At 65.2% G+C, this 57,671-nt stretch carries 45 protein-coding genes, 3 tRNA genes and 1 pseudogene (2 of these 49 cut by a window edge); 8 read left to right on the forward strand and 41 right to left on the reverse strand.

Translation table 11 applies throughout. From position 1 onward, the window contains the following. Positions 1–679 carry the 5' portion of a PHP domain-containing protein gene (locus KUV74_RS07700; protein WP_315900729.1) on the reverse strand. The gene continues 302 nt to the left of window position 1, outside the view, so the window shows 679 of its 981 coding nt (coding positions 1–679); it begins with the start codon at positions 677–679; its stop codon lies beyond the left edge, outside the window. A 274-nt stretch (positions 680–953) separates the two neighbouring features. On the opposite strand from KUV74_RS07700, the gene KUV74_RS07705 reads away from it, so the two are divergent. Then, positions 954–1,253, forward strand: coding sequence for a YciI family protein (locus KUV74_RS07705; RefSeq protein WP_045991104.1), 300 nt, complete (start codon positions 954–956; stop codon positions 1,251–1,253). A gap of 260 nt (positions 1,254–1,513) precedes the next feature. Next, positions 1,514–3,559, forward strand: a complete 2,046-nt coding sequence (gene mnmC / locus KUV74_RS07710; protein ID WP_222516039.1) for a bifunctional tRNA (5-methylaminomethyl-2-thiouridine)(34)-methyltransferase MnmD/FAD-dependent 5-carboxymethylaminomethyl-2-thiouridine(34) oxidoreductase MnmC — start codon at positions 1,514–1,516, stop codon at positions 3,557–3,559. 151 nt (positions 3,560–3,710) lie between these two features. Here mnmC and KUV74_RS07715 read toward each other — a convergent pair whose 3' ends face one another. From KUV74_RS07715 to ccmA, 13 genes are all read right to left on the reverse strand, one after another. Next, positions 3,711–3,983, reverse strand: a complete 273-nt coding sequence (locus KUV74_RS07715; protein WP_108449937.1) for a YheU family protein — start codon at positions 3,981–3,983, stop codon at positions 3,711–3,713. After that, positions 3,980–6,022, reverse strand: coding sequence for an NAD-dependent DNA ligase LigA (gene ligA / locus KUV74_RS07720; protein WP_222516040.1), 2,043 nt, complete (start codon positions 6,020–6,022; stop codon positions 3,980–3,982). Before ligA ends, KUV74_RS07715 begins: the two co-directional genes overlap by 4 nt. A gap of 192 nt (positions 6,023–6,214) precedes the next feature. Further along, positions 6,215–8,254 carry a cell division protein ZipA gene (gene zipA / locus KUV74_RS07725; protein ID WP_261395186.1) on the reverse strand — a complete coding sequence of 680 codons (2,040 nt, stop codon included), beginning with the start codon at positions 8,252–8,254 and terminating at the stop codon, positions 6,215–6,217. A 225-nt stretch (positions 8,255–8,479) separates the two neighbouring features. Next, positions 8,480–11,977 (reverse strand): chromosome segregation protein SMC, encoded by a 3,498-nt coding sequence (gene smc, locus KUV74_RS07730; protein WP_222516041.1) that lies wholly within the window; start codon positions 11,975–11,977, stop codon positions 8,480–8,482. 3 nt (positions 11,978–11,980) lie between these two features. Then, on the reverse strand, positions 11,981–13,201 hold the full coding sequence (gene ccmI, locus KUV74_RS07735; RefSeq protein ID WP_222516042.1) for a c-type cytochrome biogenesis protein CcmI: 1,221 nt from the start codon (positions 13,199–13,201) through the stop codon (positions 11,981–11,983). Beyond that, positions 13,198–13,800, reverse strand: a complete 603-nt coding sequence (locus tag KUV74_RS07740; RefSeq protein WP_308812416.1) for a cytochrome c-type biogenesis protein CcmH — start codon at positions 13,798–13,800, stop codon at positions 13,198–13,200. The genes ccmI and KUV74_RS07740 overlap by 4 nt, the downstream gene beginning before the upstream one ends. Beyond that, entirely contained in the window at positions 13,791–14,339 is a 549-nt protein-coding gene (locus KUV74_RS07745) for a DsbE family thiol:disulfide interchange protein (protein ID WP_222516043.1), read from the reverse strand. The genes KUV74_RS07740 and KUV74_RS07745 overlap by 10 nt, the downstream gene beginning before the upstream one ends. A 61-nt stretch (positions 14,340–14,400) precedes the next feature. Continuing rightward, positions 14,401–16,401: a heme lyase CcmF/NrfE family subunit gene (locus KUV74_RS07750; RefSeq protein WP_124803422.1), complete on the reverse strand. Its 2,001-nt coding sequence runs from the start codon at positions 16,399–16,401 to the stop codon at positions 14,401–14,403. 221 nt (positions 16,402–16,622) lie between these two features. Continuing rightward, the gene (gene ccmE / locus KUV74_RS07755; RefSeq protein WP_213228538.1) at positions 16,623–17,093 is read right to left on the reverse strand and encodes a cytochrome c maturation protein CcmE; all 471 of its coding nucleotides are present in this window, start codon (positions 17,091–17,093) and stop codon (positions 16,623–16,625) included. Continuing rightward, positions 17,083–17,295 carry a heme exporter protein CcmD gene (gene ccmD, locus KUV74_RS07760; protein ID WP_231498600.1) on the reverse strand — a complete coding sequence of 71 codons (213 nt, stop codon included), beginning with the start codon at positions 17,293–17,295 and terminating at the stop codon, positions 17,083–17,085. Before ccmD ends, ccmE begins: the two co-directional genes overlap by 11 nt. Beyond that, positions 17,292–18,032 carry a heme ABC transporter permease gene (locus KUV74_RS07765; RefSeq protein WP_045991114.1) on the reverse strand — a complete coding sequence of 247 codons (741 nt, stop codon included), beginning with the start codon at positions 18,030–18,032 and terminating at the stop codon, positions 17,292–17,294. Before KUV74_RS07765 ends, ccmD begins: the two co-directional genes overlap by 4 nt. Before the next feature lie 51 nt (positions 18,033–18,083). After that, positions 18,084–18,818, reverse strand: coding sequence for a heme exporter protein CcmB (ccmB, locus tag KUV74_RS07770; protein ID WP_108449932.1), 735 nt, complete (start codon positions 18,816–18,818; stop codon positions 18,084–18,086). Next, positions 18,815–19,456 carry a cytochrome c biogenesis heme-transporting ATPase CcmA gene (gene ccmA, locus KUV74_RS07775; protein ID WP_045991116.1) on the reverse strand — a complete coding sequence of 214 codons (642 nt, stop codon included), beginning with the start codon at positions 19,454–19,456 and terminating at the stop codon, positions 18,815–18,817. The genes ccmB and ccmA overlap by 4 nt, the downstream gene beginning before the upstream one ends. A 276-nt stretch (positions 19,457–19,732) precedes the next feature. Here ccmA and lexA point away from each other — a divergent pair, with 276 nt between their 5' ends. Together lexA and KUV74_RS07785 are read left to right on the forward strand one after the other, a co-directional pair. Then, positions 19,733–20,209, forward strand: coding sequence for a transcriptional repressor LexA (gene lexA, locus KUV74_RS07780; RefSeq protein WP_045991117.1), 477 nt, complete (start codon positions 19,733–19,735; stop codon positions 20,207–20,209). Beyond that, on the forward strand, positions 20,209–20,835 hold the full coding sequence (locus KUV74_RS07785) for an IMPACT family protein (RefSeq protein ID WP_222516044.1): 627 nt from the start codon (positions 20,209–20,211) through the stop codon (positions 20,833–20,835). Before lexA ends, KUV74_RS07785 begins: the two co-directional genes overlap by 1 nt. Before the next feature lie 77 nt (positions 20,836–20,912). Here KUV74_RS07785 and KUV74_RS07790 read toward each other — a convergent pair whose 3' ends face one another. The 4 genes from KUV74_RS07790 to KUV74_RS07805 form a co-directional block, all read right to left on the reverse strand. Further along, on the reverse strand, positions 20,913–22,691 hold the full coding sequence (locus tag KUV74_RS07790) for a lysophospholipid acyltransferase family protein (protein ID WP_222516045.1): 1,779 nt from the start codon (positions 22,689–22,691) through the stop codon (positions 20,913–20,915). Between the two features lie 210 nt (positions 22,692–22,901). After that, on the reverse strand, positions 22,902–24,224 hold the full coding sequence (locus KUV74_RS07795; RefSeq protein WP_108449929.1) for a sodium ion-translocating decarboxylase subunit beta: 1,323 nt from the start codon (positions 24,222–24,224) through the stop codon (positions 22,902–22,904). A gap of 9 nt (positions 24,225–24,233) precedes the next feature. Further along, positions 24,234–26,045, reverse strand: coding sequence for a sodium-extruding oxaloacetate decarboxylase subunit alpha (gene oadA / locus KUV74_RS07800; protein WP_222516046.1), 1,812 nt, complete (start codon positions 26,043–26,045; stop codon positions 24,234–24,236). Positions 26,046–26,117: 72 nt separating this feature from the next. Then, positions 26,118–26,366: an OadG family protein gene (locus tag KUV74_RS07805; RefSeq protein ID WP_045991122.1), complete on the reverse strand. Its 249-nt coding sequence runs from the start codon at positions 26,364–26,366 to the stop codon at positions 26,118–26,120. 187 nt (positions 26,367–26,553) lie between these two features. Between KUV74_RS07805 and KUV74_RS07810 the strand changes: the two genes are divergently transcribed. Beyond that, entirely contained in the window at positions 26,554–27,585 is a 1,032-nt protein-coding gene (locus tag KUV74_RS07810) for a tRNA dihydrouridine synthase (protein WP_108132321.1), read from the forward strand. Between the two features lie 52 nt (positions 27,586–27,637). Here KUV74_RS07810 and KUV74_RS07815 read toward each other — a convergent pair whose 3' ends face one another. The 11 genes from KUV74_RS07815 to KUV74_RS07865 form a co-directional block, all read right to left on the reverse strand. Then, positions 27,638–28,504: an urea carboxylase-associated family protein gene (locus KUV74_RS07815; protein WP_108132320.1), complete on the reverse strand. Its 867-nt coding sequence runs from the start codon at positions 28,502–28,504 to the stop codon at positions 27,638–27,640. A 339-nt stretch (positions 28,505–28,843) separates the two neighbouring features. After that, positions 28,844–28,920 (reverse strand) — tRNA-Arg (locus KUV74_RS07820). A 66-nt stretch (positions 28,921–28,986) separates the two neighbouring features. Continuing rightward, positions 28,987–29,063 (reverse strand) — tRNA-Arg (locus tag KUV74_RS07825). 83 nt (positions 29,064–29,146) lie between these two features. After that, positions 29,147–29,239 (reverse strand) — tRNA-Ser (locus KUV74_RS07830). Between the two features lie 85 nt (positions 29,240–29,324). Then, the gene (gene csrA, locus KUV74_RS07835) at positions 29,325–29,519 is read right to left on the reverse strand and encodes a carbon storage regulator CsrA (protein ID WP_045991125.1); all 195 of its coding nucleotides are present in this window, start codon (positions 29,517–29,519) and stop codon (positions 29,325–29,327) included. A 189-nt stretch (positions 29,520–29,708) separates the two neighbouring features. Then, positions 29,709–30,959 (reverse strand): aspartate kinase, encoded by a 1,251-nt coding sequence (locus tag KUV74_RS07840; RefSeq protein ID WP_045991126.1) that lies wholly within the window; start codon positions 30,957–30,959, stop codon positions 29,709–29,711. 113 nt (positions 30,960–31,072) lie between these two features. Continuing rightward, complete coding sequence (alaS, locus tag KUV74_RS07845; protein WP_124803434.1) at positions 31,073–33,679, reverse strand: alanine--tRNA ligase; 2,607 nt, start codon at positions 33,677–33,679, stop codon at positions 31,073–31,075. A 183-nt stretch (positions 33,680–33,862) separates the two neighbouring features. Beyond that, complete coding sequence (locus tag KUV74_RS07850; protein ID WP_222516047.1) at positions 33,863–34,336, reverse strand: regulatory protein RecX; 474 nt, start codon at positions 34,334–34,336, stop codon at positions 33,863–33,865. Positions 34,337–34,481: 145 nt separating this feature from the next. Continuing rightward, positions 34,482–35,552 carry a recombinase RecA gene (gene recA, locus KUV74_RS07855; protein ID WP_045991129.1) on the reverse strand — a complete coding sequence of 357 codons (1,071 nt, stop codon included), beginning with the start codon at positions 35,550–35,552 and terminating at the stop codon, positions 34,482–34,484. Between the two features lie 294 nt (positions 35,553–35,846). Next, positions 35,847–36,347: a CinA family protein gene (locus KUV74_RS07860; RefSeq protein WP_045991130.1), complete on the reverse strand. Its 501-nt coding sequence runs from the start codon at positions 36,345–36,347 to the stop codon at positions 35,847–35,849. Positions 36,348–36,537: 190 nt separating this feature from the next. Next, a complete protein-coding gene (locus KUV74_RS07865) occupies positions 36,538–36,696 on the reverse strand; it encodes a YqaE/Pmp3 family membrane protein (protein ID WP_045991131.1) in 159 nt (52 codons plus the stop codon). Between the two features lie 342 nt (positions 36,697–37,038). On the opposite strand from KUV74_RS07865, the gene mutS reads away from it, so the two are divergent. Next, positions 37,039–39,639 (forward strand): DNA mismatch repair protein MutS, encoded by a 2,601-nt coding sequence (gene mutS, locus KUV74_RS07870; RefSeq protein WP_409996583.1) that lies wholly within the window; start codon positions 37,039–37,041, stop codon positions 39,637–39,639. Between the two features lie 251 nt (positions 39,640–39,890). Beyond that, positions 39,891–40,214: a ferredoxin FdxA gene (fdxA, locus tag KUV74_RS07875; RefSeq protein WP_045991132.1), complete on the forward strand. Its 324-nt coding sequence runs from the start codon at positions 39,891–39,893 to the stop codon at positions 40,212–40,214. Positions 40,215–40,974: 760 nt separating this feature from the next. Here the strand turns inward: fdxA and eno are convergent. From eno to pilM, 12 genes and pseudogenes are all read right to left on the reverse strand, one after another. Then, on the reverse strand, positions 40,975–42,270 hold the full coding sequence (gene eno / locus KUV74_RS07880; protein ID WP_222516048.1) for a phosphopyruvate hydratase: 1,296 nt from the start codon (positions 42,268–42,270) through the stop codon (positions 40,975–40,977). A gap of 103 nt (positions 42,271–42,373) precedes the next feature. After that, entirely contained in the window at positions 42,374–43,225 is an 852-nt protein-coding gene (gene kdsA, locus KUV74_RS07885; RefSeq protein ID WP_108449773.1) for a 3-deoxy-8-phosphooctulonate synthase, read from the reverse strand. A gap of 5 nt (positions 43,226–43,230) precedes the next feature. Then, a complete protein-coding gene (locus KUV74_RS07890; protein WP_045991135.1) occupies positions 43,231–44,886 on the reverse strand; it encodes a CTP synthase in 1,656 nt (551 codons plus the stop codon). Between the two features lie 174 nt (positions 44,887–45,060). Next, positions 45,061–46,479, reverse strand: a complete 1,419-nt coding sequence (locus KUV74_RS07895) for an FAD-dependent oxidoreductase (protein ID WP_045991136.1) — start codon at positions 46,477–46,479, stop codon at positions 45,061–45,063. Positions 46,480–46,513: 34 nt separating this feature from the next. After that, positions 46,514–50,959, reverse strand: a complete 4,446-nt coding sequence (gltB, locus tag KUV74_RS07900; protein ID WP_222516049.1) for a glutamate synthase large subunit — start codon at positions 50,957–50,959, stop codon at positions 46,514–46,516. A gap of 588 nt (positions 50,960–51,547) precedes the next feature. Further along, entirely contained in the window at positions 51,548–52,666 is a 1,119-nt protein-coding gene (gene aroB / locus KUV74_RS07905; RefSeq protein ID WP_045991138.1) for a 3-dehydroquinate synthase, read from the reverse strand. After that, a complete protein-coding gene (gene aroK, locus KUV74_RS07910) occupies positions 52,663–53,211 on the reverse strand; it encodes a shikimate kinase AroK (protein WP_045991139.1) in 549 nt (182 codons plus the stop codon). The genes aroB and aroK overlap by 4 nt, the downstream gene beginning before the upstream one ends. After that, positions 53,211–54,500, reverse strand: a pseudogene (locus KUV74_RS07915) (type IV pilus secretin PilQ); the annotation flags it as partial. The gene aroK and the pseudogene KUV74_RS07915, both read right to left, overlap by 1 nt. A gap of 122 nt (positions 54,501–54,622) precedes the next feature. After that, positions 54,623–55,114, reverse strand: coding sequence for a pilus assembly protein PilP (locus tag KUV74_RS07920; RefSeq protein WP_222516050.1), 492 nt, complete (start codon positions 55,112–55,114; stop codon positions 54,623–54,625). Then, positions 55,111–55,800 (reverse strand): type 4a pilus biogenesis protein PilO, encoded by a 690-nt coding sequence (locus KUV74_RS07925; protein ID WP_222516051.1) that lies wholly within the window; start codon positions 55,798–55,800, stop codon positions 55,111–55,113. The genes KUV74_RS07920 and KUV74_RS07925 overlap by 4 nt, the downstream gene beginning before the upstream one ends. Beyond that, a complete protein-coding gene (locus KUV74_RS07930; protein ID WP_108132309.1) occupies positions 55,797–56,369 on the reverse strand; it encodes a PilN domain-containing protein in 573 nt (190 codons plus the stop codon). The genes KUV74_RS07925 and KUV74_RS07930 overlap by 4 nt, the downstream gene beginning before the upstream one ends. Further along, complete coding sequence (pilM, locus tag KUV74_RS07935; protein ID WP_108132308.1) at positions 56,366–57,418, reverse strand: type IV pilus assembly protein PilM; 1,053 nt, start codon at positions 57,416–57,418, stop codon at positions 56,366–56,368. Before pilM ends, KUV74_RS07930 begins: the two co-directional genes overlap by 4 nt. Before the next feature lie 239 nt (positions 57,419–57,657). Between pilM and KUV74_RS07940 the strand changes: the two genes are divergently transcribed. Beyond that, positions 57,658–57,671, forward strand: the start of a protein-coding gene (locus KUV74_RS07940; RefSeq protein ID WP_124803448.1) for a penicillin-binding protein 1A. The gene runs 2,515 nt beyond the window's last position; the window shows 14 of its 2,529 coding nt (coding positions 1–14); it begins with the start codon at positions 57,658–57,660; the stop codon falls past the right edge of the window.

The following is a 57,671-nucleotide window of genomic DNA, read 5'->3' on the forward strand; positions in this document are numbered from 1 at the left end:
GCGCCAGGTCCCGGGTGACATCCGGGTTCTGGAAGCCGCTGACCAGCTCCGCCGCCTGGCCCCCCGCCCGACAGAACTCATCGAGCAGCAGGCCGCGCTTGCGCCGGGTCAGCTTGTAGCGAAGGGGATGAGCCAGCACCGCCACGCCGCCGCTGTCGAGGATCCACTCCACCACCTCGGACAGGTAGGGCCAATGCGACTTCACGTCGCCGATCTTGCCGTTGCCAAGATACTTGCTAAAGGCCCCGGACAGATCCGCCACCAGCCCTTCTGCCACCATCACGTGGGCGAAGTCGGGGCGATTGAGCGGCCGGTCGCTGCCGGCCCAGGCACGCGCCTTGGCCAGCCCGTCGCTCAGGCCGATGCGCTCGAGTCGCCGGGCAATGGTCTCGGCACGCTTCTCGCGGGCGATGGCCTGCTCGGCAAGGCCGGCTTCCAGCATGTCCCCCGGCCCCGACGGCAACAGCCCGACCACATGGATATTGAGTCCCCGCCACTGACAGGACAGTTCGCTGGCGGGCAGCACCGACAGCCCAAGCTCGCGGGCGCGACGGTCGGCCTCGGCGACCCCCTCGAGGCTGTCATGGTCGGTCAGGGCGATATGCGAAAGCCCCTTGGCGTGGCACAGCGTCACCAGTTCCGACGGCGCAAGAGCGCCGTCGGAAGCGGTCGAGTGCATATGCAAATCGATGGCGAGGGCCGTGCCCTCGAAGGACTCAGGAAGGGCTGGCATGGGACAGGAAACTGGCTCCTCGACATGACGCCGGGCGGCGACTTTGACAGAATATGGCCTCCATGGTGCGCGTGGCGCCTGCCGCGGTCAATGCTGGTCGCGTCGCGCATGCGCCTCCCCGAGCCGGGTGATCGTCATCCAGGATGCCGTAGAGCGGCATCCGACCGCCCGGCGAGTCTGCCCGGGCCAACGTCAACCGGGCCCTATCGAGGAACTATCGATGCTCTACGCGATCATCAGCGAAGATGTGGACAACAGCCTGGAACGTCGACTGGCCGCCCGGCCCGACCACCTGGCTCGACTCGAGGCCCTGCGCGATGAGGGACGCCTGGTGCTGGCCGGACCGCACCCGGCGGTGGACAGCGAAAATCCCGGAGACGCCGGCTTCAGCGGAAGCCTGGTGGTCGCCGAGTTCGACGACCTGGCCAGCGCCCAGGCCTGGGCCGATGCCGACCCCTACATGATCGCCGGCGTCTACGCGTCGGTCACCGTCAAGCCGTTCAAGAAGGTCCTGCCCTGAGGCGAGCCGAGTGCCTGCCCCGCGCACCTGGCGGGATCGCGGGCACCCAGCTTCTGGCACCTGTTCGTGGACAAGCGATGTCCTGGCTGCCGTTCACGAACAGCCTGTTTGCACAGGTCTTGTTCACAGCCTGCTTGTTCACAGAGTCTGTGGAAAAGTCTGTTGAAACGCCGCGGACGCATTGCTGTAACCCTGTTGCCACGCCCTCGACAACAGAGTGATCAATTCTTGACCAGCCCCGCCAGCCGGAAATCTTCGACGTGACATCATCTCCAGATGGCCTCCCCGCCCTGACCGCCGCCACTACCGCCGAACTGGACTGGCGCGAGGACGACAGCGGAATCAGCCCTCACTCCCGTGCCTTCGACGATGTGTACTTCTCGCGCCACGACGGTCGCGCCGAGACCGAGCACGTGTTTATCGCCGCCAACCGGCTGCCCCAGCGCTTTGCCGCCTGGCACGAGCAGCGCCCCTTCGTGATCGGTGAAACGGGCTTCGGCACCGGGCTCAACGTGCTGTGCGCCTGGCACAGCTTCGAGGCGCTGGCGCCCCCCGGGGCGCGGCTGCACATCGTCTCCACCGAGCGCTATCCCATGAGCGCCGAGGATCTGATTCGGGCCCTGGCAGGCCAGCCGGATCTGGCCGACAAGGCGGCGGCGTTGATTCGTCAATGGCCGGTGGCGGTCACCGGGGTGCATCGACTGGTGCTGTCGCCCCGGGTCATTCTCGATCTGCACCTGGGTGACAGCAGCGAACGCCTTGCGCTGCTCGACGGCCTGGTGGACGCCTGGTTCCTCGACGGCTTCGCCCCCTCGAAGAATCCCGAAATGTGGCAGCCTGCACTGTTCGCCGCGATGGCGGCGCACTCCCGTCCTGGCGCCACCTTCGCCACCTTCACCTGCGCAGGCATCGTCAAGCGCGGGCTCAAGGCCGCCGGCTTCACCTGGCGCAAGGTACCGGGCCATGGACGCAAGCGCGAGATGCTCGCCGGCGAGATCGACTCGCCTCCCGACGATACCGGCAGACGTCACACCCCCTGGTTTCGTCCCCCTGAGGCGCGGCCCTGTCGGCGCGTGGCCATTGTCGGCGCGGGCATCGCCGGCTGCAGCGCCGCCGAGGCGCTGGCCCGACGTGGTGTCGAGGTCACCCTGATCGACGCTTCGCGACCCGGCAGCGGGGGCTCCGGCAATGTCCAGGGCGCGCTATACGTGAAGCTCGCCGCCGACACCAACCACCAGAGCCGGGTCTATCTGGGCGGGCTGCTCTACAGCCAGCGCTGGCTCGCCCGGCTCGACCCCGAGCAGCGCCTGTGGTCGCCCTGTGGCGTGCTGCAACTCGGTGCCAACGAGCGCGAGGCCCGTCGTCAGCGACGCTTTCTCGATCACCACGGCCTTCCCCACACTGTGGTGCGTGGCATCGACGCCGACGAGGCCTCCAGCCTCGCCGGGCTCTCGCTGCCCCACGGCGGCCTTTACTATCCGCTGGCAGGCTGGGCCAGGCCGCGCGAGCTGTGCGAGCAGCTTGCCCGCACGCCAGGGGTGAGCTTCGTCCAGGCCAGCATCGACAGCATCGAGCCTCTGGAGGACGGCGGCTGGCGTCTTGTCGGCAGCCACGCCCTGAAGGGCGATCACTCCAGCGTCGCCATCGAGGTGGATCAGGTCATCGTCGCCGCCGCCTATCGCTCGGCTGACTTCAGCCAGGTCACTGGCCTGCCGCTGCAGGCGGTACGCGGCCAGGTCAGCCGCGCGCCCCTGGCGCTCGAGGCCCCGGCGCCGAAGCGAGTGGTCTGCGCCGGTGGCTACGTGGCACCGCCGCTGGATGGCGTGCTGACCTTCGGCGCGACCTTTGCCCCGGGGCGTAGCGACAACGACACCCTCGACGAAGACCACCAGGCCAACCTGGAGGAACTCGACAGGACCCTGCCGGGCTACCTCGACCAGCTGCGCCAGGCCGGCCATCCTCTGGCGATAGAGAACCTCGATGGCCGTGGCGGTGTGCGCTGCGCAAGCCCCGACAAGACGCCCTACGCTGGCCCGCTGCCCGATCAGCCGGCATGGCTTCGCGACTACGCGGTGCTGGCCAAGGACGCCACCCGGGTGCCGGACATCGCGGGCAGCCACCATCCCGGCCTGTGGATCAGCGCCGCCCACGGCTCACGGGGGCTGGCCAGCGCGCCGCTGTGCGCCGAACTGCTGGCCTCGCGGATCTGCGATGAACCGCTGCCGCTGGAAGCCCCCCTGGCCGACCACCTGCACCCGGGGCGGCGGCTGATCCGCGATATCGTCCAGGGCAAGCGCCAGGGCTGACTCCAGGATGAGCGCCAGGGCTTGCTCCAGGGCTTGCTCCAGGGCTGGACGCAAGCAGCAACGCCCAGACGCCGACGGCCCGCCTTGAAGGCGGGCCGTCGTCTTTTACACCCGCCGCAGCAAGCGTCTGGTGGCCGGGGGCATCGGCAGATCAGATGTCTCCTTCTTCCTCGTCATCTGCGATGTCTCTGCCAAAGGATCGCCACTGGGCCAGGGTCAGCACCTCGGTGCTCTCGGTCTCCAGATCGTGGGCGATGATCAGCTCCGAGCGCTCGAGCTGGCCCTTGAGCTCCTTGACCCAGCCATTCATGCCCTCTCCGGTGTCGGTGGTGTCGTAGCCCTGACGGGTGACGAAGCTTTCCAGCAGGGCGTCCAGCGTCTCCCCGGGCAACATGCGATAGGGTACTTCGACGAAACGGCTCATGCTTGCTCCTCCGAACTCTCGGATTCCCACTCGTTAAGGCGCGCGAGGAAGGTCGCCTCGTCGATCACCTCGACCCCCGCCTGCTCGGCCTTGGCCAGTTTGCTACCGGCACCGGGGCCGGCCACCAGGCAATGGGTCTTCTTCGACACGCTGCCGGCCACCTTGGCGCCCAGCGCCTGCAGGCGCGCCTTGCCCTCGTCCCTTGTCATGGTCTCCAGAGTACCGGTGAGCACCCAGGTCTGGCCTTCCAATGGCGTGGGGCGCTCGCCGACGTCGACCTCGTCCCAGTGCACCCCGGCGGCGATCAACGCCTCCAGCGTTTCGAGGTTGTGCGCCTGGTGGAAGAAGGTGGCGATATGGGCGGCCACCACCGGACCCACGTCGTCCACCGCCTCCAGCGTCTCACGGTCGGCCTGCTTGAGGGCATCGAGGTTGCCGAAGTGGCTCGCCAGGTTGGCCGCGGTGGCCTCGCCGACCTCGCGGATACCCAGGGCGTAGATAAAGCGTGCCAGGGTGGTGGCCTTGGCCCTTTCCAGCGCCTCGACCAGATTGCTGGCCGACTTCTCGGCCATGCGCGGCAATTCTGCCAGCCGCTCGGCGGACAGGCTGAACAGGTCCGCCGGGGTCTTGACCCAGTCACGCTCGACCAGGGCATCGATCAGCTTGACGCCGAGGCCGTCGATGTCCATCGCCCGGCGCGAGGCGAAGTGCTTGAGCGCCTCCTTGCGCTGGGCGGCGCATACCAGCCCGCCGGAGCAGCGTGCCACCACCTCGCCCTCGATCCGCTCTATCTCGGACTCGCACACCGGGCAGCGCTCGGGGAAGACGATATCCTGACCTTCGCCTGCCGCCTCGACCACCCTGACCACCTGGGGGATCACGTCGCCGGCGCGGCGAATGGCGACCCGGTCGCCGATGCGCACGCCAAGCCTCGCGATCTCGTCGGCGTTGTGCAGGGTGGCGTTGGACACCGTCACCCCGGCCACGCTGACCGGGTCGAGCCGTGCCACCGGGGTGATCGCCCCGGTGCGCCCCACCTGAAATTCCACGTCGGTGAGGGTCGTGGTCTGCTCCTGAGCCGGGAACTTGAAGGCGATGGCCCAGCGCGGCGCCCGCGAAACGAAGCCCAGCTCGCGCTGCAGGCGTAGCTCGTCGACCTTGATCACCACCCCGTCGATATCGACGTCCAGGCGCTCACGACGCTCCCCCAGGCGGCGGCAGTAGTCGATCACGCCGTCCGCCCCCTTGACCACTTCGAGCTCGCGACTGACCGGCAGGCCGACCTCGGCCACCCGCTGCATCAGTTCGCTATGGGTGCTCGCGCCTCCATCGGGCTCAAGGCGCGCTACCTGGTAGCCACGGAATTCGAGTGGCCGCGTGGCGGTCACCCTGGGGTCGAGCTGGCGCAGGCTGCCGGCGGCGGCATTACGAGGATTGGCGAAGACCTTGCTACCCTGCTCACGGGCACGCTCGTTCATCGCCTCGAACTCCTGGTGACGCATGATGACCTCGCCGCGCACCTCCATCAGCGTCGGCGGCGTCTCGCCCCGAAGGCGCAGCGGAATGGACTTCAGCGTCTTCAGGTTGGACAGGATGCCCTCGCCGGTACGGCCGTCGCCACGTGTGGCACCGCTGACCAGCACACCGTCTTGGTAGACCAGCGAGACCGCGGCGCCGTCGAACTTGGGCTCACAACTGAACGACAGCGCCTCGGCGTCCAGTTCCATACGCTCGGCCACCCGCTTGACGAAGGCTCGTATCTCATCGTCATCGAAGGCGTTGTCCAGCGACAGCATGGGCAGCGCGTGGGTCACCTCGGGGAAGCCGTCGGCGGGCTTGGCACCGACCCGCTGGGTCGGCGAGTCGGGGCTCGCAAGCTCGGGATGGGCCTGTTCGAGCTCCGTCAGCCGACGCAGCAGCCGGTCGTACTCGGCGTCGGGCAGGCGTGGGTCGTCGAGCACGTGATAGCGGTAGTTGGCGTCATCGAGTTCGGTGCGAAGCCGCGCGACCTCGTCACGGGTCGAAGCATCGGTGGTCATGTAAACCCTTGTCCTGGCGAAGTGCGAAGTGCTGATGATCGGCCATTCTACCCCATGCCCGCCGGGAGAAAACCGCCAGACATCACCGCCTCCGACAGGCAAGCCCGGTCCGCCCCATCAAGACACAGAAGGAAAACGCAGACGGCCCCGTGTCTCCACGGGGCCGTCGCGTACCAGGCAGCGCCTGCGCGGTCAGTTCACCTGATAACGATGCAGGCGGTGGCGGCGCTCGAACTCCTGCACCCGCTGGCGGGCAAACTCCACGGTCTGGGCGGTCATCACGCTGTGATTCTCGTCCTTCAGCTCACCCCCCATATGGCGCACGATCACCATCGCGGTCTCGACCATGGCCTCGAAGGCCGCCGAGCTGTCCTTGGCGCTGGGCAGCGGCATCAGCAGGGTGATGCCAGGTGTGGTGAAGTCGTCCATGGCTTCGATCGGGAAGGTCCCGGGCTTGAGCACGTTGACCATGGAGAACTGCAGGGCGCTGCCCTCATCCTCGGTCTCGAAGCGATGGAAGATGCCCATGTCTCGGCTGTAGCGCAAACCGCAGGCCATCATCAGCTCCAGCAGGGTCGTGCCAGGGAAGCCGTCCTCGTCACGGGACATCACGCTGATGACGATGATTTCCTCGGCATTGCTCAGGCTGTCACGGGCATGCTCGGCGTTGACGTCGTGGCGCAGGGCCTTCTCGAGCACCGGATGGGTGCGCACCCTGGAGTCTTCGACATTGGCGTCCGCTGCTTCGTTAAATGCGGCTTCGTCATACGCGGCTTCGTCGTACGTGGCATCGTCGAACGAGGCTTCGTCTTCCATCGACGAGGCGCCACGCTGATCGGCAGCGGCCTGCCTGGCAAGCAAGGCTTCCTGACGGCGGCGCTCGGCCTCCTGAGCGGCCTGCTCCTGACGCAGCCCTTCTTCCTGCTGCCGCTGACGCTGCTGTTCGGCCTGATGCTGTGCCTGTTCGGCCTGCCGGCGAGCTTCTTCCTCGGCCTTGAGCTTGGCTTGTTCGGCCTTCTGCTCGGCCTTGAGCCGTGCCTTCTCGGCTCTTTCCTTCTCACGCTTCTCGCGTTCGATACGCTTCTGTTCCCGGCGTTCTCCCAGCGACTTCTGCAGCGAAGCGCCAAAACGATGCACGGAGGACCCCATGCGACGAGAGCGATCCTTCAACGAATCTCCCATCCCCTCGAAGTCCACCAGACGATACTGATCTTCGTCGAATTCTTCGTGGTCCTGTGGGTCCGCCGCCAGAGACGGCATGGCAGCGTCGCCGGGCTCGCTGGCGACGTCATCGTCACGACGCGCGCTCAAGCTGGGCTCGCGGCGCCCATCACCCGCGTCGGCGACATCGTCACGCACCGCGTGTTCGTCCTGGGCAGTCTTGCCGGTGGAGGCGTCAGCGTCCACCGGAGCGTCCATCGTCGTCTCGCTGGTGGCCCTTGGCTCCTCGCGGCTGTCGGCCGCCATGGGCTCGTCGGTCAGGGAGGACTGCTCGGCCACTTCTTCAGCGTTTTCAGCGTTCGGGGCCTGCGCGGGCGCTTGATCGACCCGCACCGACGGCTCTGCCTGTGCTGGAGTCGGTTCTGCCTGTGCTGGAGTCGGTTCTGCCTGTGCTGGAGTCGGTTCTGCCTCGGCGGGCGCTTGTTCTGCACCCTCTTCTACACCCTCTGCCTGGGTGGGCTGCTCGGCCCGGGCTTCAGGTGCCGGCTGACTGGCTCGCGGGGCAACGGTGTCCGCCGGCCGGTCATTGGTCGACGATCCATCGGCGCGCTGGCTGTCCCCAGCCTCCTGAGCGCGACTGGCCTGACTGGAGCGGAATTCGGACAACACCCGGGATGGCCCGGGGTGCTCCTGGCGCTGCAGCTTGGGCTTGGGCTGAACATTGGAGAAGTCCGCAGGCCTGACGACCCTGGCCCCTCCATTGGGCAGCTCCCAGTTGATTTCTTCCTGGCGCGCACGCTCCTCGGGGTCGTCCTCTACCGAGGCCACCTCCCGACGCTCTGGCGCGCTGGGTCCGGGGCTCGCCGCCATGGCGGGTTCCTGATCATGGCGACTGCCATGACCACTGCCATAGCCGCTTTCGTAGCTACCGTAGCCACTATCGAGGACGTCTCCCTGCACCTCATCAAGGCGGGGAGTGCGACGTTGGCGCTGGAGGCGACGCGCCCCATCGATAACGATGAGGGTCACCAGTGCCAGCCCCAGAATGATCAGCCACTCTCTTAGTTCCATGGGTCGTCATGCCTTTGCTAAGGCGCCATGCCTGATGGTTGTCCGTCAACAGCATAGCGTGATTGCGAAAAAAAGGGCCACTTTTTTTATTTGTCAAGCGCCGGATTTTCTCCGGTCTTCTCGACAGTGCCCTTCGCATTCGCCCTTCCAACTCCCTTTGCTTACCTTGCCATGCAGTATCATGGTCTTACTTGGTAACCCTATTATAACCACCTTTCAAGTGCATCATGCTTCTGCCAGCGCGGCCGCCTCGTCCACGCCCACCGAGACCAGTCGCGAGACGCCAGGTTCCTGCATCGTCACACCCATCAGTCGTTCACCGGCCTCCATGGCGATCTTGTTATGGGTGATATAGATGAACTGAACGCTCTCGGACATTTCCTTCACCAGCTTGGCATAGCGCCCGACATTGGCATCGTCCAGGGGCGCATCCACCTCGTCGAGCATACAGAACGGCGCCGGGTTCAACTGAAAGATGGCGAATACCATGGACAACGCCGTCAGTGCTTTTTCTCCCCCGGACAGCAAATGAATGGTGCTGTTCTTCTTGCCCGGAGGTCGCGCCATGATGGCCACCCCGGTTTCCAGCAAATCATCGCCTGTCAGGGTCAACCATGCGGTTCCACCACCGAAGACTCGCGGGAAAAGCGACTGCAGGCCGGCGTTGACCCGCTCAAAGGTATCGCGGAATCGCATCCGCGTCTCCTGATCAATACGTCGGATCGCCTTGTCCAGGGTTTCGAGGGCCTCGTTCAGCTCGGCCTGCTGCGCTTCGAGATAGTCACGCCGCTCGGCCTGCTGCTCGTACTCCTCGATGGCGGCCAGGTTGATCGCCCCCAGCCGGCGAATCTTCTCGCCCAACTCCTCCAGCCGGGTCTGCCAGGCGGACTCGGTGGCATTGGGGTCCAGCCCTTGTGTCAGAGCCTCGGCATCGTGGCCAAGTTCCCTGAGCTGCTCATCCTGGGTCTCGGCCTTCAGCGCCAATGCCTGAACCTGCATACGCGCCTCCTGCAGACGCTCGCGCACGCCATCGAGATTTCGCTCGTGGCTCTGCCGCGCCTGCTCGTCGTCGCGTAGACGCTCGACCAGCGCCGCCGCCCGTGCCCGCGACTCATTGAGCTGGCGCTCCTCCTGCTCGCGCCGGTGCAACAGCTCATCGAGGCGCTCGCGACGTTCCTCATCCGGCTCATGCAGTCCCTCACGCGCTTCCTCGAGTTCGGCCACCCGCTCCTCCAGGCGTGAGCGGGTATCCCCCGCGCGCCCCTGCTGCTCGGCAAGGCCAGCACGCTCGGTGGTCAACCGCTGGTGCTCCAGGGTGAGCTGCTGGGAGCGCTCGCTCAGCGGACGCTGGCGGGTACGCAGCGAGGCCAGCCGCTCGCGCGCCTGGGTGCGCTCGCGCTCGAGACGCTCGCGTACCTCGGCGCCCTCTTCCAGCCGAGCCATGGCGCTCTGCCACTGCTCGCGCATTTCCTCGATGGCCAGCCGCGCTTCCTCGTCGGCTTCGGCCAGGCCCTCGAGCTCCTCGTGGATCTCCGCGCCGCGACTGGACAGATGCTCAAGCCGGCTGGCCAGACCATTGTCCTGGACCGCCAGTTGCTGACGCGCCTGATCCAGCTCACGCTCCGACAACCGCAGTTGCTCGAGCCCCTGCTCGGCCTGATCGACCAACGCCTGGGCACCTTCACGGGCCTGCTCGACGGACGCCAGCCGCTGTTCCTGCTCTGCCAGGGCGGCACTTGCCTCGTCCAGCCGGGCACGGCTCACCAGCAACGCATCCGGCCCATCTCCCTCGCCCCGCTGGCGCGCCCAACCAGGGCCTAGCCACAGGCCGTCGGCGGTCACCAGGCTGGCCCCTGCCTCGAGCCGATCCTGTGCCTGCCAGGCCTCGTCACGGGAGACCGCACAGCGAATGCAGGCGAGCCACTGCGCGGCCGCACCGGCGCCCTTGACCCTCGCCGCCAGGCTGTCGCCGGCAGCGTCGAGGCTGGCCTCTGAATCGAGCAGTGCCAGTTCGGCGGCAAGCGGCGAGGCCATCACCTCACGACAGTGACTCGACGACGCCATGCGGGCCCTGAGCCAGGGACCCAGCACCCAGGACACCGTCTCCTCCCAGCCGGGCTCGACATTCAGGCATTCGCCCAGGCGTGGCGCCTCGGCAAGGCCATGCTCGGCCAGGTGCCGGTCCAGGCTTTCGTCGTGGTCGGCCAGGGCCGCCTCGATCAGCGCCTCCAGCGAGGCGATCTCGCCACCCAGGGCGCTGTGACGGGCGAGCGCCTGCTCGCGCGCGCGGTCATGTTCGACAACCTCGCGACGGTTGGCGTCGCGCTGCTCGATCAGCCGTTCACGACGCTCCTCGAGCTCCTCGGCGCGGGCCTCGTGCTCGGCCAGCTGACTCTTCACTTCTTCGCGCTGGGCGCTGAGGCCGGCCAGGTCCGGCAATTCATCGAGCTGTTGACGGCGCTTGGCACGGTCGGCGGCGATGCGCTCGAGCCGAGCTTCCAGCTCACGCAGGCGGTCCTGGGTGCGTTCGGCCTCGTGGCTGTCGCTGCGCCAGCGTTCGTTGAAGGCTTCCCATTCGGCGTCGGCCTCCTCCACCGCGGGCTCGGCCTCCTCCAGCGCCGCTTCCAGCTCGGCCAGTTGCTCTGCCAGTTCTTCCTGCTCGGGGCCCAGGGTCTCCAGGCGATCCTCGAGGGCCAGCAGGCGCTGACTGTCGTCCTCGCCGAGACGATCGAGCTCCTCGAGCTCGCGGCGGGCACTCTCGAGATCCCGCGCCAGCTGCTGATCGCGGGAGCGGGTGTGTTCGAGCTCCTGCTCGAGGCGGGCGATGGCGGTGGTGGTCTCGTAAAAGCGTGCCTGGCGCTGGTCGAGCTCCGAGGCCAGGCCATCGTGCTCGGCGCGGGCCTCTTCCAGCCGGGTCTCGCACTGGCGCATGCCGAGCACCTCGCGCTCCACCGCGGTCTCGAGCTCGCGCACCCGGGTGTCCTGCTCGGTCTGGGCGGCACGCAAGGCGCGTCCGCGCAGCAGTGCGAGTTCGCCCTTGACCCGGTGCTCTTCTTCTTTCAACGACTGGTAGCGTCTGGCCGCCTCGGCCTGACGCTTGAGCCGCTCGAGCTGCTTGTCCAGCTCCTCACGGATATCGTCGAGCCGGTCCAGGTTCTCCTGGGTGCGACGCATGCGGTTCTCGGTCTCGCGACGGCGCTCCTTGTACTTGGAGATACCGGCGGCCTCTTCCAGGGTGGCGCGCAGCTCTTCGGGACGCGCCTCGATCAGCCGCGAGATCATGCCCTGGCCGATGATGGCGTAGGAGCGCGGCCCCAGGCCGGTGCCCAGGAACAGGTCGGCGATGTCGCGTCGGCGACACTTCTGGCCATTGAAGAAGTAGCTGGACTGGGCGTCCCGGGTGACCTGACGCTTGACCGAGATCTCGGCGTACTGGGCGTAGACCCCGCCCATGGTGCCGTCGCGGTTGTCGAAGGTCAGCTCGATGGAGGCCATGCCCACCGGCTTGCGCCCGGTGGAGCCGTTGAAGATGACGTCGGTCATCGACTCGCCACGCAGGGTCTTGGCCGAGGATTCGCCCATGACCCAGCGTACGGCGTCGATGATGTTCGACTTGCCGCAGCCGTTGGGACCGACGATGGCGGTCATGTTGCCGTCAAAGGGCACCGTGACCGGATCGACGAAGGACTTGAACCCGGCCAGCCGGATCGACGTCAGACGCATGGACTATTCAATCACTCGATCGATGATAAGCGCGACAGGATCCATGTCCGGGCCGCCTACTGCAACCCCTTGTCGTTCACCCATGAGATCGCCGGCCTGGGGCTGGGCCTGGCCGCTGGACGATACCCGCGCCAGCAGACGCACCTCATCGACCTGCGCGAGGCTTGCCATGGGCGACATGGCATCGCTGGCGTCAAGGGTCAGGCTGGCCGGCAGGTCGGCCAGGGTCAGGCGCTCGATGGCCAGCGGCGGCAGCTTGCCTTCGCTGTCCCGTGCCACCACGAACACCGTGGTCTCCGGCGCCAGACGCCCGACCAGTTCGTCGGCCAGCGACAGGCTGACCAGCACATTGCGCTCGCTCGCCGCAGGGGCCAGGCGTTGCTCGGCCTGGGCGACGCCCTGGCGCATGGCCTCGGACAACGGCGAGTCGTCTGCCGTCGACAGACCACGCCGCCAGAAGCCCAGGGCGCCCTGATAGTCCTCGTTCTGAAAGGCCTCGACCCCCAGAAACCACATGGCCGAGGGCAGATTCGGCGCCTCACGACTGGCCTCCCGGGACAGCGCCAGAATGCGATCGTCGAGCCGCCCTTCGTTGATGAAGTACTGCATCTTGGCCAACTCGCCGATCCACCAGGGTGAACGCCCCTCCAGCGCAAGCACACGCTCGATGGCATCGCTGGCCTGGGCGTAGGCGCCGCTGTCGCGGTAAAGCGGATACAGCGTCTGCCACACGCGAGGGTTGTCGGGTTGGCTCTCGGCCTGCTGCTCGAGGCGCTGGATCATCAGCGCGAGGCTGGCCTCGGGGTCGTTGCGTACCTCTTCGATGGCCTGATACAGCACCAGGTCGCCCTCGGCGCCCTCCCAGCGGTACCACAGCACGCTGACCACCACCACCGCCACCAGCACCAGCGGCACCGCCAGCTTGCCCGCAGCGGCAGACTTCAGCGGTGAGCGCTTGAGCCGCTCGGTGTCATCGAGCAGGCTGCGCTGGAGTTCACTGAGATCCTCGTCGAAGCGTGCCGCGTCGATGTCTCCCCGAGACTTGGCCGCTTCCAGCGACGCCACCCGACGACGATAGACCGCCACGTTCTGGGCGGCGGCGTCATCGCTGTCCTCCAGCGCACGTTGCAGGCGTTCCACCTTCGCCGCACGGCGCAGGGGCAGGATCAGCAGCCAGGCCGCGAGCAGCAGCAGAACGGCAAAGGCCAGCCATAACAGGGTCATGCGGATCCCTCTCTATCGATCAGGTCGTCCAGGCGCGCCTGCTCCTCGGCGGACAGCCTGCGTACCTGGGTGCGTCGCCGTGAGCGGATGATCAGCCACAGCACCAGGGCGCCGATGACGACCAGCGCGCCGGGCAGCCCCCACAGCAGCAGGGTGCGCCCCTCGAGACGCGGATTGTAGAGGACATAGTCGCCGAAGCGCTGGACCATGAAGTCGATGATCTCCTTGTCCGAGCGGCCGTCCTGAAGCTGGGCGTAGACCCGCTCGCGCATGTCGGCGGCGATCGGCGAGTTGGAGTCGCCGATCGCCTGGTTCTCGCACTTGGGGCAGCGCAGGGTGGCGGTCAGCTCCTGATAGCGCTTTTCGGTCACCGGGTTGTCGAAGCCGCGTACCTCGATGGCTTCCGCCCGAGCGTCGAGCGCAGCGACAAGCATCAACAGCGCCAGCACCATGCCCGCCAGCCAGCCAAGGCCCGAGCCAGGCAGGTTACGTGCACGGGCGCTGCGGTCGTCGCCGCTAGCGCGGGTGCGGGCGCTGGAGCTGATAGCGCGGGTGCGGGCGCTGATAGCGCTCGAGCAGCACAGATCGATCAACGCCATTTTTCCACCTCCGGCAAGATGATCTTCTCCACATCGTCGGCGGTGATATAGCCGGTGTGGTGGTAGCGAATGATCCCCTCGGCGTCTACCAGGAAGGTCTCGGGAGCGCCGTAGACGCCGAGATCGAAGCCGAGGGTACCCTCGGGATCGAAGATATTGAACTCGAAGGGATTGCCGAACTGGGTCAGGAAGGCGCGTCCCCTGGCCCTGCGCTCACCGTCGCTGGCACCTTCTTCCTTGTAGTCGACCCCGACCAGGCGTACCCCGCGCTCGGCCAGATCCAGAAGCTGCGGCATCTCCTGACGACAGGTCGGACACCAGCTGCCCCAGACATTGACCAGGGAAAGCTCGCCGGACAGCGCGTCCTGGCTCACCTTGCGCTCGGCTTCCTCGAGGGTCGACAGCTCGAAGTCGGGGAACTCCCTGGCCATCAACGCGGATTCCCGTTCAAAGGGGTTGATCGACAGCCCCTGATAGAGAAAGATCCCGAGCGCCAGAAACAGCACCAGCGGCAACAGCAATAGAAGTCGACGTTTCATGCACGGGTCTCCCTGGCCGTGACGACAATGACAGGAGCGAAGGCCAGCGGCTGACGATCTTTCATGATGCACTGGCCTCCCTGGCCGTCACGACAGGTTCGGGCTCACGTACGCTCAAGCGGCGACGGTAGCGCCTGTCGGCGACGGCGATGATGCCACCGGCGGCCATCAGCAGTGCGCCCAGCCACAGCCAGCGCACGAAGGGCTTAATCTGCACCCTGAGCGCCCAGCTGCCGTCGTCGAGCTCCTCGCCCATGGCCACGTAGAGGTCGTGGAACAGGCCAGGCCGCAGCGCCACCTGGGTCATCGGCATGCCGCGCGCGATGTACAGGCGCTTCTCCGGGTGCATCTCGAAGCTTGCGCTGGCGCCCTCTCGGGTCACCTCGATGGTGGCCGCGTCGGAGACATAGTTCGGCCCACGACGCTCGTCCAGCGCCGTCATGTGAAAGCCGATGCCGTTGACCTCGACGCGGTCACCGACATTCATGCGCACGTTGCGCTCCACCGAATAGTTGGACACCAGGGCGACCCCGATGATGGTCACGGCAAGCCCCAGATGGCCGAGCACCATGCCCCAGTAGGCAGGCGTCAGGCGCTTGAGGGCACCAAGGCGCGAGCCGGCTCGGGAGGTCTTGCCCCACAGGTCGCGCACCAGCGACAGCACCAGCCACAGCGCCGCGACCAGGCCCAGCGACGCCTTCAGGTTCCACTGCCCGGTGTAGACCAGCGGCGCCGCCACGCCGATGACCAGAGCGCCGAGACCGGCGATCCACAGGCGGGTCAGCAGCTCGCGCCCGGCCATGCGCTTCCAGCGGGCGCTGGGGCCAAGCCCCATGAACACGCAAAGCAATACGGTCAGGGGCACGAACAGGGCGTTGAAGTAGGGAGGCCCCACGCTGATCTTGCCCAGGTTCAGCGCGTCGAGCAGCAGCGGATAGACGGTCCCGAGCAGCACCGTCACCGTCATCACCACCAGCAGGATGTTGTTGACCAGCAACAGGGCATCGCGGGATACCCAGTTGAAGCCTCCGGGCTGGCTGACCCGTGGCGCGCGCAGGGCGAAGATCAACAGTGACAGGCCCACGGTAATGCCCAGCAGCACCAGAATGAACAGGCCCCGCGAAGGATCATTGGCGAAGGCGTGCACCGAGGTCAGCACCCCTGAGCGCACCAGGAAGGTGCCCATCAGCGACAGCGAGAAGGTGGTGATCGCCAGCAGCACCGTCCAGCTCTTGAAGGTGCCGCGCTTTTCGGTCACCGCCAGGGAGTGGATCAGCGCGGTGCCGGCGAGCCAGGGCAGCAGCGAGGCGTTCTCCACCGGGTCCCAGAACCACCAGCCGCCCCAGCCCAGTTCGTAGTAGGCCCACCAGCTACCGAGCGCGATGCCGACGGTGAGAAAGGCCCAGGCGATATTGGTCCAGGGGCGCACCCAACGGGTCCAGGCGCTATCCAGGCGTCCGCCCAGCAGCGCAGCGATGGCAAAGGCGAAGACCACGCTGAAGCCCACGTAACCCATGTACAGCATCGGCGGATGGATGATCAGACCGACGTCCTGCAGCAGCGGATTGAGGTCGGCGCCGTCGGCGGGGATATTCGGCAGCGAACGCTCGAAGGGGTTGGAAGTGATCAGCACAAAGGCCAGAAAGCCCACGCTGACCAGCCCCATCACGCCGAGCACGCGCGCCACCATGTCCGGTGGCAGCCCCCGGGAGAAGCAGCCCACGGCGAAGGTCCAGACTCCGAGGATCAGGCTCCACAGCAGCACCGAGCCTTCGTGGTTGCCCCACACCGCGCTGAACTTGTAGTACCAGGGCAATAGCGAGTTGGCGTTGTTGGCGACGTTGACCACGCTGAAGTCGTCGAGCATGTAGCTCGCCGTCAGACAGCCGTAGGCGATCAACAGAAAGGCCAGCTGGCCCGCCGCCATCGGCCGTGCGTAGGCCATCCACAGCGGGCGCCGAGTGGCAGCCCCGGCCAGCGGCAGCACCGCCTGCACGCAGGCCATCAGCAGCGCCACGATCAGCGCGTAGTGTCCGATTTCCGGAATCATCTTGATCAGCATGGATTCACCTTGGCCCGCCTTCCGTCCGCGTCAGTCCACTGGCGCCTGGCTCTGCGACTGAATCGCGTGGGCCCATGGGCCCGGAACGCCTGCGTTATGGTCGATTGACCCTGTCCCCTTCTGGCTCGAAGAAGCGCCTTCGGCCCTGCCCCCTCGGGCAAACAAGGCCCCGCACCACGGAGCCCTGTTGTCGGGATACCTTTTTTGTCGATGCACGCAGCCTACTGCGACGTGCCTGGGCCCGCCTGCTTGTAGTCTGCCGGCGAATAGCCGGCGTCTTCCAATGCCTCGGCGACCTCGGGCGGCATATAGTTCTCGTCGTGCTTGGCCAGCACCTTTTCGGCCGCGATATAGCCGTCGCCGGTCAGTTCGCCGACCACCACCACGCCCTGCCCCTCGCGAAACAGGTCCGGCAGGATGCCGCTGTAGCGCACCTCGACATCGTCGACGTAGTCGGTCACCACGAAGCTGACGTCCAGGCTGTCACTGTCACGATGGACGCTGCCTTCCTTGACCATCCCGCCGGCACGTAGCTGCCGGTCCACGGGGGCTTCTCCGGCGGCAATCTGCACCGGGCTGAAGAACAGGTTGATGTTGGAGCGCAGGGCGTACAGCGTCAGTCCCACCGCCACCGCACACAGCGCCACCAGTCCAAGCACCAGCAGCATCTTATTTCGGCGTTTAGCCCTCATCTTGATCCTCCGAGGGGGAACTTGCGACCGCGGCGTCACGCCTCAGCCGGCGGCGCAAGGTGCGCCGAACACCGCGGCTTTCACCGCGAACCAGAATCACGCTCAACAGCAGAAAGCCCAGGGTCGCACCCCAGGCGGTCCACACATAGGGGCCGTGGCTGCCCATGCTGACCAGCTCGGCCAGCGATTCGAAAGCCATCATGGACGCTCCTCGAACAGCTCTTTCACCCAGCGCTTGTGGCCTTCACGGCGCAGGATCTCGGTACGGGTGCGGGTCAGGGTGAAGGCCGCGAAGAAGGCGTAGAACCCCAGCACCATGATCAACAGCGGCATCCACATCTCGACCGGCATCGCCGGGCGTTCGGTGATGGTGAAGCTGGCGGGCTGGTGCAAGGTGTTCCACCACTCCACCGAGTACTTGATGATGGGTATGTTGATCACCCCCACCATGGCCAGCACCGACGCCGCCTTGGCGCCGCTCTGGGGGCGGGCGAAGGCGCGCCGGATCAGCATCACGCCAAGATACAGAAACAGCAGGATCAGCATCGAGGTAAGGCGGGCGTCCCACTGCCACCAGGTGCCCCAGGTAGGCTTGCCCCAGACCGACCCCGACAGCAAGGCGATGGCGGTCATGGCGGCGCCCAGCGGCGCCATCATCGCTGCCGCCATGTCGGCGATCTTGATCTTCCAGACCATGAACACGAAGCCGGAGGCGGCCAGCGCCATGAAGATCGACTGGGCCAGGAAGGCCGCAGGCACGTGCACGTAGATGATGCGAAAGCTGTTGCCCTGCTGGTAGTCCGCCGGAGCGAAGGCCAGCCCCCAGACGCTGCCGACCAGGATCAGCGCCAGCGCCAGCGCCCAGCACCAGGGAGAGAGACGCGCGGCTATGCCGTAGAACCAGCGCGGCGATCCCAGCTTGTGAAAGAAGGCCCACATGAGCGTTGTACCTCGATCAACCTTGAATTCGTGATGGCCACGACGGCCCGATCAACCATGGATACTGATGCGCAGCGACGCGGCAATGGCCACAGGAGCCGCCATCAGCGCTACCGACAACAGCGCGCCGATCACCGCCAGGTGCCCAAGCCATTCCCCGCCGCCCAGCGCCGCGCCCATGGCGCCGGTGCCGAAGATCAGCACCGGCATGAAAAGTGGCAACACCAGAAGCGACAGCAGCATGCCACCACGCGCCAGCCCCACCGTCAGCCCTGCGCCGATGGCACCAATCAGGCTGATGCAGCCACTTCCCAGTGCCAGGGTCGCGCTCAGCGCCAGGTAGCTGCCCTGGGGCAATGCCAGCAGCACCCCCAGCAAGGGGGCCATCAACGCCAGCGGTAGCCCGGTGGTCAACCAGTGCACGGCGACCTTGGCCAGCACCAGCAGCGACAGCGGGTGCGGTGCAAGCAACAGTTGCTCAAGGGTGCCGTCCTCGAAGTCGCCACGAAACAAGCCGTCCAGCGACAGCAGTGCCGACAGCAAGGCGGCCACCCACAACACGCCAGGGGCGATCAGCGCCAGGCGTTCGGGTTCCGGCGAGATCCCCAGTGGAAACAGGGTGATCACCATGGCGAAGAACACCAGCGGGGTCAGGGCGTCACCCGGTCGACGGGCGACCGCCGTCAAGTCACGGCGGAAGGTGGCAGCCATCGCGCGACCAAGGCCATCACCGGCCTCTCTGACCGGCTCGGCGGCTTCGATCGACCCAGACGTCGGCGTGTTCATGAAGCCACCTGTCGTTGTCCGTCCAGGGTCAGCCGGCGTACGCCAGGCACATTGGACAGCGGATGGTGGGTGGTGACCAGCACCGCGCCGCCGCTGGCGGCATGGTTGGCCAGGCGGCGCTCCAGGGCGGCCACGCCGGCCACATCGATCGCGGTAAAAGGTTCGTCCAGCACCCACAGGGCACGGCGACTCGACACCAGACGAGCCAGGGTCACCCGGCGCTTCTGGCCGGCCGATAGCTGGGCGGTGGGGACGTCCTCGAAGCCGGCCAGGCCGACTTCGGCCAGGGCCGCCTCGAGCTCGGCGTCGGGGCGCCCCTCGCCCCCCAGCGCCTGATACCAACGCAGGTTTTCCAGGGCACTCAGGTTGGCCTTGATACCCGGGGCATGGCCCAGATACAGCAGGTTGGCCAGCAGGTCGGCGCGGGCGCGGGGCAGCGCCCGCCCCTGCCAGCGCACCTCTCCATCGACGTCGGCGATCTGGCCGCACAGGATCTTCAACAGCGTGGTCTTGCCACTGCCGTTGGGTCCCTCGACTCGGAGCACTTCCCCCGCCTTGAGGACAACATCCAATCCTCGAAACAACCAGCGGCCATCGCGCTCACAGGCCAGTTGTCGGGCTTCAAGACACAGACGCAAAGGGCACTCCACAACCAGGGACGGGGCAGCAAATCACGCACAGACTTTACACCGATTGCACTACCCGAACCAGACAGCCAGCGCAGCTGACAGCCGCAATCGCACAGGCAATGCACCTTTCGTTGATCCATGGCACTTGCACGAGCGGCGAGGCCTGCTATCTTTCACATACTGTATGAATCGACAGTATCAAGATCCCTCGACGTTGACACCAATCGCCACCCGCTACTCCATCCCGTGACAGCCCGACCCTCACAACAAGGGAGACCCCGCGCCATGGATATCGCGACCTGCCAGTTCCTCGAACGCCTGCCCAACCTGCCCATCGCCGACAGCTGGGCTCCCGTCGACTCCACCTCGGATGCCCTGGTGGAGGTCCCCCTGCTGGGGCAGGTATCCGCCGGCATGCCGATCGAGGCCTGCCTGGACAACGCCACCCTGCAGGTGCCATCGCGCATGGTCAGGCGCAACACTTACGCCCTCAAGGTGTGCGGCAACTCGATGATCGATTGCAATATCTTCGACGGCGATGTGATCATCATCGAACGCCAGGAAAGCGCCGAGAACGGCGAAACGGCGGTGGTGATGATCAATGACCAGGAGGTCACCCTGAAAAAGCTCTATATCGAGAAGAATGGTGTTCGCCTGCAGCCGGCCAACGAGACCATGCCCCCGATCTACCTGAAGAACAGTGACATCCGCGTGCTGGGCCTGGTCATGGGTGTCGCCCGCCAGGAAGAAATGGCCGCCTGATGCGCTACCCGATACCCGAGCTTGCCCCCGGTGAGTGGCACGAAAGCGAGATCGAGGTGGAAAAGAGCCGCTTTATCGCCTGGGTGGCCCACGCCCCCAAGGTGGCGGACTTCGAAGCGCTGCTGGCCGAGGCTCGCAGGCAGCATCCCAATGCCAGCCATCATTGCAGCGCCTACATCGCAGGCCCGCCCGGGGAGCAGGTGCACATTGGCTTCTCCGATGACGGCGAGCCGGGCGGTACCGCCGGCCGACCGATGTTTCAGGCACTCGATGGCGATGGCATCGGCCAGGTGGGCGCGGTGGTGACCCGCTACTTCGGCGGCACCAAACTCGGTACCGGCGGACTCGCCCGCGCCTATACCCAGGCGCTGGTCACGGCGCTGGAAAGCCTGCCCAGGGGCGAATGCATCGAGCGCCGCCCACTCAAGATACGGGTCGACTTTGCCGGCGAGGCTGACGCCCGGCAGTGGTGCCAGGGGCAGGATATCCCGGTGCAGGCGGTGGACTACGGGGCCGAAGGCGTCACCTTGACCCTGGGCTGGCCCAGTGAACAGTCCACCGACCTGAGCGAGCTCAGCACTCGCCTCAAGGGCCGCATCGAGTCCCTGGACCATCAGGCAGGCTAGGCCCGCTCGATGCTAACGTCGAGGGAGCCTCCAGCCCCGTATGATCCGCCTCCGGGGCCGGTCCGACGCGGCCCCTGCTAAAGCGGCCTTTCCAGGACGGCGTGTTCGTCCTTGGTGAGAGCGGCTTCTCCAGACGAGACAGCGTCTTCACCGATATAGCGTCTGCGCTTATCGGCCTTGAGCCGTGCCACGTCGACCACCACCAGGCCATCGATGCAGTAGCCGAAGGCGGTATCCACGCCGAAGGCCTTGAAGCTGACGCCGCCGGGTTCGGCCACCTCCACGTACTGCTTGTAGAGCGCCGGCACCCCCGCCCCCATGGCCTGCAGGGCGCCTTTCAAGCGCTGAAAGTCCTCGCCGGCATCGTTGCCGGCGAACAGTCGATCCGCCTCCTCGCGCCCGGCGCGCGACATCGTGCACACCGCCTTGGCCCGGATCGGGCTGTCACCGTCCCCGTGGTAGTGCCGGTAGTAGCTGACCAGCAGGTCCTTGGCCAGGGGCGGTAGATGATTGGGAATGGTCACCGGCCCGAACAGCCAGCGCACCTCGGGATGATGGCGCAGGTAGGCGCCAAGACCATGCCAGAGATAGTCGAGACTGCGACGTCCCCAGTAGCGTGGCTGGACAAAGCTGCGGCCCAGCTCAAGCCCGTGGCGCCAGCGATCCATCGGCGCCTGTTCGAGATGAAAGATGGTGGCGCTGTAGAGCCCTTCGATGCCTTTGCTATCGAGGATGCGCCCGACCTCACCGAGACGATAGGCCCCGGCGATTTCCAGGTCACGATCGTCCCACAGCACCAGATGACGATAGTGCTCGTCGTACTCGTCCAGATCCCGCTTCTTGCCGGTGCCCTCGCCGACCCGGCGAAAGGCAATTTCACGCAGCCGCCCGATCTCACGCATCACCGCAGAGTCGGGACGATGGTCAAACAGCAGGATCTGCTTGCCGTCAGGCGTCCTGCCCAGCACCTCGGCGTCGACCAGCTCCTCTCGCAGGTGCTGGCGATTTTCCGGATGGGCGATGCCGGCCTCGGAGACGAACACGCCCTTGCGTCCCCGCCCCAGACGGTAGACGTGCTTGCGCAGCAGCTTGAGCTTGGCGACGGTGGCCAGGTCCTCGCGGTCGAAGCGTGACAGCGGGATCTCGCCCCCCACCTTGAGCGTGATGTGCCGCCCTTTCTGGCGGAACATCTCGTGGGGCAACAGCAGCGTGCCCAGCGGCGAGTACAGCGAGGCCAACGAATAGAACAGCGAGGAGTTGCGACCACCCACGTGCACCGGCAGGATCGGCGCATTGGTGCGCCGGGCCGCGTGCAGGAAACCTGACAGCCAGTTGCCGTCCTTTACCCCCTTGGGCCCCGCCCGCGACACCTCGCCGGCGGGGAAGACGATCACCGCCTGTTCATCGTCGAGGGCATCGACGATGCCCTGCAGGCTCTTGCGAAAGCCCCTGCGCGACAGGTTGTCCACCGGCAGCAGCAACGGTGCCAACGGCGAAAGCTGCATCAACAGGTCATTGGCGACGATTTTCACGTCAGGGCGTACATCCGCCACCATGCGTACCAGCGCCAGCCCATCCAGAGCACCGAGGGGATGATTGGCGACGATCACCACCCTGCCGGCGACCGGAATGTTGTCGCGATCACGCGACGACAGCGAATAGCCGAAGTTCAGCTGATCGAGCACCGCGTCGATGAACTCGAGCCCTCCGGCGCGGCGATGACGCTCGAGAAAGGCATTGATCTCGCGCTCGTGCACCAGGCCCTTGAGGCCGGCGCTCAACAGGCGGCGGCACCAGGCTGGCCAGCTCTGTGCCTGCGGCACCTTGGCCATCAAGGCCTTTTCGACATCGATCATGCCCGTCCTCCGTCGGTGGCAATAGCCGCCAGACTAGAAAGCGCGCATGACAGCACCGTGGCGATCGCGTGTAAGCGGGATGACGGGCTCGACCAGAGTCAGCTACAAAAGCAGCGTCCCCACCTGGCGGCGGGGGCGCTGCGTTCGGTCAAACCAGGGCTGCAGGCCCGGATGACCTTGATCCTGATGTTTGATCACTATCCCGGGGTGTCACCCCAAGTACTTGATCATCACCCCGGCGGCCACTGCCGAGCCGATGACACCAGCAACATTGGGCCCCATTGCGTGCATCAGCAGGAAGTTGTGGGGATTGGACTCGAGCCCCACCTTGTTGGACACCCGCGCCGCCATGGGCACCGCCGAGACACCGGCGGAGCCGATCAACGGGTTGATCGGATGCTTGCTGATGAGGTTGAGCAGCTTGGCCATCAGCACACCGCAGGCGGTGCCTATGGCAAAGGCCACCATGCCGAGCCCGAGGATGCCCAGGGTCTCCACCGCCAGGAAGCGGTCGGCCATCAGCTTGGAGCCAACCGACAGTCCGAGGAAGATGGTCACGATGTTGATCAGGGCGTTCTGCGCCGTGTCCGAGAGCCGTTCGACCACCCCGCACTCACGCATCAGGTTGCCGAAGCAGAACATCCCGAGCAGCGGCGCCGCATCCGGCAGGAACAGTACCACCAGGATCAGCAGTGCCAGCGGAAACACGATCTTCTCGAGCTTCGACACCGGACGCAGCTGGGTCATGGCGATGCTGCGCTCCTTCTGGGTGGTCAACGCCTTCATGATAGGCGGCTGGATCAACGGCACCAGCGCCATGTAGGAGTAGGACGCCACCGCGATGGCACCCAGCAGCTCGGGGGCCAGAATGCTCGAGACATAGATCGAGGTCGGACCGTCGGCTCCACCGATGATGCCGATGGCCGCAGCCTGGTTGAGGCTGAAGTCCATCCAGCCCATGGCGGTCATGCCCACCGCCCCGATCAGAGTGGCGAAGATGCCGAACTGGGCAGCGGCGCCGAGGAACAGGGTGCGCGGGTTGGCCAGCAGCGGACCGAAGTCGGTCATCGCGCCGACCCCCATGAAGATCACCAGCGGCGCGATACCGGAGGCGATGGCCACGCTGTAGAACTGATACAGCATGCCATGGGAATAGCCCCCATCCATGGCCAGGTCGTTGGCGGTACGAAGCAGCGCCGGCGAGATATCACCGTGCAGCGTCTCGCTGATGGCGTAGCGCCAGGTATCCACGTCGGCGCCCGCCGGCAGACTGGTGCCGAGCGCCTGGGCCATCTGCGCCAGCAGCTCGGGACGGCCCAGGTGGGCCGCCTGCTCTGCCGCCGACAACGCCAGCCCTGCCTCGGGAATATTGGCCAGGATGCCGCCGAAGCCGATCGGCACCAGCAACAGCGGTTCGAACTTCTTGGAGATGGCCAGCCACAAGAGCAGCAGGCCCACCACCAGCATCACCGCCTGGCCCAGGGTCAGGTTGTACAGCCCGGAGCCGTACCATAGGGTCAGAATCTTCTCCATGGGAGGTCCTTAAAGCACGATCAGGGTGTCGCCGACGGAGACGCTGTCGCCCTCGGCGACCTGGACGTCAGACACGGTGCCGGCAGCAGCAGCGCGGACCTCGGTCTCCATCTTCATCGCCTCGAGGATGACCACCACGTCACCCTCGGCCACGCTGTCGCCGGGCTTGACGTTGACCTTGAAGATGTTGCCGGCCAGCGGTGCATCGATGGTCTCGCCGGAGGAAGCTGCCGGCGCCGCCGGTGCAGCGTCAGAAGAGCCAGCGGCGGGCGCTTCCTTGACCTGGGAAATGTCGCCACCCTCGGCGACCTCGACCACGTAGGCGGTGCCGTTGACCTTGACGGTGTAGGTCTCGGGTCCGGCGGTACCAGCCTTGGCCGCCGGCGCCTTGGCGGGCGCAGCGGGCGTCGCCGCCTCGACGCTGGGCGCAGGTTCGAAGGCGTCGGGGTTGTCACGGTTCTTGAGGAACTTGAGCCCGATCTGCGGGAACAGTGCGTAGGTCAGAACGTCGTCTACCTGACGCTCGCCTTCGGCCAGGCGGATGCCGTCGTCCTTGGCCTTGGCGGCCAGCTCATCGGTCAACCGCGACATCTCGGGATCCAGTCGATCCGCGGGACGTTCGGTGATCGGCTTGGCACCGTCCAGCACCCGGCTCTGCAATTCGCTGTCGAAGTCCGCCGGCGCAGCGCCGTACTCGCCCTTGAGCAGCGCCTGCACCTCCTTGGAGATGGACTTGTAGCGCTCCCCCATCATCACGTTCATCACCGCCTGGGTGCCGACGATCTGGGAGGTGGGGGTCACCAGCGGAATATAGCCGAGGTCTTCACGGACCCGAGGAATCTCCTTGAGCACCTCATCGAGACGGTCACCGGCGCCCTGCTCCTTCAACTGGCCTTCCATGTTGGTGAGCATGCCACCGGGCACCTGGGCCACCAGAATGCGCGAGTCGATGCCCTTGAGCGAGCCCTCGAAAGCGGCGTACTTCTTGCGCACCTCACGGAAGTAGGCGGCGATATCTTCCAGGGCCTCCAGGTCCAGGCCGGTATCGCGCTCGGTGTCCTTGAGCATCGCCACCAGCGATTCGGTGGGGCTGTGGCCGTAGGTCATCGACATCGAGGAGATGGCGGTATCGACGTTGTCGACGCCTGCCTCGGCGGCCTTGAGCGCGGTCGCCGATGAAAGCCCGGTAGTGGCGTGGCAGTGCAGATGGATGCGAATATTCAGCGCCGACTTGAGTTTGGTGACAAGCTCGAAGGCGTCATAGGGAGTCAGAAGCCCCGCCATGTCCTTGATCGCCAGGGAGTCGGCGCCCATGTCGGCGATGGACTTGGCCAATTCCACCCAGCTGTCCAGGGTGTGCACCGGGCTCTTGGTGTAGGAGATGGTACCCTGAGCATGGCCATCGTTGGCCTTGACCGCCTGGATCGCACGCTCGAGGTTACGTGGGTCGTTCATCGCATCGAACACGCGGAAGACATCGACCCCGTTGGTCTTGGCGCGCTCGACGAAGCGGTCGACCACGTCATCGGCGTAGTGGCGATAGCCCAACAGGTTCTGGCCCCGCAGCAACATCTGCTGGGGCGTATTGGGCATGGCTTCCTTCAACGCCCGTATCCGCTCCCACGGATCTTCGCCGAGGTAGCGGATACAGGCGTCAAAGGTGGCGCCGCCCCAGGATTCCAGCGACCAGAAGCCGATCTTGTCGAGCTTCTCGGCGATGGGCAGCATGTCGTCGATACGCATGCGGGTGGCGAACAGAGACTGATGGGCGTCGCGTAGCACGACATCGGTGATGCCTAGCGGGCGTGCAGATTCGCTCATGGCTGGGTCCTTATCGTTATGAAGCGCTTTGTCGAAATTCACGGTCAGGGTCGTCGCCTGGTACGGACGACCTCAGCGACGCTGGCGGTAGCGGTGAACCGCGGCCGAGATCGCCGCCATCACCGCATCGTCCTGGCCCGGCGCGGCGGGTGCCGCCCCGCGCTTGGGCGCCTCGACCGGCACCGGTTCGGGAAAGTAGCGACCGATGACACGAGACATCAGCGTGGTGGTGATCACCAGCACCGTAAGAAAAACAAAAACAAAACCCATGCCGAGCGCCATCAGGCTGAGGCCCTCGTTGAGCAACTGAGTGTCTTGCATGCGGGATCCTCCGCGTTGTAGCGCCAAAGTTGCCTTGATCTTTCTGGATCATACGGCTTGCGCAAAAATTTTGATGCTATACCCTGCCACATCCCCGGCACAGCACCATGGTCTAAAGGTAGCAGTTTTGGTTGTTAAATTACTACATAAACAGGGGTTAGACGAAGGTCGCATCGGACTCGCGCCCATGGAGGGCGTGATCGACGCCCACACCCGCGACCTGCTGACCCGTGACGCCGGCTTCGACTGGACGGTCACCGAGTTCGTACGGGTGGTGGACGCGCGCCTGCCGCCTCGAGTGTTCTACAAGCACTGCCCGGAACTGGCGACCGAGGGCGTCATCACCCCCAACCACATCCCGGTGCACCTGCAACTGCTCGGCTCCGACCCCGACGCCCTGGCCGCCAATGCCCGCCAGGCGCTACGCCTCGGCGCCATCAGCCTGGATTTGAACTTCGGCTGCCCAGCCAAGCTGGTCAACCGCCATGACGGCGGCGCCTCATTGTTGCGCGATCCGCGACGCCTGGAGCGTGCCGTGGACGCCGTCCACCGTGCCGTGGGCGACAGCATCCCGGTCACCGCCAAGATACGCCTGGGTTTCTCCGACCGCCGCCGGGCGCTGGACTGCGCCCTGGCCGCCGAGGCCGCCGGCGCCACCCAACTGGTGGTGCATGCCCGCACCCGGGACGAGGGCTATCGCCCGCCGGCCCATTGGGAGTGGATCGGCCGCATCAACCAGCGCCTGCGCATCCCGGTCGTCGCCAACGGCGACATCTGGACCCTCGAGGACTACTGGAAGGCACGCACCCTGTCCGGCTGTCGCGACGTCATGCTTGGCCGCGGCGCCCTGGCCGACCCGAAACTCGCCCCGCGCATCCGCCACTGGCAGCGCACCGGAGAGCGCCTGCCGGCCACGACATGGGCCCAGCGAGCCGGCATCCTGACGTCCTATGCTGCAATGCAGCGTACCACACTCCCGGCAAAAGTGGTGGTATCGCTACTAAAGCAGTGGATGAACCACATGAAGGCGCGCGACCGCGAGGCCGCCTCCCGCTTTCAGGCCCTGCGCCGCATCACCGATCTCGATGAATTCCTTGCGGGGCTCGGCGCCCAGCGCATCGAATCAGACGCAGCGCCAGAAACCGCACCTGACGCCACACTGCGCCAGAATCTCACCTCACCCAAGCACCGAAGCGAGGCAGTCGCCGCCGCCCAATAGGGATAGGCAGGCCAACCTCCCCTCCCGGAGAGGAATCCGATCGGAGCAGCGCCTAGCTCTTGTCCTTGAGATCGGCCCAATCCACATCGGGATCACGCCGCCCATGGCCGCCTGCATAGGCCGGAGATTCGGGCGGCTGCCACTGCGCCAGCCGCTCGGACTCGACCTCGAACACTTCCACCGCCAAGGGGTGGCAGGTGGACAGCGGATCCCTGGCGTCCGGCCCCCATAGATCCACCGACAGATCGCCACCGGGACAGCAGGACAGCGCGCACAACAGATCGATCTCGGCAAACAGCTCAAGATAGTCCCCAGGCCGCGCCGGGCAGGCCTTCATGAAGTACTGGTCATCGTCGTTGAGCCCGGTGCACTGGAAGACATTGAGCACGTCATGCACGTCAAACTCGGTCAACCCCCAGGGCGCGACCGCCCTCACCAGGTTGGAATGGCAGTGAAAATCGAAGTCCTCGCCGGTCAACAGGCGATTGACGTAGGGATCACAGCGGGTTCCCAGCAGGTCATGCACGCGCCCGCCTTCGGCGTCCTCACCGTAGCCTGCCAGGGTGTCGTCGATGATGGTGGCCATGGGACGCAGAAAGGGCAGCGTCGACCACAGCCTGTCGTAGGTGCTGACATGAGCTCGCTGCAGCTGACGGGTGCGCGAGGCCCACATACGCTCGCGCGGGTCATGGCGGTGCCACATGTTGAAGTCACCGACCTGGGCACCATCGACGATGGCAATACGAAAGACCTGCCCCGCCTTGACCTCCCAGGCGAGTCCATCACGAATCGGTACCCGGTGACTGGCCACCCGCCGCCGCCTCCCCGCCCGCTCGGTCAGGCCGTCATAGAAGGCGCGATCCACGTCGAGCACTGACCCCCTGGTCGCCTGATACGCCGCCGCCACCTTGCCGCCCATGCGCCACCCTCCCGATGCGTGAATGTCAGGCTTCAGCCTAGACCAGGCCAGGGGAGACAACGACCGACGCTCGACACAGCACCGTTCATAAAGAATCGACGCCGGTCAGCCGGTCAGCCGGTCAGCCGGTCAGCCGGTCAGCCGGTCAGCCGGTCAGCCGGTCAGCACGAAACTGGACAGGAAACTTGGCAGGAAACAGCATAAAAAAAGGCGCCCATCTCGCGACAGGCGCCTAAACGATCGCAACCGGCAGTAGTAGCCAGCCGGTCAGCACGAAACTGGACAGGAAACTTGGCAGGAAACAGAAAACCCGCCCTCCGAAGAGAGCGGGTCTAAATCTGGCGCGCCCGGGAGGATTCGAACCTCCGACCACCTGATTCGTAGTCAGGTACTCTATCCAGCTGAGCTACGGGCGCGTAGGCAATGAAACTCATTGCGATGTCGTATTCCAGTAAACTATCGGAATCCAACCTGGGAGAAGATGGCGCGCCCGGGAGGATTCGAACCTCCGACCACCTGATTCGTAGTCAGGTACTCTATCCAGCTGAGCTACGGGCGCGTATCAATCTCTTGATGCACCAGGCATCCAACATGCCTGATCATCGGTACCCATGAAGCCGCTTCACGACATGCATCGTAAAATGGCGGAGAGGGAGGGATTCGAACCCTCGATGAGGCTATAAACCCCATACTCCCTTAGCAGGGGAGCGCCTTCAGCCACTCGGCCACCTCTCCCTCATCGGCACGGTGCGTATCCTACCGAGACGTAAGGCCTTTGTCCAGCCCGAGGCGAAAAAAGTTCTCCGCTCGGCCACCACCTTCACTCATCATCGGCAGCGCCATCGTCAGCCTTCTCGCGCTGGATGCGCTGGTAGATCTCTTCACGGTGGACGGCAACGTCCTTGGGCGCATTCACGCCGATACGCACTTGATTTCCCTTCACCCCCAGAACGGTGACGGTGATATCGTCCCCGATCATCAGGGTTTCGCCGACGCGGCGTGTCAGGATGAGCATGACTGATCTCCTTCTCAGACTTGTTACGTGAGTCGCTACGCCGTCACGCTTCCGGACGACGTGCCCTCTTTCTTGGTGGCGAGCACTAGCGACTCATGACACCTGATTGTGCCGTTTAAGGGAAGCCCCCGGCCGAATTGGCGAGGGGGACTCCTTAAAGCGTAGAAGGTGTGCGCCGCGCCGAGAAACTTATTCGCTCTCGATATCGGCCTTGTCGAGACCAAATGCCTTGTGCAGCGCACGTACTGCCAATTCCATCTGCTTCTCGTCGATCACCACGGAGATCTTGATCTCCGAGGTCGAGACCATGCGGATGTTGATGTTTTCCTCGGACAGCACGCGGAACATCTTCGAGGCGACCCCGGCGTGTGAGCGCATACCCACCCCTACCAGAGACACCTTGGCGATATTATCGTCGCCACGCAACTCGCCACCGCCCAGATCGGGGATGACCTGCTGCTCGAGGATGCGCATGGTCTGCTTGTAGTCACCCTTGGCTACTGTGAAGGTGAAGTCGGTGTAGTCACCGGCCGGCGCCACGTTCTGCACGATCATGTCGATCTCGATGTTGGCGTCGGCGATCGGGCCCAGGATGCGCGAGGCCACGCCCGGCACGTCCGGCGTGTTGAGCAGGGTCAGCTTGGCTTCGTTGGCGGTGAAGGCGATGCCTGAGATCAGCGGTTCTTCCATGGAATCCTCGTCTTGTTCGGAGTCTGCAACGATCAGGGTGCCGGGGCCGTCCTCGAAACTGGACAGCACGCGCAGCGGAACATTGTACTTGCCGGCAAATTCGACGGCGCGAATCTGCAACACCTTGGAGCCGAGGCTGGCAAGCTCCAGCATCTCCTCCACGGTGATCGAATCCAGGCGCTGGGCCTTGGAGCAGACCCGCGGGTCGGTGGTGTAGACGCCGTCCACATCGGTGTAGATCTGGCACTCGTCGGCCTTGAGCGCGGCCGCCAGCGCCACACCGGTGGTGTCCGAGCCTCCACGACCCAGGGTGGTGATATTGCCTTCCTCATCGACCCCCTGGAAGCCGGCGACCACCACCACCTGGCCAGCGTCCAGGTCTTCGCGCATCTCGTCGGTCTCGATGCGCTGGATACGCGCCTTGGTGTGGGCGCTGTCGGTCATGATGCCGACCTGAGAGCCGGTGTAGGACGTTGCCGGCACGTCCAGCTTGTGCAGCGCCATCGCCAGCAGCGAGATGGTCACCTGCTCGCCGGTGGACACCAGCATGTCCATCTCACGGGGGGTCGGCTCGTCGTTGATCTCGTTGGCCATCCCGATCAGGCGGTTGGTCTCGCCGCTCATGGCGGAGACCACCACCACGACCTGATGGCCCTGGTCGCGGAAGCCCTTGACCTTCTCGGCCACGGCCTTGATGCGCTCCACCGAGCCGACCGACGTCCCACCGAACTTCTGTACGTATAGTGCCATATGCCGTCTTCCTCGCTCGTTGGATTCAATGAATGAAACTGTTGTCTCTGCGAAGTTTTGTCAGGGCAGAAAAAAGGGCCGGGGACCCTCTCGAGCCCCCGACCCCAGAGGGATCACAATTTGGCGTCCACCCAGGCCGGGACGCTCTCCAGCGCCGCCGGCAGTGCATTGACGTCGCTACCGCCGGCCTGGGCCATGTCGGCACGACCGCCGCCCTTGCCGCCGACCTGTCCGGCGACGTGATTGACAAGCTCCCCGGCCTTGACCCTGGCGGTCAGATCATCGGTCACCCCGGCGATCAGGCTGACCTTGCCGGCGGCCTCGTCGGCCACCCCCAGCACGATGATGCCGGAGCCAAGCTTGTTCTTGAGCTGGTCAAGCACGCCACGCAATTCCTTGCCCGACACGCCATCCAGGTGCGTCGCCAGTACCTTGACGCCCTGAACCTCTGTGGCGCTTGCCAGCATGTCGCTGCCGGCGGCGCTGGCGAGCTTGGCCTTGAGCCGCTCGAGCTCCTTCTCCAGGCCGCGATTACGCTCGACCAGGCTGTCGACGCGCTCCTCGAGCTGCTCGGGCTTGGCCTTGAGGCGCTCGGCCACACGCGCAAGGCGCGCCTCCTGTTCGCCGAAGTAGGCCAGCGCGCCCTCACCGGTGATCGCCTCGATCCGACGCACGCCTGAGGCGATGCCGCTCTCGGCGACGATATGACAGCAGCCGATGTCGCCACTGCGGGCCACGTGGGTACCACCACACAGCTCGATGGAGAAGTCGTCGGCACCGATGGTCAGCACCCGCACGCTGTCGGCGTACTTGGCCTCGAACAAGGCAGCGGCGCCCTTCTCCTTGGCCTCATCGAGGGTCATGCTCTCGATCCGGGTCGGCGCATTGGCCAGCACCTGCTGGTTGACCAGGCGCTCCACTTCCTTGAGCTGTTCGGCGCTCATTGCCTCGAAGTGGCTGAAGTCGAAACGCAGGCGCTCAGGCGTCACCAGCGAGCCCTTCTGCTGGACATGATCGCCCAGCACCAGACGCAGGGCCTTGTGCAGCAGGTGGGTCGCCGAGTGGTTACGCACCGTCGCCGCACGCAGGCTCTCGTCCACCTGGGGCGTGACCTCGCTGCCGACCACCAGCTCACCTTCGAGCAACACCCCCTGATGCAGGTGATGCCCCGCCTGTTTCTGGGTGTCCTTGACCAGGAACCGTCCGCCCTCGACGTTCAGGTAGCCGGTATCACCGACCTGGCCACCGGACTCGCCGTAGAAGGGGGTGCGGTCCAGCACCACCACGGCGGGATGCTCAGGCGTCAGGCGCTCGAGCGCATTGCCTTCGCTGTCATAGAGCGCGACCACCCTGGCGTTGTCCTCGAGGCGGTCGTAGCCGGTGAACTCGGTCTGGCCCTCGAGCTCGATGGTGGCGCTGTACTCGGCGCCGAACTGGCTGGCCGCCCGGGCCCGCTCACGCTGCGCCTCGAGCTCCCGCTCGAAGCCTTCGGCATCCAGGGTGACGCCCCGCTCACGGCAGACATCGGCGGTAAGGTCATAGGGAAAGCCGTAGGTGTCGTAGAGCTTGAACACCGTCTCGCCCGGCAGGGTGTCACCGTCGAGCGCGGCCAGCGCCTGCTCCAGCAGGCCCATGCCATGATCCAGGGTGCGAGCGAACTGCTCTTCTTCCTTCAGCAACACGCGCTCGATCTGTGCGCGAGCCTGGCGCAGTTCCGGGTAGGCCTCGCCCATCTCGGCGTCCAACGCCGCCACCAGGCGATGGAAGAAGGCTCCCTGGGCGCCCAGCTTGTGACCATGGCGGATCGCCCGACGAATGATCCGCCTGAGCACGTAACCACGACCTTCGTTGGAAGGCAGCACGCCGTCCGCGATCAGGAAGGCACAGGAACGGATATGGTCGGCGATCACGCGCAGCGACGGCGCCTCCAGGTCGCTCGCACCGGTCGCCTCGGCGGCGGCCTTGAGCAGATTCTGGAACAGGTCGATCTCGTAGTTGGAGTGGACCCCCTGCATGACCGCGGCGATGCGCTCCAGCCCCATGCCGGTATCGATGGACGGCTTGGGCAGCGGCTTCATCTCGCCGCTGGCGTCGCGATCGAACTGCATGAACACCAGGTTCCAGATCTCGATGTAGCGATCACCGTCTTCCTCCGGACTGCCGGGAGGGCCGCCCCACACCTCGGCGCCATGATCGTAGAAGATCTCGGAGCTGGGACCGCAGGGGCCGGTGTCGCCCATCTGCCAGAAGTTGTCTTCGTCCAGCTTGGAGAAGCGCTCGGGATCGATACCGATCTCGTCTTTCCAGATGCGTTCGGCCTCATCGTCACTGACGTGGACGGTGACCCACAGCTTCTCCTTGGGCAGTCCCAGCACCTCGGTCAGGAAGGTCCAGGCAAAGCCGATGGCGTCGCGCTTGAAGTAGTCGCCGAAGCTGAAGTTGCCCAGCATCTCGAAGAAGGTGTGATGACGCGCGGTGTAACCGACGTTGTCCAGATCGTTGTGCTTGCCACCGGCGCGCACGCAGCGCTGGGAGGAGGTAGCCCGCACATAGTCCCTGGGGTCACGCCCGAGAAAGACGTCCTTGAACGGCACCATGCCGGCGTTGGTGAACAACAGCGTCGGATCGTTGCCCGGCACCAGCGAACTGGACGGCACGCGGGTATGACCCTGTTCTTCGAAGAACCTCAGAAAGGCCTGTCTGATATCTGCGCTTTTCATGAAATATCCGTGGCGATGAGCGATAGAGCGCGTCGAACCGGCCCACTGCCGTGGCACGCCGGAGCATCCGAGCATGAAACCGCGACCCGGGGCTGTCGCAAAAGGGGACATTATAGCGTAGTTGTCAAGCGACTAAAGTGGGTCGTGCAAAACCGCATCCGAGAAGGCCCGTCTGGCGGCGGTTCAATCATCGCCGAGGGCCCGTATCGCCTCGCGCACCTGGTCGAAGTCGAAACCGCGCCCGGCCAGAAAGCGTTCACGTCGAGCACGTTCCCTGGGATCCGCTGGCAGCTCTCGGCCGAAGCGCCGCTCCAGCGCTTCGCTGGCCAGTCGATACCAGTCGACGGACTCCTCGCGCTCCAGTTCCGCCAGCGCCTCCCTGGCCAGCGCTCGATCGACGCCCCTCTGGCCCAGTTCCGCCAGCATCTTCACCGGCCCCTGCCCACGCATCAACCGACCGCGCAGAAAGCTCTCGGCGAAGCGCCGGTCGCTCTGCAGGCCTTGATCGGCAAGCGCTTCCAGGGCCTGCTCAATGTCCTCGAGGGCGTGCCCCTTGGCCAGCAATCGCCCTCGCAGCTCTTCACGGCCGTATTCGCGTCGAGCGAGCAGATCGATGGCGTGCTCGCGTGGGGACATCTGGCTGGCAGCCTTGTGCATGTCATCTCCTGTTGGCACGGGACGGCGAGCACCGACGGCGCGAGCCCCCTTTCACAAACGCCTCGGGCCCCTGTCGAGGGGCCCGAGGAAAGTCGTACGTTGCGACGTCACAGGCCGGCGTGCCGGCCTGCCGCGAGTCGACCTGCTACAGCAGATCGTCGCCAAGGTCGTCGCCAGCGGGCGCCGCGGCTTCCGCTTCCTTCTCGCTCTTCTTCGGCTCCGGCTGGGTCAGCAGCTGGGCACGAATCTGGGACTCGATCTCTTCCATGATGGCCGGGTTGTCCTCGAGGAACTGGGCGGCGTTGGCCTTGCCCTGGCCGATCTTGTTGCCCTGGTAGCTGTACCAGGCGCCGGCCTTGTCCACCAGCTTGCACTGAACGCCAAGGTCCACCACCTCGCCGGCGTGGTAGATGCCCTTGCCGTAGAGGATCTGGAATTCGGCCTGACGGAAGGGCGGCGCCACCTTGTTCTTGACCACCTTGACCCGGGTCTCGTTGCCGGTGACCTCGTCGCCCTGCTTGACCGAGCCGGTACGACGGATATCCAGACGCACGCTCGAGTAGAACTTCAGGGCGTTACCGCCGGTGGTGGTCTCGGGGCTACCGAACATCACCCCGATCTTCATGCGGATCTGGTTGATGAACACCACCATGCAGTTGGCGTTCTTGATATTGCCGGTGATCTTGCGCAGCGCCTGGGACATCAGTCGGGCCTGCAGGCCGACGTGGGAGTCGCCCATCTCACCTTCGATCTCGGCTCTGGGCGTCAGCGCCGCCACCGAGTCGATGATGATCACGTCGACGCCACCGGAACGCACCAGCATGTCGCAGATTTCCAGCGCCTGCTCACCGGTATCCGGCTGCGACACCAGCAGATCATCCAGATTGACGCCAAGCTTCTCGGCGTAGCTGGGATCGAGGGCATGCTCGGCGTCGATAAAGGCGCAGGTCTTGCCGTCCTTCTGGGCCTGGGCGATCACCGACAGTGTCAGGGTGGTCTTGCCCGAGGACTCTGGACCAAAGATCTCCACCACTCGACCATAGGGCAGACCGCCGATGCCAAGTGCGATATCGAGACCCAACGAGCCGGTGGATACCGACGGCATCACCACCCTGGGAGCGTCTCCCAGACGCATCACCGTACCCTTGCCGAACTGGCGATCGATCTGGGAAAGGGCGGCGTCCAGCGCCTTGCTGCGGTTCTGATCCTGCGCCATTACGGAGCTCCTGTAGACAATGGATCGGGGTCGAGCGCCTTGCCCGAGTCCCCATCGGGCCCTGCGCCGGACCCTGGCAATTACTGTATGACTGAACAGTAGTATGACGAAATTTGCGGACGACGACCAGCCCTTCGAGGTGACGAATCGAGCGCATAGGGCAAATCAATAGTGGATGAGGGGTTGATCGCTGCACCGCCACAGCCGCGGGGCCGGAACGCTTGCGCCACACGCCCGGCGCACGGCGCTGGGCGCTACGCCCACGGGCACATCAAGGGGCACCGCCGGCTGGGCTCAGGTCAGGCTCTCGAGCCGCCTGATCAGGCCTTCGAGCGCATGGACCACGGCGGCCTGGCGAACCTCATCGCGACCGCCGGCAAAGCGCTGGCGATCGGCCTCGAGCCGCCCGTCGACGGCGAAGGCAAACCACACCGTACCGACAGGCTTTTCAGCGCTGCCGCCATCCGGACCGGCGACGCCACTGACCGAGACGCCAAGTCGGGCACCACTGTCGCGACAAGCACCCTCTACCATCGCCTCCACCACCGGCTGACTGACGGCGCCATGGGCGTCCAGGGTCTCGCCGGGCACCCCCAGCAGCCGCTGCTTGGCGGCGTTGGAGTAGGTCACGTAGCCGGTCTCGAAGTAGCGTGAACTGCCGGCGATATCGGTAATGGCAGCGGCCACGCCGCCACCGGTACAGGACTCGGCGGCGGTCACCGAGACCCCACGCTCGACACACAACTCACCCAGCCGAATCGCCAGGCGACGAACACGATCGTCTGCATTTGTCATCGCAGGCCCGTCTCTTGTGGTGAAAACAGGGTGTCACGATACGACATCACGACAACAATGACAGGCTCGTCGTCGCCTCGGAAACGTCTTGCCACGACAACCGCGACAACAAGCCGACAGGTACAGCGCCCACCAACGCATCGCGGCGACCGAGGTCGCCGCGACAGTGATACCCGTCATCCAGGCAGGTTCAGCGCTTGGCAATGATCCAGATGGCGTGAACGATACCGGGAATATAGCCCAGCAGGGTCAGCAGGATATTGAGCCAGAAGTGCAGACCAAAGCCCACCTGCAGGAAGACGCCCAGCGGGGGCAGCAGGATCGCGAGAATAATGCGTACAACGTCCATATGACAGCTCCTTTGAATAGTCCGTAAAGACAGTTCCTTGTAGGCGACTCCTTGAGAGAGTCCCGCAAGGGAAGAGAGTTCCTTGAAAATCGCTCCGCACTCACCAGAAAAGGCGTCGACCGATCACCCACAAGGGTAGACGGACACCCTCTGGCCCCACAAATGCTGCATCGTGGATACATCATGCTGACACGCCTGGCCCCCGGGAAGAAAGCCCGAGACGGATCTCGGCACAGCGGTACAGGCGCGCCCTGCGCCCATGCTATCCTTGACGCCTTTCGCCAGCGTCCCTCGCGATGCCGGCCCGCCGCCGACGACTCATCAACATCGCTTCGAGATCCCATGAACGACATGGCCAAGCCCAGCGCCCCCAGCCATACGCCGATGATGACCCAGTACCTGCGGATCAAGCGCGAGCACCCCGAGGTGCTGCTGTTCTACCGCATGGGGGACTTCTACGAGCTGTTCTACGAGGACGCCAAGCGCGCCGCCGCGGCCCTCGACATTACCCTGACCCAGCGCGGGCAGTCCGCCGGCAAGCCGATTCCCATGGCCGGCATTCCCTATCACAGCGCCGAGGGCTACCTGGCACGCCTGGTCAGCGCCGGCGAGTCGGTGGCGATCTGTGAACAGATCGGCGACCCGGCCACCTCCAAGGGACCGGTGGAGCGCAAGGTGGTGCGTATCGTCACCCCCGGCACCCTCCATGACGAAGCCCTGCTCGACGCCCGCCGCGATAACCTACTGGTGGCGATCGCGCCCCAGGGCGAGCGCATCGGCCTGGCCTGGCTCGAGGTCTCCAGCGGCCGCTTCAGCGTGCTCGAGGTGGAAAGCGAGGCAGAGATGCTGTCGGAGCTGACCCGCCTGGACCCGGCGGAGCTGCTGGTACCGGAAAGTACCGAGCTGCCGCCGGCGCTTGGCGAACGCCGGGGCCTGCGGCGTCAGAGCGACTGGCTGTTCGACCACGAGAGCGCCCATCGGGTGCTGTGTGACCAGTTCGGCGTGCAGGACCTCAAGGGGTTCGGCTGCGCCCACCTGCACGCGGCGATCATCGCCGCCGGGGTACTGGTGGACTACGCCAGAGACACCCAGCGCAGCGCCCTGCCCCATGTCACCGCCATCGGCGTCGAGAGTCGCAACGACACCGTGGTCATCGACGCTGCCAGCCGGCGCAACCTGGAGATCGACACCAACCTTGGCGGGGGCGGCGACAACACCCTGGCCAGCGTGCTCGACACCACCACCACCGCCATGGGCTCACGCCTGCTCAAGCGCTGGCTCAATCGACCGCTGCGTGATCGCGAGCAGGTCATGGGGCGCCAGGCGGCCATCAGCCTGCTGCTCGACCATGACGGCCATGAGCCGCTGCGCGACGACCTCAAGGCGATCGGTGACGTCGAACGCATTCTGGCCCGGGTGGCCCTCAACAGTGCCCGCCCGCGGGACCTGGCACGGCTGCGCGACGCCCTCAACGCCCTGCCGGCACTCGAGGCGAGCCTTGCCGGCTACGCCGACGGCACCACGCTCGACGGCCTGCGCCAGCACATTCGCCCCTTCCCGGAGCTGGCCGAACTGCTGACCCGAGCCCTGGTCGACAATCCTCCCGTGGTGATCCGCGACGGCGGCGTCATCGCCGAAGGCTTCGACGACGAGCTCGACGAGCACCGGGGCCTGGCCGAACACGCCGGCGACTACCTGGTGAAGCTCGAGACCCGCGAACGCTCGCGCACCGGGCTTGCCGGGCTCAAGGTCGGCTACAACAGGGTTCACGGCTACTACATCGAGATCCCCCGTGCCCAGGCCAAGGAGGCCCCGGCCGACTATATTCGCCGCCAGACGCTGAAGAACGCCGAACGCTTCATCATCCCGGAGCTCAAGGAGTTCGAGGACAAGGCGCTGTCGGCCAAGTCCCGCGCCCTGGCCAGGGAAAAACTGCTGTACGACAGCCTGCTCGACAGCCTCAACGCCGAACTTGCCAGGCTCCAGGCGACGGCCAGGGCGCTGGCCGCACTCGACGTACTGTGCACCCTGGCGGAGCGTGCCCGGGCGCTGGACTTTGTCCGCCCGACGCTGTCAGAGACCCCAGGCTTCGATATCCGCGGTGGTCGCCATCCGGTGGTCGAACAGGTCAGCGACGGCCCCTTCGTGCCCAACGACCTGCGCATGGATGACGATCGCCGCATGCTGGTGATCACCGGCCCCAACATGGGCGGCAAGTCGACCTACATGCGCCAGGCGGCCCTGATCACCCTGCTCGCCCACAGCGGCAGCTTTGTGCCCGCCGACAGCGCCACCATCGGCCCGGTGGATCGCATCTTCACTCGCATCGGCTCCAGCGATGACCTGGCCGGCGGGCGCTCCACCTTCATGGTGGAGATGACCGAAACCGCCAATATCCTGCACAACGCCACCGACCACAGCCTGGTGCTGATGGACGAGATCGGCCGGGGCACCAGCACCTTCGACGGCCTGTCACTGGCCTGGGCCAGCGCCGAACACCTGACCCGTACCCGCGCCTTTACCCTGTTCGCCACCCACTACTTCGAGATGACGGCGCTGGCCACAGAGGCGCCGGCGGTGACCAACGTCCACCTGACCGCCGCCGAACACAATGATGGCATCGTCTTCATGCACCGGGTCGAGGACGGCCCCGCGAGCCAGAGCTATGGCCTGCAGGTGGCCCAGTTGGCCGGTGTGCCCCAGACCGTCATCGCCGAGGCACGGACCAAGCTTGCCGCCCTGGAGCAGCAGGAGATCGATCATGGCCGCAGGAGCGCTGATCCGGATGGCGGAAGCCGACACCACCAGTCCGCCCCCCAGCAGGCGGACCTGTTCGCCAGCGCCCCCCACCCTCTGGTGGAAGAACTCGGCGGCCTGGCGGTCGACGACCTCAGTCCACGCCAGGCACTGGAACTGCTGTACCGCTGGAAGTCGGCACTGTGAGGCCCTTGTGAGGCATACTCTTGCCCGATAGCGGCGCGAGGACTAGAATGTGGCACCCAAGGACCGTAGATTATAAAAAGCCATTTCTATATAACATTAAGGCTTAAGACGCGCCGGCATGTTACGCCGGACGCGAAGGTTGCATGGCCTGCATGGGCGCCACGCCGCACGCACGTCACCAACGACCCGGGCGAAAGCCACCACTGTACAGAGAGGCCGGCAAGGCGCTGGCCCGAGGAAGGGAGACTGGCATGACATTCGTCGTCACCGAAAACTGCATCAAGTGCAAGTACACCGACTGTGTCGAGGTCTGCCCGGTGGACTGCTTCTACGAAGGCCCCAATTTCCTGGTGATTCACCCCGACGAATGCATCGACTGCGCCCTGTGCGAGCCGGAATGCCCGGCCGAAGCGATCTACTCGGAGGATGAACTGCCCGAGGGCCAGGAACAGTTCCTGGAGATCAATACCGAGCTGGCGGAGGTGTGGCCCAACATCACCGAGAAGAAGGATCCGCCGGAAGACGCCGAGCAGTGGGACGGCAAGCCGGGCAAGCTGGAAAAGCTCGAGCGCTGAGCTTAGCCGCCCGGCAGTACCTGAACAAACGCGACAGCCGCCTTATCCGGGCGGCTGTCGCGTTTGTGCAAAGCAAATCTTGAAGAAGGGTTTCCGGCCCACTCGCCCCCAGACAAGCACCGACCGGCCCGGATTTCTGCCCGACATCGGCGCGGAAAGGACGTGGCGCCATGGCCTTTCGAAGCAGGTGCCCGACAGGCAGGCATAAAAAAAGGCGGCCCGTAGGCCGCCCGCTCCAAGCGTTTCCTTGGGCGGCTCCCTCCGCCCTACTCCCTGAGCGCCCTCCGTGCCCAGAAGCGACTTCCTGTCGCACCAGGCGCGCTCTTGACTCCTGAACGCATCCCGAAAACACCTACCTGAACCGTAGAGTGGCAAGTCCGGCCCATCCGGGTGTCAACCACCGAGGACATCCATGCCCCTTCACTGCCGACGTCGACTCCACCTCCTTGCGGAAACGATGCCGAAACAATGAAGTTTCCGTGGGACAGACGGGCGACTCGCCGCCGCGAAGCCTGACCTCTCGATTCGTGTGGCCATTCTGTCAGTTTCTGGGGTCATCACAAGCACCCTACTTTTCTCACCCATGACGCAGACCGAGAGGACCTGTCAGAAAAAGCATCGAAAAATCAAGGCGATAAAAAAGGCCCGCAACATGGTTGCGAGCCTTTTCGGCGCTAAAATAGTCGATGTCTTACAAGAACTGTAGTCAATCTCTTACAAGACGCGTCGACACTAGCACCATCGGTGCCTTGCCAAGGGCCTACGCCTGCCCCTTGATGGCGGAGCGGCCCGGATAGCTCGCACGCTCACCCAGCTCCTGCTCGATGACCAGCAGACGGTTGTACTTGGCCACACGATCGCTGCGGCACAGAGAGCCGGTCTTGATCTGACCGGCACAGGTGCCCACGGCCAGGTCGGCGATGGTGGTGTCCTCGGTCTCACCGCTGCGGTGGGAGATGACCGCCGTGAAGCCGGCGTCCTGAGCCATGCGAATGGCATCGAGGGTCTCGGACAGGGAACCGATCTGATTGAACTTGATCAGGATGGAGTTGCCGATGGACTCGTCGATGCCGCGCTTGAGGATGCGGGTGTTGGTCACGAACAGGTCGTCACCCACCAGCTGCACGCGATCGCCGAGCTTGGCGGTCAGCGACTTCCAGCCGTCCCAGTCGGACTCGTCCAGACCATCCTCGATGGACACGATCGGGTACTCGTCGGCCAGGCCCACCAGGTAATCACCGAAACCTTCGGCGTCGAAGCTCTTGTCCTCGCCGGCCAGCAGGTACTGCCCGTCCTTGTAGAACTCGCTGGCGGCGCAGTCCAGCGCCAGGGTGACGTCCTTGCCCAGCACGTAACCGGCGTCTTCGACGGCCTGCTTGATGACCGCCAGCGCCTCGGCGTTGGAGGCCAGGTTGGGGGCGAAGCCGCCCTCGTCACCGACGGCGGTGGCCAGACCACGCGCTGACAGCACCTTCTTCAGCGCATGGAAGATCTCGGCGCCGACGCGCAGCCCTTCGCGGAAGCTCGCCGCGCCGACCGGCTGGACCATGAACTCCTGGATGTCGACGTTGTTGTCGGCGTGCTCGCCCCCGTTGAGGATGTTCATCATCGGCACCGGCATCAGGTACTTGCCCGGCTGGCCGTAGAGCTCGGCGATGTGCGCGTAGAGCGGCACGCCCTTGGCGTTGGCGGCGGCCTTGGCCGCGGCCAGGGAGACCGCCAGGATGGCATTGGCGCCCAGGTTTTCCTTGTTGTCGGTGCCGTCGAGCTCGAGCATGGCATCATCCAGCCCGCGCTGATCGCGTGCGTCCATACCCAGCAGACGCTCACGGATCTTGCCGTTGGCCGCGTCCACCGCCTTCAGCACGCCCTTGCCGAGGTAGCGGCTCTTGTCACCATCACGCAGCTCCAGCGCCTCGCGAGAGCCGGTGGAGGCGCCGCTCGGTGCGCAGGCGACACCGATCGCGCCGCTTTCCAGGCGGACTTCCGCCTGCACGGTGGGGTTGCCGCGAGAGTCCAGCACCTCGAGGGCACGAATATCGACGATCTTGGTCATCTTGAGGATCCTTGTGGGTGAAAAACTCGTGTCAGCGTTGTCGATCCGCCCGGGTGACACCATAGGCCCCAGGGCCAGAACACACGATCCAACGGAGGTAGCGTCAGCGTATCTCGATCGACGGTAGTTTTTTTACTACGTCATCCAGCGCCTTGATCTGCGACAGGAAAGGCTCGAGCTTATCAAGCGGGAGTGCACAGGGGCCGTCGCATTTTGCTGAATCGGGATCGGGGTGGGCTTCCAGGAACAACCCGGCGATGCCCACCGCCACCCCGGCCCTGGCCAGGTCCAGCACCTGGGCGCGGCGGCCATCGGCACTGTCACTGCGCCCGCCCGGGCGCTGCAGCGAGTGGGTCACATCGAACAGCAGCGGGAAGCCGGTGTCCTTCATCTCGCCGAAGCCGAGCATATCCACCACCAGGTTGTTGTAGCCGAAGCTCGAGCCACGCTCGCACAGCAGCAGCCGCTCGTTGCCGGCTTCCTGGAACTTGGTGATGATGTGGCGCATCTCGTGGGGGGCCAGAAACTGCGGTTTCTTGATGTTGACCACCGCACCGGTCTCGGCCATCGCCACCACCAGGTCGGTCTGGCGAGCCAGAAACGCCGGCAGCTGGATGACATCGGCCACCTCGGCCGCCGGCGCCGCCTGGTGCGGTTCGTGGACATCGGTGATCACCGGCACCCCGAAGCGCGACTTGACCTCATCGAGGATCGCGAGCCCCTTGTCCAGGCCAGGGCCCCGGTAAGAATGCACCGAGCTGCGGTTGGCCTTGTCGAAGCTGGCCTTGAACACATAGGGGATGTCGAGCTTGCCGGTCACCTCGACGTAGGCCTCGGCGACCTCGAGGGCCAGCTCACGAGATTCGAGCACGTTCATCCCTGCAAACAGCACCAGAGGCAATGAATTGCCGGCCCTCAGGCCGGCAAATTCGATGGTACGCTGGGCGTCTGACATGGCGATCACTCCTGATGCGCGGACTGGGCGCGGGTGCGCTTGGCCTTGTGACCCAGGGCCGCGTTGACGAAGCCGGTGAACAGCGGGTGGCCATCACGCGGCGTCGAGGTGAACTCCGGGTGGAACTGACAGGCCACGTACCAAGGGTGGTCCGGCAGCTCGACCATTTCCACCAGGGAGTTGTCGACGCTGCGTCCGGAGACCACCAGGCCTGCCTTTTCCAGGTCCTCGATGAACTGGTTGTTGACCTCGAAGCGATGACGATGACGCTCGACGATGATGTCGTCACCGTAGGCCTCGCGGGCCTTGGACCCCTTGGCCAGACGGCACTCCTGGCCACCCAGACGCATGGTGCCGCCCAGATCGGAGGCCTCGTCACGCACTTCGATCTTGCCTTCGGGGTTGAGCCATTCGGTGATCAGGCCCACCACCGGGTGCTGGGTGTCGTGGGTGAACTCGGTGGAGTCGGCATCGTTCCAGCCGGCCACATGGCGCGCGTACTCGATCACCGCCACCTGCATGCCCAGACAGATGCCCAGGTAGGGAATGTCGTTCTCGCGGGCGAAACGCGCGGTGGCAATCTTGCCTTCCACACCGCGCTCACCGAAGCCGCCGGGCACCAGGATGGCGTCCTTGCCGGCCAGCCGGTCGGTGCCGTGACGCTCGATGTCCTCGGAGTCGATGTAGTCGACGTTGACCTTCACGCGGGTCTGGATGCCGGCGTGGATCAGCGCCTCGTTCAGCGACTTGTAGGCGTCCAGGAGCTCCATGTACTTGCCGACCATGGCGATGTTCACCGACTTGAGCGGGTTGAGCTTGGCGTCGAGCACCTTGACCCACTCGCTGAGGTCGGCCTCGTCGGCCTCGAGGCGCAGCTTGTCGCAGACGATGTCATCGAGCCCATGCTCGTGCAGCATCAGCGGAATCCGATAGATGGTATCGGCGTCCTGCAGCGGTACCACCGCGCGTTCTTCCACGTTGGTGAACAGCGCGATCTTGCGACGCTCGGTCTCTTCCAGCTCGACCTCGCTGCGGCAGATCAGGATATCCGGCTGGATACCGATGGAGCGCAGCTCCTTGACCGAGTGCTGAGTCGGCTTGGTCTTGGTCTCGCCGGCGGTCTGGATGTAGGGCACCAGCGTCAGGTGCATGAAGATGGCGTTGCTGGCGCCCTTCTCGCTGCGAATCTGACGGATGGATTCGAGGAACGGCAGCGACTCGATGTCACCCACGGTGCCACCGATCTCCACCAGTGCCACGTCGAAGCCCTCGCCACCTTCGTAGACACGACGCTTGATCTCGTCGGTGATGTGCGGGATGACCTGCACCGTGCCGCCCAGGTAGTCGCCACGACGCTCCTTGCGCAGCACGTGCTCGTAGACCCGGCCAGTGGTGAAGTTGTTGGACTGGGTCATCTTGGTGCGGATGAAACGCTCATAGTGGCCCAGGTCCAGGTCGGTCTCGGCGCCATCCTCGGTGACGAACACCTCGCCGTGCTGGAAGGGACTCATGGTGCCCGGATCCACGTTGATGTACGGGTCGAGCTTGAGCATGGTGACCTTGAGGCCGCGAGCCTCGAGAATCGCCGCCAGCGAGGCCGACGCAATGCCCTTGCCAAGAGAGGACACAACGCCGCCGGTCACGAAGATATATCGTGTCATGGAGAACCTGTCGAAACGTGATCGGTAGGCCCGGCAGGAAGCCGCGCCAGGATGGGACGACAGACTAGCAGATATCGACTAACGGCTCAATTTGCACAACAGGAAGTCATCCTGGAGAAACCGCCCCGCCCCTCCGCCATGGTTCTCACGCGGGGGACGGGGCTCGGCAGAGCCTCAGATGTCGAGGTAGTCGAGGATGCCCTCGCCGGCCTGGCGACCTTCGTAGACCGCGGTCACCACCAGATCGGAGCCGCGCACCATGTCGCCACCGGCAAAGATCTTCTCGTTGGTGGTCTGGAAGGCGAAGCTGCCATGCTCAGGCGCCTTGACCCGGCCACGCTCGTCGACCTCGATGCCCACCGACTCGAACCAGGGCGCCGGGCTCGGCTGGAAGCCGAAGGCGATGACCACGGCGTCGGCGGGGATGATCTCCTCGGAGCCCGGCACCACCTCGGGACGGCGACGGCCGTTCTCGTCGGCTTCGCCCAGGCGGGTACGCACCACCTTGACGCCTTCGACCCGCTCTTCACCGACCACCGCCACCGGCTGACGATTGAACAGGAAGTCCACGCCCTCCTCACGGGCATTGGCCACCTCACGCCGGGAGCCCGGCATGTTCTCTTCGTCACGGCGGTAGGCGCAGGTCACCTCACGGGCGCCCTGGCGAATGGCGGTACGGTTGCAGTCCATGGCGGTATCGCCACCGCCCAGCACCACCACACGCTGACCTTCCAGCGAGACGAAGTCCTCGGGGTTCTTCTCGAAGCCCAGACGGTGGTTGACGTTGGCGATCAGGTAGTCGAGCGCCTTGTGCACCCCGGGCAGGTCCTCGCCGGGGAAGCCACCTTCCATATAGGTATAGGTGCCCATGCCGAGGAACACGGCGTCGTACTTCGCCAACAGGTCCTCGAAGGCGACGTCCTTGCCCACCTCGACGTTGAGGCGGAACTCCACGCCCATCTCCTCGAACACCGCACGACGACGTTCCATTACCGTCTTCTCGAGCTTGAACTCAGGAATGCCGAAGGTCAGGAGGCCGCCGATCTCGGCGTACTTGTCGAAGACCACCGGCTTGACGCCGTTGCGCACCAGGATGTCGGCGCAGCCGAGGCCAGCGGGGCCCGCGCCGATGATCGCGACCTTCCTGTCGGTCCAGGTCACCTGGCTCATGTCCGGGCGCCAGCCCATGGCGAAGGCGGTGTCGGTGATGTACTTCTCCACCGAACCAATGGTCACCGCGCCGAAGCCGTCATTGAGGGTGCAGTCACCCTCGCACAGGCGGTCCTGGGGGCACACCCGGCCACACACTTCGGGCAGCGAGTTGGTGCGATGCGACATCTCCGCCGCCTCGAGGATGTTGCCTTCGCTGACCAGCTGCAGCCAGTTGGGAATGTAGTTGTGGACCGGACACTTCCACTCGCAGTACGGATTACCGCAGTGCAGGCAGCGATGCGCCTGGCTGGCCGCCTCCATGGGCTTGAACGGCTCGTAGATCTCGGCGAACTGGCGGGCGCGGGTGCGCGCCGCCTTCTTCTGCGGATCCTGACGACCGACGTCGATGAACTGAAAGTCGTTGTTCAAACGGTTTGCCATGATGTTCTCCTGCCTTGTTCGGGACGCCGTCGGGTTATTCGGGCTGACGCGTGGACTGGGCCAAGAGGCCATTCAGGCTCGCCGCCTTGGGCTTCACCAGCCAGAAGTGGCGGATGAAGTCGCTGAAGTCCTCGAGGATCGCCTGACCGCGCAATGACCCGGTCTCGGCCACATACTCCTCGATGGTTTCCCTGAGGTGTCTCCGATAGGCCTCCATGGCCTCGGTGTTGACCCGATGGATCTCCACCAGTTCGTGGTTGTAACGGTCGACGAAGCAGCGATCCTCGTCGAGCACGTAGGCGAAGCCGCCGGTCATGCCCGCACCGAAGTTGACGCCGGTCTCGCCGAGCACGCAGACGATGCCGCCGGTCATGTACTCGCAGCAGTGATCGCCCGAGCCTTCGATGACCGCGTGGGCGCCGGAGTTGCGCACGCCGAAGCGCTCGCCGGCGGTACCCGCGGCAAACAGCTTGCCGCCGGTGGCGCCGTACAGGCAGGTGTTGCCGATGATCGCCGTCTTGTGGCTCTCGAACTGACTGCTCTTCGGCGGGGTGATGACGATCTTGCCACCGTTCATGCCCTTGCCGACATAGTCGTTAGCGTCACCTTCCAGGTACAGATTGAGTCCGCGGGCGTTCCACACCCCGAAGCTCTGACCGGCGACACCGGTGAAGCGCGCGGTCACCGGCGCGTCGTCAAGACCCGCCTCGCCGTAACGCTTGGCGATGGCGCCGGAAGTCAGCGCACCCACCGAACGATCACAGTTGGTGATGGTGAAGGATACGTCGGCCCCGCCCTTGGACTCGATGGCGTCCTTGAGCGCCTCCAGCACCTCGAGGTTCTTGGCGCCCGGGTCATGGGGCACGTTACGGCTGACCTGGCAATACTGAGGGGCATCTGCCGGCACATGGTCGTTGGCCAGCAACGGCGTCAGGTCAAGCTTGTGCTGCGAAGGCGTCAGCCCCTCGAACACCTCGAGCAGGTCGGTGCGCCCGATCAGGTCGGTGAGCTTGCGCACACCCACCAGCGCCATCAGTTCGCGCACTTCCTCGGCGATGAAGCGGAAGTAGTGCTTGACCATGTCGACGGTGCCACGGAAGTGCTCGTCGCGCAGGTACTGCATCTGGGTGGCGACACCGGTGGCGCAGTTGTTGAGGTGGCAGATACGCAGGTACTTGCAGCCCAGCGCCACCATCGGTGCGGTACCGAAGCCGAAGCTCTCGGCGCCAAGAATCGCCGCCTTGATCACGTCCAGGCCGGTCTTCAGGCCGCCGTCGGTCTGCAGCCGGATCTTGTCGCGCAGGCCGTTTATGCGTAGCGCCTGATGCACCTCCGGCAGGCCCAGCTCCCAGGGTGAACCGGCGTGCTTGATCGAGGTCAGCGGGCTCGCCGCGGTGCCGCCGTCGTAGCCGGACACCGTGATCAGGTCAGCGTAGGCCTTGGCCACGCCGGTGGCGATGGTGCCGATGCCGGGTTCGGAGACCAGCTTGACCGACACCTGGGCGTCGGGATTGACCTGCTTGAGGTCAAAGATCAGCTGGGCCAGGTCCTCGATGGAGTAGATGTCGTGGTGCGGCGGCGGCGAGATCAGGGTCACCCCCGGCACCGAATAACGCAGCCGGGCGATCAACTCGTTGACCTTGCCACCGGGAAGCTGGCCACCCTCGCCGGGCTTGGCGCCCTGGGCCACCTTGATCTGCAGCACCTCGGCGTTGACCAGGTAGGCCGGGGTGACACCGAAGCGCCCGGAGGCGATCTGCTTGATCTTGGAGCTTCTGATGGTGCCGTAACGCGACGGATCCTCACCACCCTCACCGGAGTTGGAGCGCCCACCAGCCTCGTTCATGGCCTGGGCCAGGGCCTCGTGGGCCTCCGGCGACAGCGCACCCAGCGACATGCCGGCGCTGTCGAAGCGAGGCAGCAGGTCCTCGACCGGTTCGACTTCCTCGAGCGGCAACGCCTCGGCGGCGGGCTTCAGCTTCAGCAGGTCACGGATGGTGGCGGGGGCGCGATCATTGACCAGCTGCGCAAACTTCTTCCACTTGGCGTAGTCGCCCTCCTGCACCGCCTCCTGCAACGCCTTGACCACATCGGGGTTGTAAGCGTGGTACTCGTGGCCATGGACGTACTTCATCAGGCCGCCCTGGGAGATGCCCTTGCGCGGCTTCCAGGCGTCCTTGGCCAGCGCCACCTGAGTCAGCTGGATCTCGTTGAAGCCGGTGCCCTCGATGCGCGAGGCCATGCCGGTGAAGCAAAGATCCATCACCTCGGAGGACAGACCCACCGCCTCGAACAGCTGCGAACCACGGTAGGAGGCCAGGGTCGAGATACCCATCTTGGACAGGATCTTGAACAGCCCCTTCTGCAGGCCCTTGCGGTAGTTCTCGCGGGCGTCCGCCGGATTGCCGGACAGCTCGCCGGTGCGATGCATGTCGGCCATCACCTGATAGGCCAGCCACGGATAGACCGCGGTGGCGCCCACCCCGAACAGCACCGCCATCTGGTGGGCGTCACGGGCGTAGCCGGTCTCGACGATCAGGTTGACCCGCGGGCGCAGGGCCTTGCGACCGAGTTCGTTGTGGATCGCGCCCACCGCCAGCGCCGGATGGATCGGCACCTGCCCCTGGGGCAGGTCGGCGTCGGACAGCACCAGGATCACCTTGTTCTCGTGAACCGCCGCCTCGGCCTCGCGACACAGATCGAGCAGCGCCGCCTTGAGCCCTGTCTGCTCCGGGTCATAGCCCAGCGACAGACGCTGGCTGGCAAAGGCCGGGTCGTCCTGGCCTACCAGAGCGGTGAACTTGCGCGGCGACAGGATCGGGGTCGTCAGCACGATACGGTGGGCGTGCTCCGGGGTCGCCTTGAACACGTTGCGCTCGGCACCGATGCAGGTCTCCAGCGACATCACGATGGCTTCGCGCAGCGGATCGATGGCCGGGTTGGTGACCTGGGCGAACTTCTGACGGAAGTAGTCCGACAGCATCCGGTGCTTGCCGGAGAGCACCGCCATGGGGGTGTCGTCACCCATGGAACCCACCGCTTCCTGGCCGCTCTCGCCCAGCGGACGCAGCACCTGGTCACGCTCCTCGAAGCTGACCTGGAACATCTTCTGCTGCACCTGAAGGGTGTCAGCGTCCATGTTCTTGAAGGCGGCGAGCTCGGTCAGCGCGGACTCCAGGAACTGAGCCTCCTGCTTGAGCCAGCGCTTGTAGGGATAGGCCGACTTCAGCCGCTCGTCGATGTCGCTGGTGTGCAGCACTTCGCCGGTCTCGGTGTCCACGGCGAGGACCTGACCGGGGCCGACACGGCCCTTGGCCACCACGTCCTCGGGCTTGTAGTCGTAGGTACCGATCTCGGAAGCCAGGGTGATGAAGCCGTTGCGGGTGATCACCCAGCGCGCCGGGCGCAGGCCGTTGCGGTCGAGCATGCACAGGGCCTGACGGCCATCGGTCATGACCACACCGGCGGGGCCATCCCAGGGCTCCACGTGCATGGAGTTGTACTCATAGAAGGCACGCAGATCGCCGTCCATGATCTCCACGTTCTGCCAGGCCGGCGGCACCATCATGCGCACCGCCCGATGCAGCTCCATGCCGCCGGTCAGCAGCACCTCGAGCATGTTGTCCATGCTCGAGGAGTCGGAACCGGTGGTATTGACGATCTGGTCGAGGCTGGCGATGTCGGGCAGCCGCTCGGAGACGAAGTTCTCCTTGCGCGAGTTGGCCCAGCCACGGTTGGCCTCGATGGTGTTGATCTCGCCGTTGTGGGCCAGCAGGCGGAACGGCTGAGCCAGCGGCCAGCGCGGCGCGGTGTTGGTGGAGAAACGCTGGTGGAACACGCAGATGGCGGTTTCCAGGCGCTCGTCACCCAGATCCTGATAGAAGGCCGGCAGATCCACCGGCATCACCAGTCCCTTGTAGGAGACGACGTCGCTGGACAGCGAGCTGACGTAGAAGTCCGGCTCATCGATCAGCGCCTGCTCGGCCAGTCGGCGGGCCATGAACAGCGAGACGTCAAAGGCTTCCTCGGCGTCACCGGGCTCGACGAACAGTTGACGGATACGCGGCAGGCACTCCAGCGCCATCGGGCCGCACACGCTGGGGTCCACCGGCACCTCGCGCCAGCCGAGCACCTTGACACCGCGCTCTGTCAGGCTCGCCTCGAGCACCTGGCGGGCGCGCTCCTCACGCTGGTCGTCGTCGGGCAGGAAGATCACGCCCACGGCATAGCTGTCGCCCAGTTCGATACCCAGGCTTTCCTTGGCGGCGTGGCGCATGAAGCCGTCGGGCATCTTCAACAGCAGGCCACAGCCGTCACCGGTCTTGCCGTCGGCAGCGATACCGCCACGGTGGGTCATGCAGGTCAGGGATTCGATGGCAGTACTGAGCAGTTCATGGCTAGCCTGCCCTTCCATGTGGGCGATCAGGCCAAACCCGCAGTTGTCACGGAACTCGCCGGGCTGGTGAAGACCTCTGTTCATGGGCGCGCCTCAGGTGAAAGGGTTGTAGTCACAGCATAATCGCGATATTATTATCGGTTTTTCTTTTGATTTTAAGCCCTTAAGGGCTTTCGCTAACTGCACGAAAAATGGGTACCCAGCATAGCCAGCCCCCCGCCCTCGCGCAATCTCCCCGCCGCGCACGCCCCATAAAAAAACACCGTAAATCTGATGCTTGCACCAAGGCTTCGAAAAAAAACCTTATCAGGTCAACGACTTGGAAGCCGTTTCCAGCAAGTCTTGCTGTACGCCTTTCGCCACTAGACTTTAGTCGCAAAAACTGTCGACACCCCATGCCGATCAGGCATACGACATACAGATCCACGCATGAGCGGCGCCTCTCCCCCCATCCCGAAGCCGTCGACAGCACCTCGTACCGCACTCCGTGAAGCCCTGTTCGGCCAATACCTGTCCCGTCTCTTGCCGTTCCTTTCCACGCCAAAGCCACGCCAAAGCCACGCCAAAGCCACCCGTGCCAACCAAAGCCAACCTTGCCGCTCGGCGTGCCCCAGACACGACAACGCCCGCGCAAGGCGGGCGTCGCAGTCGATACGCTGGAGACTGGCATCATCAGGCCCGCGGGTAGGCCTCGATGCATTCGCCGAGCAGCGCCGGCGGGGTCTGGTCGTAGACGCAGGCCTCGCCAAGCGCGCGCATCAGCACCAGGCGCATGCGGTCATCGGTATTTTTCTTGTCGAGCTTCATGCGCGACACGAAATCCTCAACCGTCATTTCCCTGGGCGCCGCCACCGGCAGACCCGCCCGCTCGATCACTCGACGGGTGCGCGTCACATCGGCCTGCTCGATAAAGCCCTGGCGCATCGACAGGTCCGCCGCCATCAGCATGCCCACACCCACCGCCTCGCCGTGCAGCCAGGTGCCATAACCCATGTAGGCCTCGATGGCGTGCCCGAAGGTGTGCCCCAGATTCAAAAGCGCCCGCACGTCCTGCTCGGTCTCGTCGAGGGCGACGATCTCGGCCTTGATCGCGCAACTACGTTCGATGGCCTTGGCGAGCACAACATCGTCGAGGTCACGCAGCGCAGCCATCTCATCTTCCAGCCAGCCGAGAAAGTCACTGTCATGGATCAGTCCGTACTTGATCACCTCGGCAAGACCCGCGGACAGCTCCCGCTCGGGCAGGGTCGAGAGCGTGGCGGTATCGATCAGCACTGCGCGGGGCTGCCAGAAGGCGCCAATCATGTTCTTGCCCAGCGGATGATTGACCCCGGTCTTGCCCCCTACCGAAGAATCCACCTGGGACAGCAGAGTGGTGGGCACCTGGATAAAGGAGATGCCGCGCTGGTAGGACGCCGCGGCGAAGCCGACCATATCGCCGATCACCCCGCCGCCCAGCGCCACCAGCGTGGCCTTGCGGTTGAAGCCGGCCTCCAGCAGGGCGTCCCAGATGCGCGAGACGCCATCGACATTCTTGTGGGCTTCACCATCCGGCAGCACCAGGGTCTCTATCCTGAGGCGGTCGTCGGCCGCTGACAGCGCCGAGGTCAACCGCTCGAGATAGTGCGCGGCAACGGTGTCGTTGGTCACCACCATCACCTGGCGACCACTGAGATAGGAGGCCAGACGCTCACCGTCATCGACCAGCCCCGGTCCGATATGGATGGGGTAGCTGCGATCGCCCAGGGCGACGGTCAGGGTCAAGGGATTCACGGACGTGGGTGTGCTCATGATGAGGCCTTGCAGGTGAGAGGGTCGAGGAGGCGATGGACGCGACGAACGATATCGTTGACCACCGAGCGCGGCCCGCGGCGGTCGGTGCGGATCACCAGGTCCGCGGTGGCGCGATACAAGGGGTCACGCAGGGCGAACATGTCGCGCAGCAGTTGCTCGCGATCGCCGCGCTGCAGAAGCGGCCGGTTGCGATCCTTGGCGGTGCGCTTCAACTGCTGCTCCACGGTAGTGAACAGATAGATGACGGTACCGCCCTCGCGGATACGCTGGCGATTTTCCTCGCGCAGCACCGCGCCACCGCCAGTGGCGATCACTACCTTGTCGTAGTCCACCAGCTCGCTGATCATGGCGCTTTCCCTGTCACGAAAGCCGCTCTCGCCCTCGACATCGAATATCCAGGGGATATCCGCGCCACAGCGTGACTGAATCTCGTGGTCACTGTCGTAGAACGGACGTGACAATTCGGCCGCCAGCAGGCGGCCGATGGTGCTCTTTCCCGCCCCCATGGGGCCTATCAGAATCAGGTTGGGTACTTCCTGCATCAGTGAGTCGCCAGGCCGTCGTCGAGTATCCGGGGAGTGATGAATACCAACAACTCTACCTTATCGTTGACGTCCTCGGTATAGCGAAACAGCTTTCCCAGCCAGGGGATATCGCCAAGCCAGGGCGTCTTGTACAGCGTATGCAGCTGCTGGGTGGTGAGAATCCCCCCCAGCACCACGGTCTCGCCGTCCTCGACCAGCACCTGGGTCTGGATCTCGTTGGTATCGATGGCCGGCTCGCCGTCGAAGCTCTGCTCGGCCAGGGTGTCATTGTTGATGGTCAGATCCATGACGATGCGGTCATCGCTGGTAATCTGCGGGGTGACCTCAAGCGCCAGCACCGCCTCCTTGAACTCCACGTTGGTGGCACCGCTGGAGGTGGACTCCTGGTAGGGGATCTCCTTGCCCTGCTTGATCAGGGCGGTGTGCTGATTGGCGGTAATCACGCGCGGCTCGGAGATGGTCTGGCTCTTGCCCTCGCTCTCCAGCGCATGCAACTCCAGATCCAGCAGCACATCCCCGGCCAGATAGCCGAACTTGAAAGAGCTTCCCGGATCCAGGGCATCGCCCAGATCCACCCCCAGGCCACCGTAGGCATCCCCTCGATTGCCGAAGACCCCATCACCGATCTGTACCGATTCACCCAGCGCCCCGGACAGGGCACCGTCCCCGCCCCCCACAGGCAACTTGTCGTGGCGGCTGCGTGCCCCCCAGTTGACGCCAATCTCCTCGGCGGTGTTGTCTCGGGCCACCACGATGCGCGCCGAAATCTGCACCTGGCGTACCGGCACATCCAGGCGCGCCAGGGTCCAGCGAATCTCGTCAAGCTGACTGGCCACGTCCTGGACCAGCAGGGTATTGGTGCGCGGATCGGTGGCCACGCGCCCGCGATCGGACAACAGCCCGAAACCGTTCTCGCCACGCAGCAAGGCGGCGAGCTCAGCCGCCTTGGCATACCGCACTTCGATATGCTCGGTCACCAGGGGCTCAAGCTCGTCCAGCCGCGAGGCTGCCTCGAGCTTGAGGCGATCACGCTCGGCCAGTTCCGAGGCCGGCGCCACCAGCAGGATGTCGCCCTGCCGACGACTATCGAGCCCCTGGCTCTCCAGCACCATGTCCAGCGCCTGGTCCCAGGGCACCGCTTCCAGGTTCAGGGTCACCCGCCCAGCGACGCTATCACTGGCGACGATATTGAGGCCGGTGAAGTCACTCAACACCGACAGCACCGAGCGCACCTCGACATCCTGAAAGTTCAGAGTGATCGGCGCGCCCTGATAGCCCTCACCCTGCGCCCAGCCCGGCGACACCAGCAGCACACCGACCACCAGCCCCACCAGCCACCGCGCGATCGCCTTCCCAGGCGAAAACGCCGATTCGCCTGTCCGACATGAACCGATATCAGGTCGCCTGCTCACTCGCCTACCCTCATGACACGCTCCTTCCAGCGATAGTCCCTGCCTGCAACCGCCTCCAGCCTGACGGCCTCAGCGCTGATCGCCGCGACCCTGGCGGGCGGATTGGCCAGCATCTCCCCTTGCGCCACCCGATAGAGATGACCATCGGGCGCCTCGAACAGCGCCCAATGCCGCTGCCCTCGACCCAGCACTCCCACCAGTTCAAGTTCGTCCAGGGAAAAGGCAGCAAGACCGCTGCCTTGCCCAAACCGCAGACCGCCGAAGCCCTGGCCCTCGAAGCGAAAGGGGCTTCTCGCGTTGGCGTAGCGATACTGCAGCACCGGCAGGCTCACTACCTCGGGCAACGCTACCGGCCGCCGATCGAGCTCCGGCGCCAGCGCCTCGGCCAGACGCCGATCCAGGGCGTCGAGGTCCGCCTGCTGGCAACCCGTCAGGGCCACACCCAACAAGGCGCCCATCAGCACGCCCACCCGCCGGCGCCGCCTCATGAATCCTCCGCTACAACATCTGTCGAGCCCGACGTCGCTCCCTCGACGCGCGCTCCTTCGCCGATACTGTAGGTCTGCGCCAGCGCGTGCAGCTCAAGCCCTCCCTCGACCGGCGACAGGCTGAAATCGTGCAACGTCACCAGTCGGGGCAGGTTGGCCAGATCAGCCACGAAACCACCGATGGCGTGATAGTCGCCCCGCACCCGCAGATCAAAAGGCCGCTCGACATAAAGCTCCAGGGGGCGCGCCGGCCTCAGTTCGAGCTCCTCCAGCGATAGCCCGCGACGCTTGGCCACCTGGCCGATGCCTTCCAACAGCGATGGGATGGCGGCACCATCCGGCAACATGCGCCTCCGCTTGCTGACACGCTGATCGAGATCCACCAACAGCCGCTTGAGGCGATCAAGCTCCGCCAACTCGCGTGCGCGGCCTTCGAAGTCGGCGACCACCTCTCGCTCCTGACGCTGCAGCTCCACCAGACGCTGTGACAGGGGATGCAGATAGCCCACCACCATGGCCACCAGGGCGAGCACGAAAGCCAGGATCGCCACCAGGGTCCGCAGCGACATCGGCCAGCGCCCGGCCTCACTCAGCTCCAGCCGACGCCAGTCCAGCGCCTTGAGCCGGCGCCACTCATCGAGCCAGCGCTCACGCCAGCTGACGTCACCGCCCTGCTCTGAATTCATGGCAAGGCCTCCAGCGCCGGCAATGCCGCGAGGGTCATCTCCAGCGCAAAATGCTGATAGCCCTGCTCGGCCCCCACCCGCGACAACAGCGGTTCGGCAAAGACCTGCGCACGCTCGAGGGAGCGCAGCTGCTCGACCAGCCTGGCACTGTCGACGGCCTCGCCCTCGAGCATCAATCTGTCGCCGATGCGCTCGACACGCTGGTAGCGAACCCCCGGAGCCAGGGTGGCTGCCAGGGCGTTGACCACCGCAAGCGTCTGGCGCCGCTCGTCCTGCAGCCGCTCGAGCAACGCCTGTTCCTGATCCAGCAATGAGAGCTGGCGTTCGAGATCAACCATCTCGGCGGACTTTTCTTCCAGACGCTCGACGGCAGCGGCGACATGTCGCTGGCGGGCCTCCATCTGCCTCAACCCCCACTGCAGCCACAGCGTCGCCATCAACGCGAGCCCGACACCCGCCAACGCCGACAGCGCCACCGCCAGCCAGAAGCGTCGCGTGCGCCTGGCGCGAGCGGCCTCGCGCCAGTCAAGCAGATTGACCTGGACCTCGTTGATCGTCACATCTTTCATGGTCGTCCTCGCATGGCCAGGCCGCAGGCGGTCAGCAGGGCCGGCGCTTCGCCGCGCAGTGCCGCCGCGTCCAGCGATGGCTTGAGCGCCATCCCCTCCAGCGGGTCCACCTGGCTGACCGGCAGGCCGAGGGCCTGGCTCAGACGATCGGCAAGCCCCGCGACCAGGCTGCCACCTCCGGTCAACAGCAGTCGCTCGAGCGGACGCACATGGTCCGACACCTGATACAGCTGCAACGATCGCTGGATGTGCTCCACCAGGGTCTCGACGAAGGGCCCCAGCACCGTGTGCGAATAGTCGTCCGGCAAACCGCCCCGCTTCTTGCCAAAGCCGGCCTCATCCATGCCGATACCGTAGTGACGCTGGATCGCTTCGGTGAGCTGCATGCCGCCGAACAGGCTGTCATGGCTGTAGACGATGCGCCCGGCCACCACCACGTGCAGCGTGTTGAGGTAGGCGCCCACGTCCACCAGGGCCAGAGCGCCATCCCCCAGTCGGCGACGACGGCAAAGGCCAGCGATGGCCCGCTCGATGGCGAAGCTCTCGACATCCACCGCCGCAGGCATGAGCCCGCTGGCCTCCAGCGCCTGGGTCAACTGCTCGACGTCCTGGCGACGACAGGCCACCAGCAGCACCTCCTGCCACTGCGGATCGTCGGAGCAGCGTCCCAGGCGATAGAAGTCAAAGGCCACCTCACGGAACGGAAACGGTATGTGCTTGTCTGACTCCCATTCGATACGGGCCTCGATCTCTTCATCATCGAGCGCTGCCGGATAGCGCAGTACCCGGGTTATCGCCGCGCGGGATGGCACCGCCACGGCGGCCTCTCGACTCCCTGGAGAGGCCAGTTCGACCACCCGCGACAGCACCTCGATGACCTCGCCCATATCACGTATGCGGCGCTCCACCACGGCCCCTTGACGCAGCGGTCTGACCGCGTAGCCGGCCACGCGGTGGCCGGCGTCGTCCTCCACCAGCTCGATCAACTTGACCGAGGCAGAGGTGATATCGACACCGACCAGACCCTTGTCCTTCGAGGAAAACCACATGAGCCCATCACACTGCCACCATGGCACCGCGCCCGATGCACGACGCTGTGGCGCCAGCCTAGCCAAAACCGGGCCGGGCCTTACTGATCCATGACGGCACTTTGTGCAACAAGACGGGCAATTCGTCACAATGGTGGTGACAGGCCCTCCCAGTTCCTATAATGGCCGACGCAAAGGACTGCCTTACCCCATCTCTTCGCCCCGCCGTTTTTCGTTCTCAGCATGGACACCGCGATTTCATGAAGTATCTCAG

Source organism: Halomonas sp. DP1Y21-3, from assembly GCF_019801245.1.
In the GTDB taxonomy this organism is placed as follows: Bacteria; Pseudomonadota; Gammaproteobacteria; order Pseudomonadales; family Halomonadaceae; genus Halomonas; species Halomonas litopenaei.

What these genes read in the sequence shown, in the direction of transcription:
- KUV74_RS07705 (WP_045991104.1), top strand. Translation starts at nt 954, where the DNA reads ATGCTCTACGCGATCATCAGCGAAGATGTGGACAACAGCCTGGAACGT.
- KUV74_RS07715 (WP_108449937.1), bottom strand. Translation starts at nt 3,983, where the DNA reads ATGAGCCGTTTCGTCGAAGTACCCTATCGCATGTTGCCCGGGGAGACG.
- ligA (WP_222516040.1), bottom strand. Translation starts at nt 6,022, where the DNA reads ATGACCACCGATGCTTCGACCCGTGACGAGGTCGCGCGGCTTCGCACC.
- zipA (WP_261395186.1), bottom strand. Translation starts at nt 8,254, where the DNA reads ATGGAACTAAGAGAGTGGCTGATCATTCTGGGGCTGGCACTGGTGACC.
- smc (WP_222516041.1), bottom strand. Translation starts at nt 11,977, where the DNA reads ATGCGTCTGACGTCGATCCGGCTGGCCGGGTTCAAGTCCTTCGTCGAT.
- ccmI (WP_222516042.1), bottom strand. Translation starts at nt 13,201, where the DNA reads ATGACCCTGTTATGGCTGGCCTTTGCCGTTCTGCTGCTGCTCGCGGCC.
- KUV74_RS07740 (WP_308812416.1), bottom strand. Translation starts at nt 13,800, where the DNA reads ATGGCGTTGATCGATCTGTGCTGCTCGAGCGCTATCAGCGCCCGCACC.
- KUV74_RS07745 (WP_222516043.1), bottom strand. Translation starts at nt 14,339, where the DNA reads ATGAAACGTCGACTTCTATTGCTGTTGCCGCTGGTGCTGTTTCTGGCG.
- KUV74_RS07750 (WP_124803422.1), bottom strand. Translation starts at nt 16,401, where the DNA reads ATGCTGATCAAGATGATTCCGGAAATCGGACACTACGCGCTGATCGTG.
- ccmE (WP_213228538.1), bottom strand. Translation starts at nt 17,093, where the DNA reads ATGAGGGCTAAACGCCGAAATAAGATGCTGCTGGTGCTTGGACTGGTG.
- ccmD (WP_231498600.1), bottom strand. Translation starts at nt 17,295, where the DNA reads ATGATGGCTTTCGAATCGCTGGCCGAGCTGGTCAGCATGGGCAGCCAC.
- KUV74_RS07765 (WP_045991114.1), bottom strand. Translation starts at nt 18,032, where the DNA reads ATGTGGGCCTTCTTTCACAAGCTGGGATCGCCGCGCTGGTTCTACGGC.
- ccmB (WP_108449932.1), bottom strand. Translation starts at nt 18,818, where the DNA reads ATGAACACGCCGACGTCTGGGTCGATCGAAGCCGCCGAGCCGGTCAGA.
- lexA (WP_045991117.1), top strand. Translation starts at nt 19,733, where the DNA reads ATGGATATCGCGACCTGCCAGTTCCTCGAACGCCTGCCCAACCTGCCC.
- KUV74_RS07785 (WP_222516044.1), top strand. Translation starts at nt 20,209, where the DNA reads ATGCGCTACCCGATACCCGAGCTTGCCCCCGGTGAGTGGCACGAAAGC.
- KUV74_RS07790 (WP_222516045.1), bottom strand. Translation starts at nt 22,691, where the DNA reads ATGATCGATGTCGAAAAGGCCTTGATGGCCAAGGTGCCGCAGGCACAG.
- KUV74_RS07795 (WP_108449929.1), bottom strand. Translation starts at nt 24,224, where the DNA reads ATGGAGAAGATTCTGACCCTATGGTACGGCTCCGGGCTGTACAACCTG.
- oadA (WP_222516046.1), bottom strand. Translation starts at nt 26,045, where the DNA reads ATGAGCGAATCTGCACGCCCGCTAGGCATCACCGATGTCGTGCTACGC.
- KUV74_RS07805 (WP_045991122.1), bottom strand. Translation starts at nt 26,366, where the DNA reads ATGCAAGACACTCAGTTGCTCAACGAGGGCCTCAGCCTGATGGCGCTC.
- KUV74_RS07810 (WP_108132321.1), top strand. Translation starts at nt 26,554, where the DNA reads ATGGAGGGCGTGATCGACGCCCACACCCGCGACCTGCTGACCCGTGAC.
- KUV74_RS07815 (WP_108132320.1), bottom strand. Translation starts at nt 28,504, where the DNA reads ATGGGCGGCAAGGTGGCGGCGGCGTATCAGGCGACCAGGGGGTCAGTG.
- csrA (WP_045991125.1), bottom strand. Translation starts at nt 29,519, where the DNA reads ATGCTCATCCTGACACGCCGCGTCGGCGAAACCCTGATGATCGGGGAC.
- KUV74_RS07840 (WP_045991126.1), bottom strand. Translation starts at nt 30,959, where the DNA reads ATGGCACTATACGTACAGAAGTTCGGTGGGACGTCGGTCGGCTCGGTG.
- alaS (WP_124803434.1), bottom strand. Translation starts at nt 33,679, where the DNA reads ATGAAAAGCGCAGATATCAGACAGGCCTTTCTGAGGTTCTTCGAAGAA.
- KUV74_RS07850 (WP_222516047.1), bottom strand. Translation starts at nt 34,336, where the DNA reads ATGCACAAGGCTGCCAGCCAGATGTCCCCACGCGAGCACGCCATCGAT.
- recA (WP_045991129.1), bottom strand. Translation starts at nt 35,552, where the DNA reads ATGGCGCAGGATCAGAACCGCAGCAAGGCGCTGGACGCCGCCCTTTCC.
- KUV74_RS07860 (WP_045991130.1), bottom strand. Translation starts at nt 36,347, where the DNA reads ATGACAAATGCAGACGATCGTGTTCGTCGCCTGGCGATTCGGCTGGGT.
- KUV74_RS07865 (WP_045991131.1), bottom strand. Translation starts at nt 36,696, where the DNA reads ATGGACGTTGTACGCATTATTCTCGCGATCCTGCTGCCCCCGCTGGGC.
- mutS (WP_409996583.1), top strand. Translation starts at nt 37,039, where the DNA reads ATGAACGACATGGCCAAGCCCAGCGCCCCCAGCCATACGCCGATGATG.
- fdxA (WP_045991132.1), top strand. Translation starts at nt 39,891, where the DNA reads ATGACATTCGTCGTCACCGAAAACTGCATCAAGTGCAAGTACACCGAC.
- eno (WP_222516048.1), bottom strand. Translation starts at nt 42,270, where the DNA reads ATGACCAAGATCGTCGATATTCGTGCCCTCGAGGTGCTGGACTCTCGC.
- kdsA (WP_108449773.1), bottom strand. Translation starts at nt 43,225, where the DNA reads ATGTCAGACGCCCAGCGTACCATCGAATTTGCCGGCCTGAGGGCCGGC.
- KUV74_RS07890 (WP_045991135.1), bottom strand. Translation starts at nt 44,886, where the DNA reads ATGACACGATATATCTTCGTGACCGGCGGCGTTGTGTCCTCTCTTGGC.
- KUV74_RS07895 (WP_045991136.1), bottom strand. Translation starts at nt 46,479, where the DNA reads ATGGCAAACCGTTTGAACAACGACTTTCAGTTCATCGACGTCGGTCGT.
- gltB (WP_222516049.1), bottom strand. Translation starts at nt 50,959, where the DNA reads ATGAACAGAGGTCTTCACCAGCCCGGCGAGTTCCGTGACAACTGCGGG.
- aroB (WP_045991138.1), bottom strand. Translation starts at nt 52,666, where the DNA reads ATGAGCACACCCACGTCCGTGAATCCCTTGACCCTGACCGTCGCCCTG.
- aroK (WP_045991139.1), bottom strand. Translation starts at nt 53,211, where the DNA reads ATGCAGGAAGTACCCAACCTGATTCTGATAGGCCCCATGGGGGCGGGA.
- KUV74_RS07920 (WP_222516050.1), bottom strand. Translation starts at nt 55,114, where the DNA reads ATGAGGCGGCGCCGGCGGGTGGGCGTGCTGATGGGCGCCTTGTTGGGT.
- KUV74_RS07925 (WP_222516051.1), bottom strand. Translation starts at nt 55,800, where the DNA reads ATGAATTCAGAGCAGGGCGGTGACGTCAGCTGGCGTGAGCGCTGGCTC.
- KUV74_RS07930 (WP_108132309.1), bottom strand. Translation starts at nt 56,369, where the DNA reads ATGAAAGATGTGACGATCAACGAGGTCCAGGTCAATCTGCTTGACTGG.
- pilM (WP_108132308.1), bottom strand. Translation starts at nt 57,418, where the DNA reads ATGTGGTTTTCCTCGAAGGACAAGGGTCTGGTCGGTGTCGATATCACC.